The following is a 57,671-nucleotide window of genomic DNA, read 5'->3' as shown; positions in this document are numbered from 1 at the left end:
ACACAATTAGTTTCTATGTTGTTACCAATGTTTTTAAATCGTTCACGACAAAAAATTAAAACTAAAGAATCAAAGGCTGCATTAAAAAAACAAATTATTATTCAAAGTGTTATGATTTTTATGTTTCTATTTTATGTGTGTGTTGCTCCTTCAGGATTGGGTATTTACTGAATTATTTCAGGAATATTGCAAATATTTCAAACTCTTGGTTTTCATTATTATAATAAACATAAGCGAAATCGTTATAAAAAAAATGGTAACATTAAAATACCATTTTCAAATAAAATTAAAAAAATATTTGTGAAATCTGAAATAGTATATCCTAAAAAAAATAAATAGGTTATATATTTAAAAGCATATTTTTTTAAAATATTAAATTATAAAAAAATAAAAATGTTTCAATTTGAATTAATGTCTAATGTCAAAGAAAGATTATCCATGAAATATTTGTGAAATAAGAGAATATTAATTTTTCTAAAGTAAGTATCATGTTAATAATCAAGTTAGAAAATTAGAACAGTCTAGAATCTTGAATTTTAGACTGTTTGTGATCTAAATTAGCGTAGAAAAGAGGAAAAAAATGTTAAATAATACTATTACTGCTATTGCTACTGCTCCTTTAAATCAAGCAATAAGTATTATTAGAATTTCAGGAAAATTTACATATGAGTTGTTAAATAAAGTTTTTGACAAAGATATTTTAAAACAAAAAGGTCATACTTTAGTTACAGGATATATTGTCGATCATAATAAAAATAAAATTGATCAAGTTGTTTTAGTATGTTATCGTGCCCCAAAATCATTTACTGGTGAGGATACAATTGAAATTAATTGTCATGGTGGAGTATTAATAACACAAAAAATATTACAATTATTATTATCAATAGGTATGAGATTGGCAACAAGAGGAGAATTTACAAGGAGAGCTTATTTAAATAATAAAGTTGATTTAATTGAAGCAGAAGCTATTAATGATTTGATTATGGCTGAAAATAATATTGTGTTAAAAACGGCTATTAATAGTTTAAGTGGTAAAACAAGAAAATTAATTGATGAATTATCTTCTGAATTGTTAAGTTTAATTGCTAATATAACAGTTAATATTGACTATCCTGAATATGATGGTATTGAAGAAAAAACAATTAATAATGTTATTCCATTAGTTGAAAAATTTTTAAATAAAATAGAAATTATTAAAGAACATAGTAAAATTACTAAAACGATAAAAGAAGGAATTAATACAGTTATTATTGGAAAGCCTAATGTTGGTAAATCCTCTTTATTAAATGCACTTTTACATGAAGATAAAGCTATTGTTTCAAACGAAGAGGGAACAACGAGAGATTTAGTTGAAGGTAAAATTAACTTGGGTGATATTAGTTTAAATTTGATTGATACAGCTGGTATCCGTCATACTTCAAATGATATTGAAAAAGCAGGTATTGATAAATCACATCGTGCTTTAAATGAAGCTGATTTAATAATATTAGTACTTGATGGCTCAAAGGATTTAACTAATGAAGATATTAAATTATTGGAAAAAATAAAATCTAAAAATTATCTTATTGCTATTAATAAATCAGATTTAGGGTTAAAATTAAAATTAGACATTAAATATAATCTTAATGTGGTAAAAGTTAGCACAATAATGAGTAAAATTGATAATTTAATTTTAGCTATAAAAAATAAAATTATCACTACTAAAATTAATTTTGATAAGGAATTACTTTTTGCAAATATAAGACAATTAGCATATTTAGATGAAATTGAATTTAGTATTAGAGATGCATTAGTAGACTTAAAAAAGAATATTTCAATAGATTTAATTATTGTCCACTTGCAAACTGCATGAAATAAGATTTTAGAAATGCAAGGTAAAAAATTTGAAACCAATTTATTAGATGAAATTTTTAAAAGATTTTGTTTAGGAAAATAAAAAGAAAGGTAAATAATATGGCTAATAATGGAATTTTTGATACTCACTGTCATTTAATGTCAAAACATTATGATGAATTAGAAATATTAAAATTATTAACCGATGCTTATTCAGCCGGAGATAGCATTGGTAGTATTTGTAATGTTGGTTTTAATTTAAAAACCAGCAAACAAGCTGTCAGTCAAATTTATGAATTTGAAAGTGAAGATAAAATACCTAATCTTTATGCAGCTGTAGGTATTCATCCAACAGAAGTTAATAGTTGTGATGATAATACTATCTCAGAATTAAAAAAATTAATAGCAACTGGTAAGGTTGTTGCTATTGGCGAAATTGGATTAGATTATTATCATAAGATTACAGAACCATCATTACAAAAAAAATGATTTATTGAACAATTAAAATTAGCTAAAGAACATAAATTACCTGTGTTATTACATATTCGTAATGCTTTTGATGATGTTTTTGAAATTATTAAAGCAGAAAATATTACTAATGGTGTACTTCACTGTTTTACTGGAACAAAAGTAATAGCTGAAAAATTTATAAAACAAGGATTTTATATTTCTTTTGCTGGTAATGTAACATATAAAAATGCTTTGAAGCTGCAAGAAGTAGCAAAAAGTATATCAATTAGTAGAATATTAGTTGAAACAGATGCACCATATTTAACTCCTGAACCAAAACGAGGTAAAAATCCTAAAAATGGATTAACAATTAATTATCCAGAAAATATTATATTTACTGTTAATAAGATAGCTGAATTAAAAAAAATACCTAAACAGAGTATCATTAATGCAACTAGAGAAAATGCTATTAATGTTTTTAAATTAAATAATGAATTGAAAAAAGATAATGAATAGTAGTACATTTAAGGTTGCTATTTTTTTAGCAACAGGATATGAAATGGGTGAAGTAATTATTGTTATTGATTTATTAAGAAGAGCTAATATTGTTATTGATTTAATAAGTATTGAAGATAATTTAAAAGTTAGATCAAGTCATAACGTTTTTATTTTATGTGAAAAAACAATTAATGATATTGATTTTTTAAATTATAAAATGTTAATTTTACCTGGTGGTAAAGTTGGTGTCGAAAATTTAAATAAAAATGATTTATTAAAATCAATATTAGTTACTTTTGCTGACGATAATAGTAGATTTATTGCTGCTATTTGTGCAGCTCCTCAAATTTTAGGTCAATTAAAATTAATCAATAATAAAAAAATTACCAATTATCCAGGAGCTAATGTTGGTTTAAATGAAAGCATTAGTTTAAATCAAAAAGTTGTTGTTGATGGTAATATTATAACTGGTAGATCAATTGGTGCTGCTTTTGAATTTGCTTTAACGTTAATTGAGATTTTAAAAAATAAAGAAATTAGTGAGCAAATTAAAAAACAGTTAGTTTTTTAATTTTTTTATATTTAACAATCATAAGCTTAAAATTATAATTTTAAGCTTAAAAAATATACATTTTTGATTAATGATAAGGATTAAAAGTGTATATTTTTTATATTTTTTTTTTAAAATAATATAATAAGTGTAGATAGGAGGCATTATAATATGAAAAGATGATTAAATGTTTTAGGAGTTGTTGGTATTGCAGCAGCAAGTACAACAACAATAGTTGCTTGTGGAGCATCAGAAAGTGTTCTAAGTAAATCATTTAGTCCTAGTTATGAAGTTGATAACTATGACAATTTAGGAAGTTTTGGTGTTACATATAATGAAGAAAAACAAACATATGATTTTGTTTGATCAAAATTAACAATAGATTTAGGAACAATTATAAAACCAATTAATGATACAGTTCCAGTACAAAAAGTTACTAAAGATAAAAATATTGAAGTTAAAGAGGAGGAGTTAGTAGCAATATATTTAGCAGAAGATCAAACTGGTTTAACTATTAATAAAGAAAGTTTCATTTCAGTTAAGATTAAATTAAATTTATATAAAGGAATAAAACATGCAACAAATGAAATTAAATTGATAGATCAAAATGTAGAATATGACATTTTATTAAATTTATCTGCTAAGCCAAACTTAAAGTCTTTAACTACTTCAACTGTAAAATCTCAAAGAGATATTGATGAATTTAAAACTATTTTAATACAAGAATTAAAGAAACAACAAGGTTTTGCAAAATTAGATAGTCAAATGGTTAATATTGTCAAACTAGATGGTACAGCTTTAGGTGTAGCAGATCTAGTAGAAGGTAATACACATGTTAAATTAACATTAACAGATGAAGGAAAAAAGGATTTTACTGGTGAAAAAGCCGATTTAACAGTTAATTGAATTCCAGAAGTTTAATAAAATAAATTATCAAATATAAATAAAATAAAAGTATAATATTTTAAATTTGAAAGGAAGAAGCAATATGAAAAGTTTAATAACAATATTGGGAGCAATTGGTTTAAGTTTTGCAGGTGCAAATAATTTTTTAAGTGTCACCAGTAATAATTTAACTGAAACCAAAGAAATATCATATGAATTTAGTGAAAATAAGGAAGATGTTACACATAGTTATAGTACAAAAAATTTAAATAATCCAGCTTATGAAAGTTGAGATTTTACAATTGATACCGGTTTAAAATCATATCAAAAACCAAAATCTCTTAGAATATTAGATTGATTTTTAAATAATGGTTCAGATAAAATAGATTGAGGTTCAGACCATTATGATGTATTTTCTATTCCATTGAAATTCTTGGGAGAAGAAATAGCAAATATTAGAGAAGGAAAAATTACTAATAAAGAAGTTGCATATAAAAATATGAATTTATTGTATAAAGAAAGCTATCGTGATGTCTTTGCTACTGCTGAAGTTGTTAGAGGAATAACTATTGCAATGTTTTTTGATCAACTTGATTGACACATTCAATTTTTATTTCCAGTAAAATTAGCATATGATAATTCATTTTCAAATGTATATTTAACTCGAAGTTTAGGATATGGATTGAAATTTTCAATAGATTATTAAATTATAATATTAGAGTTTAATAGTTGAAATAAGATCTTAATATGAAAAAAATAAAAATTATATTATTTAGCAATAATTGTGATTTAAAATTTAATATTTTAAATCACAATTTATTTTTTTTAAAAAGATATTATTATTTGTTCTATTTTTCAAACCATTAAGATAAAATAATATTATTCCCTGTTTTTTTTTTTTTTTAAATAATAAGTAATTAAAAAAGAAGAGTACTTTAGATGAGATAGCAAAGTAATAGTTAGTTACTATTTATAATAGTAATAATAAGCTAACATATAAGTTTTAAAAATAATTACATTATAAAAATATAAAATTTGATTTTTATGTTTTAATAAAATATGTATTTTTATTTTTTTTTGAATTTGATTTTTAAAAAAAATATTTATTTTTTCCATTATGATATCTTGCTCCTATAAATTAATATAGTAATATTATAACATTTTATATTAACTTTTTATATAAAGTAAAAAAGGAGTATTAAAAATGATAAAAGATAATAATTTTATTAAAATAGGTTTAATTTTGGGAATGATTATGTCATTAATAGTTCTTATTTGTTGTGTTGTTTATGGGATTATAACATTTTTTAATTATTTTTCATTAGTTGTTATTTTAATAATTGCTTTTGGTTTATTGCAATTAATTCCATTTTTATTTTGTTTAAATAATTATTTTAATGAAGAGAAATGATTATTTATAACAGGTTTATTTTGTTTACTAACATTTATTATTCCTAGAGTTTTAATTTTATTGGTTATTTTATGAGAGAAAAGAAATTAATAAATTTAATGAAATAATTAAGTAATTAGATTATTAAAATAGTAAAGGATAAGTGAAAAGAAATCATTACTTTTATTATTTTGTATCGTTTTTCTTTGTTTGTACTAGTTTACTTGTTAATATTTAATGAAATTGTGATTGTTCATTTAACTGACTGTATTTATCCGTCTTCTAATTTAATAAGATTTGTATTTATTGTTGTAGTTACAATTATTGAACCTAAAATAATTAAAAATACTATGCTAAAATAAATAATTTGTTAAATTTTATAAATGATAAAAATATTTTTTATATAAAAAATTGCACTTCTTAAGAAGTGCAATAATGTAAATTTATTTTATCCTAAATCTTCATCTTTGGTTAAAATTTCACGATTAGGATTTTGTTCGGCTAGTAATTGTTTATAAATTGTATCACGGTATTTTACACAGCCATCAATAACATTATCTAAAGGATTTTGAGCAACACGTACTTCAAAAATATCTCCTTCATATTTTTGACGAACTGGTTTTGTACCAGATTTGTCAGATTTAACTTCAATGAAATATTCTTTAGATAATTCTTCTTTAATAAATTCATCAATTTTTTTAATGTAAGCACCACCACCACAAATGGTGATTCCCTTACCTTTTTTCTTTAAATCACTAACACTACCAGCAGCTTTTTCCCCAGAAGTTCTTAGTACTCTACGAATAGATGGAATAATGTGTTCTCGAAATTGAATTTGCATTACATTTTCACGAATTTCTTCTGGTGTGATTTCAATAGTTTTAGAAATTGACATTGTTTCTCCTGGTTGAGAATCTAATCGAGGTAATGAAACTCCAGAAATAGTGTATGGTTTTTCATCTTGATATTTTAAAAGTGACCCAATGTTCTTTTTAACATCTTCAGCTTCTTTTGTACCAATTTTTAAAGCATGTTTTTTAGCAATGTAATCTTGAATTTTTTGTGTTAAATAATCTCCAGCACAATGTGTTGTATATGAATATAAGATTGAATCATTACTAATAACAGCAATATCGGTACTTCCTCCACCAATATCAACACACATAATTGCAGTTCCAAAGATGTCTTGTCCTGAACCTAAGGCTGCCATTTTAACTTCTTCTTGAACAAAACCACGAAGTGCTCCCAAATGATGAACAATATTTTCTAAAGCCTCTCTTTGCACTGAATTAATTTCACTTGGTGTTGCCATTAAAACAATTAAATTACGATTTTTGTCAGTTTTGTCTTTATCCTTAATTTCAAGTCGGAAGTCTTGAAAAATTTTAGCAAGAATACGTTGTAAAGCATCTGGATCAGCAATATTACCATCGCGAACGGGACGTTTAATAACAACATTCTCATTTGTTTTATCAATTAATGCTTTAGCTTCTTCACCATATAGAATCACATTTTTTTCATAATCTTCAGCAAGATAAGTTGGAGCATCATAAGTAAGTCCAATATTAACATATCGTGCTTTGAAGTTTTCTGTTCCAACATCTAGTGCTAATCATTGGTAGTCATTTATAGACTTAATATTACTTTTTTTGTTTAAATTTTCTTTTGGTTTTTTAACAAATATTGACATTTTTTCCTCCTTCTATACACTTGGAAATTTAATTACTTGGTCTAATATATCCTTTGTCATATAAGTCTTGTTTATGAGTTTCATAAACTTGAGTGCCTCTAATTACACACTCTCTAGGAGTATTAGCAGATACTACATGTTCTAGATTTAGACGTTTTTTTAAGTAATCTGTAATATTTTCAAGTAAAGCTCCACCACCAGTGATAGTTAAACCATCATGCATAATCATTTGTGCAAAGGCAGGTCCAGCTTTATCAATAATATCACCACATAGTGCTACAATTGGTTCAAAAGCTTCAGTTACTACTCTTGCTACTTCTTGTTTGGGAACTATAATTTGTTCAGGTTTCTTAGTTTTAGTACTTTTTCCATGGATAGTAATTTTATTTTCACTATCTTTTTGGCCATCTATTCAAATGCCAGCACTAATTTTTGCTTTTTCAGCTTCCATTGAACTAAGAGATATATAGTGCATTTTTTCAAAGTGTTCTTTAATGCTACGTTCAATAGCATTTCCAGCAATTGGAATTGAATCTTGAACAATAACTTCTCCACTTGATAAAATAGCACAGTCAGAAGTTCCACCACCAATATCAATGATGAATACTCCCGATGCATCTCAAAGTGCTTCACCGGCACCAATAGCTGCTAATTTTACTTCAGGAACAATAACAACTTTTTCAGCTTTCATTACACTTTCGTTACTTGCATTATATCTGTTGGGAAATTTGTCACTATAAATTGGAATTTTAGCTATTTTTTTTCCTTGCAGAATTTCACGTAAAACAGTTCTATCTAATTTATAAACTTTAGATGGAATAGCTACAAGTGCTACTGAATTTTCTCAAATTTTTTCTGCTTTCACATCAACAATTTGAGTAAAAATTTCAGTTAATAAAGCAATCAAAGCATTATTGTCACTAATAACTCCATTAGCCATTGGTTCTCTGAAAATTTTATTTGCTGGAGTTTTTTCTTTCATTACTAAAGCAGCTTCACCAATGAATACTTCTCCGTTTTCTGTATCAAATACAATTGCTGATGGTTGACTGTAAACAACCCTTCCATTAACTCTGACAATTAAATTTCTTGTTCCTAAATCTAAAGAAACAATATTAATGTCTCGGTTATTGTTTTCGTCATTAGCAACCTCTTTTTTTGTTGCCATATAAAAATCATCTCCCTTTCCCACTCAAATTAATATTAATTTATTAAGTTGATATATGTTAATATTACCACATGTAGATTTGCTAGTAGTGAATTTAGCATATATGATTAGTTTGTTAACTTTTTATATTAATTATTGCTAGTATATAATTAACTAAAAATATGAATTGGAGAATAATGATGGAAAATCCAAAAAAAATATTAAAAAAATATGATTTACATGCTGTTAAAAAGTTTGGACAAAACTTTTTAGTTAATAATAATATCATTGATAAAATCGTTAAAACTGCTAATTTAAAAGATAAAGATGGAGTTATTGAAATTGGGGCAGGTATTGGCCACTTAACTAATAAATTAGTTAATGTTACACAAAAAGTTGTAACTATTGAGATTGATAAAAAATTAATTCCTGTTTTACAATCAGAATTAAAAGCATATCAAAATTTAAAAATAATAAATGAAGATTTTTTAACTTTGAATTTAAAAAAAATAATTAGTGAAGAATTTAAAATAAACCAAAAAATTCATGTAGTTGCCAATTTACCTTATTATATTACTTCACAAATTGTTCTAAAATTATTAGAAAATATTGAAATGTTTGATTCATTGACATTAATGATACAAAAAGAAGTTGCACAACGGTTTTGCGCTAAACCAAAAACAAAAATATATAATAATCTTTCTGTTATGTGTCAATTTTATTGTGATGTTAAAATTGCCTTTGATGTTAGTCCTCATAATTTTACTCCAACTCCTAATGTGACAAGTAGTGTTATTTATTTTAAAGTAAATCCTAAATTTCAACTTGATGAACCACAATTATTTTGAAATTTTGTCAGAAATTGCTTTTTCAACAAAAGAAAAACTTTAATTAATAATTTGAGTATTTATTTAAATAATAAAGAAAAAGCCGTTAATGTTATTAACGACTTATCTTGATCATTAACAATAAGATCTGAAGAATTAACATTTGCAATGTTTTATCAATTATTTAATCTCATAAAGATTAAATAATTTTCAGAATGATTATTGATTATAAAATTAGTTATGGATAATAAAATATATAAGATACCTCAGTAATAATCCTTGTTTATTTATTAATAGATTTTTTTAAAATTATTATCCATTATTTATTATAATGACTTTATTTTTTCTTGCAAAAAATATGAATATTTTTAATTGATCAACTTAATAAAAAATGTTTTTATTAATTATATTTAGTAATACTGTTTAAATTTATTATACTTAAATTGTAATAAACATTGTATAATGAAATTATAATTTTTATTTTGTAGAAAAAATAAAAGGAGGTATTAATGAGCAATATAAAAAACATTGTAGTTTTTGGCTTAAGTGCTAGTCAAAAATTTACACAAGAAGTTTGTAAAAAGCTTAATATTAAATCTGGAGAAGCAGAGATTAATCGTTTTGCTGATGGTGAATTTAATATTCAAATAATAACATCAGTACGAGGAAAAGAGGTTTATGTTGTTCAATCAACTTCACCACCAACTAATGATAATTTAATGGAATTATTAATTTTTATTGATGCGTTAGTTCGTGCTTCTGCTGCTAAAATTCATGCTGTAATTCCTTATTTTGGTTATGCTCGTCAAGATCGAAAACAAAGTGGTAGACAGCCAATTACTTGTAAGCTTGTTGCGAATTTATTAACTGTCGCTGGTGTTGATCGTGTTATTACTGTTGATTTACATTCACCACAAGAACAAGGTTTTTTTGATGTTCCTGTTGATGATTTACGGGCAACTCAAGATTTAGCATCATATTTGATTGAAGAAAATTTAACTAATTTAGTTGTCGTTTCTCCAGATCATGGTGGTGTTACTCGTGCCCGCAGATTAGGTAATTATTTAAATGTCTCATTGGCAATTATTGATAAAAGAAGAACAACTCCTAATCAAAGTAAAGTAAAATTTGTATTAGGAGATGTTAAAGATAAAAATGCAATTATTATTGATGATATGATTGACACTGGAGGTACGATTATTAATGCGGCGAAAGCTATTAAGGAACATGGAGCCAAATCAGTTTATATTTTAGCTACTCACGGTATTTTCAGTGGACAAGCTGCAAACAACTTAAAACAGGCCATTATTGATGGCATAGTTAAAGAAGTTGTCATTACTAATACTATTGAAATTATTGAAGCAAAGAAATTTGATGGTCTAAAAATTATTTCAATTGCTGACTTTATTGCAAAAATGATTGATGCTTCAATTAATAATAAATCTTTAACAAAAGTTTATGATGATAAAACAAATGAATTAATAAAGAAAATTAATAAAAATAAATAAGGAATTTAAAGAAATGAAGTTAGTTGTTGGATTAGGAAATCCAGGAAAACAATATGAGTTAACACATCATAATGTTGGTTTTATTATTATTGATATGATTTGTGAAAATTTACAAATTAATATTAATCAAAATAAATTTAATGGCCAGTATGTAAAAACAACAGTTAATAATACTGATGTTATTTTTTTAAAACCATTAACTTTTATGAACCTATCAGGTTTTTGTGTTTCAAATTTTATTAACTATTTTAAAATAAAAACTGAAAATGTGTTAATTATTCATGATGAGATTGATTTAAGTTTTGGTCAATTTCAATATAAACAAAAATTTAATGCTGCTGGTCATAATGGCATTAAAAGTATTTTTAATCAGACTGGTAGTAAAGATTTTCAAAGATTAAGAGTTGGTGTTGGCAAGAATCCTAATTTTAGTACAACTGATTGAGTTTTGAATAAGTTTAGTAATGAAGAATTAAGGAATATAGAAGAACATAAACAATTTTTAATAACAAGTATTATTGATTGAATTACTAGCAATAAATTTGAAAATATTATGAATAAATATAATAAAAAGTAACACGGATTAACAACAATATCTTAATTAAAAACTAAAGAATGTTTTCATTTTTATGTTTTCTACAAAAATAAACATAAAGTTGTGTTTCTTGTTCTCTTTTAATTTTTTCTAATTCTTTTTTTATTTCTTCAATTAATAAAATATCATATTGAGTTTGTTGGTATTGATTCATTTCTTTTATTTTTTCAAGTTTTGCTTCTAATAATCTTTGTTTACAAACAGGACATAGTTTATCAAATTCATCATTATTTTCGCTTTGAAAATTATCATTATCAAAATTTCATTTCATTTTTTACATCTCCTTTACTATTTTATTTTAATAACAATATTTTGATAATCATTACTAAATAATTATATAATTAATTTATAAATTTATAAATACTTTTTTAAGTATAAAGGAGACAAAATGGAAACAAAGAAGAAGATAATTAAACCAACAATAGACAAAGCAAGTTCAAAAGCGAAACCAGATAAAGTAAAACTGAAAGTGGTAAAAAATAAAGTAGTAGTTACAAAAGTTGGTAAATCAGTAAATAACTTAAAAGTAAACATTGAAAAATCAAAAGATATAATAGAAGAAAAAAATCAAAAAGTTATTACTAAAGTTACTGATACTAAAAATATAGTAGCAACAACTAATCACTTAAAGCCATTTAGAACTACTGCTATTATTGGTTGTCAGTGAGGTGATGAGGGGAAAGGTAAAATAACTGATTATTATAGTCAAAATTCTGATATTATTGTTCGTTGAAGTGGTGGTGATAATGCTGGTCACACAATTGTCTTTGACCATCAAAAATATAAATTAAGTATTATTCCTTCTGGTATCTTTAATAAAGATTCATATTGTGTTATTGCTAGTGGTTGTGTTATTAATCCAGAAAAATTAGTTTCTGAAATTCAATATTTAAAAACGGCAGGTTTTAGTTGTCAAAATTTACGTATTTCTGATCGTGCTCACATTATTTTACCTTATCATTTAGCATTTGATGAATGTGAAGAGAAGTTTAAAGATGATAAAGCTATTGGTACTACTAAAAAAGGAATTGGTCCTTGTTATAGCGATAAAGTTAGTCGAATTGGAATTAGAATCGGTGATTTATTAAATAAAGAACGTTTATTGGAACTTATTACTGATAATTTAGTAATTAAAAATAAAATATTAAAACATGTTTATGACTATGAAAAAGAATTTAATGCACAAATAATATATAATCGTTTATTAGAGTTATTACCAAATTTTAAAAATTTAATTATTGATACTAGTCAATTTTTAAATGAACAATTAGTTAGAAATAAAAAGATATTATTTGAAGGAGCACAAGGTACTTTATTAGATTTAGATCATGGTACATACCCTTTTGTAACATCTTCTAATCCGAGTGCTAGTTCGATTGCCATTGGTTGTGGATTTTCTTTAAAAGCAGTTAATGAAATTATTGGGGTAACTAAATCATATAGTACAAGAGTTGGTGCTGGTCCATTTCCTAGTGAAATTTTTGGTAAATTAGCAGAGTATATTCGTACGATTGGTAATGAATATGGTACCGTTTCAAAAAGAGCAAGAAGAATTGGATGATTTGATGCAGTTATTGCTAAATATAGTGCTCAAATTAATGGTTTTACTGGCTTAGCTATTATGTTACTAGATGTCCTAACTGGTATTGAAACATTAAGTATTTGTACTCATTACCTTTTAAATGGTGAAATAATTAGGTACATACCTTCACAAATTATTAATTTTAATAAATGTCAACCACAATTTATTACGATGCCTGGTTGAAATGAAGATATTGCTAATATTACTAATTATGATCAATTACCAGCAAATGCTAAAAATTATTTAAAGAAAATTAGTGAATTAGTTGGTGTACCAATTAAAATATTTTCTGTTGGTCCAGATCGTAAACAAACTATATTTATTAAGGAGTAAAAATGATTGCACGTTATGAAACAAAAGCCATGACTAATATTTGAAATATGAAAAATCGTTTAAGTTTATGAATGGATTTTCAAATTGATGTTTGTCAGTCATTACAACAATTAAAAATAATTCCGATTAAAGATTTTCAATTAATTAAAAAAAATGTTAAGTTAAATATTGATTTGATGAATAAATTAGAATTAGAAACTAAACATGATGTTGTTGCTTTTACTAGAATGCTGAGTGCTAATTTAAAAAATGAAAGTCGTTGAATCCATTATGGCTTAACTTCTACTGATATGGTTGATAGTGTTCAAAATTTACAAATAAAATTAGCAAATGAAGTTATTGAAAATGATTTGCTTAATTTACAAATAAAATTAAAACAATTAGCTGTTAAATATAAAAGAAAATTGGTAATTGGTCGTACTCATGGTATTTTTGGTGAGCCAACTTCACTAGGTTTAAAGTTTGCATTATGATATGATGAATTAAGTAGGCAGTTAGTAAGGTTTAATTTAGCAAGGAAACAAAATGAAGTTATTAAAATTACAGGTGCCATGGGTAATTTTGTTCACATTTCACCAAAAATTAGTGAATGTATTGCTAAAAAATGAAAAATGGAAGTTGATAGTTGTGCAACACAAGTAGTACAACGTGATCGTTTGATCTTTTTAGTTACTCAACTAAGTTCAATTGCAACAACAATTGAAAAAATAGCTTTAGAAATTCGTTTGAGTCAACGTAGTGAAGTTAACGAGCTTTTAGAAGGGTTTGCTGCTTCACAAAAAGGTTCAAGTTCAATGCCACATAAAAAAAATCCAATTAGTTGTGAGAATATTTGTGGTCTAGCAAGATTAGTTCGTAGTTATAATAGTGCTGCATATGAGAATAATTTACTATGATATGAACGTGATATTTCTCATAGTTCTAATGAGCGTATTATTTTGCCAGATATTTATCATATTTTAGATTTTATTATTACTAGAATGATAAGTATTTTAGATAATTTAGTTGTTAATACTGATGCTATGGCAAATAATATTAGTAAAACTAATGAACTTTATTTTTCACAAGTAGTTTTATTAGCAATTATTAAAAATAATCCAAATATAACACGCGAAATCGCTTATGATTTTATTCAAAAATGTACTTTAGAAGCACAAAATGAAATGACTAATTTTAAAGATGTATTAATAAAAAATAATATTAATCAATATTTAACTACTGAACAATTAAATCAATGTTGTAATAATAATATTTTTTTAATAAATGTTGATTATATTTTTGATAAAGTTTTTAAAGAAAAAAAGTAAATACTAAATGATAATTATTTAGTTAGGTATGATTAGACTTTATTTTTAACTTGCAAGTAATAGTGTTGGTGAGTTTAACAATTACATGATAAGCAATCTTTTGCTATCAATGTGTTTGCTAATTTAACTAAAAATTGGTGTAGTAATCTACTCTAATTTTATTTGGTTGTTATGAAAATTAAAGAAGTATAAATAGGTGGTTTATTATTATATTTTTTTAATTACGTATAAACCACCTGTATTAATCTCAACTTCTGTTTCTATATAAATATCACCATTTTAACAGATGTTATACTATGAATTTCGTCTTTACCTTCCTCTCAATTATTTATTTTTGAAAGTTCACCACGATTTGTAACTTTATATAAATTGCCATAATTTATTTTAGTTCTTGTGCTGACATATCGATTTCCATTTTTATTAATTATTTAATGTTGAATATTTTTACTATCCAAAGTAATAGTTTTTTATAAAAAATTAAAATGTTATTTTTTTTAAATAAGTATTATAATAAATAGTATTATTTTAATGTAAACTTATTTTTAAATTTAGGAGCAAATAATGACTAAAAGATTTTATATTACTACCCCTATTTATTACCCGAGTGCTCAATTGCATTTGGGTCATGCTTATACAACAGTTATTGCTGATGTTCTAGCCCGTTATAAGAAAACGCAGAGTTATGAAGTTTTTTTCTTAACAGGAAGTGATGAACACGGTCAAAAAATTGCTAAAAAGGCAAATGAAAATAAACAAACACCACAAAAGTTTGTTGATAATATTGTTGTTAGTTTTAAAAATTTGTGAGCAAAATTAAATATTGATTATGATAAATTTATTAGAACAACTGATAAAAATCATATTACAACCGTTCAAAAAATATTTAGTAAATTATTAAAACAAGATGATATTTATTTAGGAAAATATGAAGGTTTATATTGTGTTTCTTGTGAAGAATTTTTAACAGATAATCAAATTAACAAAACTAATAATACATGTAAAACATGTCAAGGTAGTGTTAACTCCTTATCAGAGCCATCATATTTTTTAAAACTAGGAAAGTATACTAAGCAACTATTAGATTATTATAATAAACATCCATTATTTTTATGACCACTTAATCGGAAAACAGAAATGATTAATAATTTTATTACTCCTGGTTTAGAAGAACTAAGTATTACTAGAACTAGTTTTGATTGAGGAATACCAGTATTAGAAGATCCTAAATATGTTGTTTATGTTTGAATTGATGCATTAAGTAATTATTTAACAGCTTTAGGTTATTTACAAGAAAATGATATTAATTTTAAAAAGTTTTGACTAGATGGCAATTGTGAAATTGTAAACTTAGTTGGCAAAGAAATTAGTCGTTTTCATATGATTTATTGACCGATTTTATTAATGGCATTAAAATTAAGACAACCAAATCGAATTTTAGCTCATGGTTGAATTATTAATGAAGAAGGTAAAATGTCAAAATCAAAAGGTAATGTTATTGATCCTTTAATATTAGTCAATCGTTATGGTGCCGATAGCTTACGCTTTTTTTTAATGAAAGAAATTACTATTGGTCATGATGCTAAATATAGTCATCAATTATTTTTAAATTGTTATAATTCTTATCTTGTTAATGATTTAGGTAATTTGCTTTCACGAACAGTGACAATGATTAGTAAATATTGTGATGGTAAAATTCCCAAGATTAATTTAAATAAACTGCAACCAGAAGCAACAGCAATAATTAAAAATATTAAAAGTACTATTATTGATTTTAATATTGAAATGGGTGAGTATCAAATTAATGAAGCAATTAATATTGTTTTTAGATTAATAACTGCTGGTAATAAATTAATTGATTTATCAAAACCATGAGATTTATATAACAATAATAAAATTATGGAACTACATAATGTTTTAAATTTATTAGCAAATATTTTAATTACTAGTAGTGCCCTATTAAGTCCAATTTTAGTTAGTAGTTCTCTAAAAATTCATCAACAATTGGGTGTTTTCAAAATTACTACGCCAGTAGTAACAATTAATTTAAATGAAATTTTTAATAGGACTATTAATAAAAAAGAGTTATTATTTCCAAGATTAAATATTGAAGATGAATTAATTTTTTTAAATAATGCCTTTAAATAAAAATTGATAATTGATGTATTTTTTTGTCAAATAAAATTTTAAAAATAAAAAATGTATAATTTTTCTTATACATTTTTAATAATAAATTAAATTGCATATATTTATTCAGCTTCATAAAATGGAACAATGACTTTTAAAGTGTCTGGTTCTTCAGTTTTTAGTAAACGTTTATCAATTTTATAAAGGTTATGATTAGACATGGCAATTCAATCTAATAAATCTTTTTCATAAGCAATTTCTTCATAGAAATCAATTAAAAATCAATCATAAAATTTTGCAGTTAAATTATCATTATTTTCGCGAGCACTTTTAACAAGTTTATTAGTAAAATCAAGTAATTCTTCTTTAGTAGCTTTTAATTTTTTTAATGTATCTTCGATATTTTTGGTAGTAAAAATTGGAACTTTAATATCTTTAATTTCAACTTCAGCATCTTGATCCATTAAATAGTTGCAGATTTTACGAATATGAACAACAGCATCAGCTGCTTCTATTTGAAAAAATCGTGCAAATCCAGGAAATCCTTTTTGGTTTGCATCATTACTTAATTTAAAACTAAGCATTTGATATTTTATATGTTCACTAATATAATTGTTTAAATCATCATTGATTTTTTTTATCATTTAATATGCCTTCTTTCTTGGTTTTGTACACATTATACTACTTTACTATATATTTTAAAATAAATTAATTTAAGATGAGCGCTATTTATAATTGCAATGTAAAAAAAAGTTATGATAGAAAGTTAAAAAGATGCTTAGTTTATTAGTTTTTTCCAAAATTTTATTGTAAAAAATTTAAAATATGTTTTTTTAATTAAAAACATAAGTGGTGTTGGTTGTATTGCAAATGTGTATAGATTAAATAAGAACTTAAATGAGAGATAAAAACTTTTAATTATTAAATAAAAAGCTTAATAAACTGTCGTAGAAGTCTAATTGTGAGTACTTTATGTAAATACTTTTATATCACGATAAAAGAGTAATTTATTAATTTTTATTGAATTGTTATTGTATGAAATTGAAATTAAGTTTATATAGAAATGCAATAACCATAAATCCTGTTCTTTATTTATTTTTAAATTATTACATATTACTATTATTAATAATCAAAATCAAAAAATAATAAAAATAATTGAAGATTTTAATTATAAGTTAGGTAAAAAATTAATTACAAAAGATATTGAAAATATTAAAGGTCGTGATATTTTAAAATATATTAAAAATATTCCAAATATAATACTAATGAAAATGAATTAATATCTTGTGAATTTTATGAACAATATAATGGTTATTATTTTAAAAATAATAAAAAGTGAAAATTAATTATGTCATTTTTGAAGAATGCAACAAAAAAAAATTTTTTTACAAAAAGATAAATTAGAACCCATAATATATTTTGAAACTGTAAAAATGCTTATAACAATAATAATACAGATATTGTTCCTTTAATTAAACTTTGTGGTGCATTAGAAAGTTATTGTATTATAAAAATATTAATTATAAAACAACTAGTAGTGGTCAAACTAAATGTTATGTAAAATGATTTAAAGATATTAAATTTATTGAATTAAATAAAAATGAAAAATTAATGAGCGCGTAAAATATTTGGTTGGTAGATAATTTTCCAAAAACTAAGAAAAAGATAGATATAAAATTCTATCCTTTTTAATTAAATTAAAATTATCGTTAACCTTGCTTAGTTTAAGAAAATAACAGCAAAAACAACCAATTAAATTAATACTACATGGTATTTTTCTATTTTTCGCTAACAATTTTAATATAATAAAATTAAAATATTATTACAACATAAAAATTTGCTTTTTTATTATATAATTATATAGTATAAATAATTAAATATTTATAATCAAAATTACTGGGAAGATTTAAAAATGGAAAATAAATATGTAAGTGAATCGGAATTAGAAAAAAAGTTTATTAATAAATTAAAAATTGAAGGTTATGAATATATAAAATTAAATAATGAAGAAGATATTAAAAATAATTTTAGAAATCAAATTTTTAATCATAATAAAAATGAATTAAATAATAAACCATTAACTGACAAAGAATTTGAAAAATTATTATTTAAAATTAATGGTAAAAGTATTTTTAATTCTGCAAAAATATTAAGACAGAAAATTACAATTGAGCGTGATGATTTTAAAAAAGTAGATTTAGAATTATTTAATAAAGATAAATGATGTGATAATGTTTTTCAATTTACTAATCAATTAACAATAAAAAGTATTTTTCAAAATAGATATGATATAACAATTTTAATTAATGGTTTACCTTTAATACAAATTGAATTAAAAAAACCAGGAATAAATTTTAAAGAAGCTTTTAATCAAATTAATAGATATAAAAAAGAATCTCATAAAGAATTATTAAAATTTATTCAGTTTTTTATAATTTCTAATCTTGTAGATACTAAATATTTTTCAAATAATGATGGCAATATTTTATTTGAAAATTCTTTTTATTGAACTGATGAATTAAATAATAGAATAACTAATTTATTTGATTTTACTAAAAATTTTTTAAATAAATGTCATGTTAGTAAAATGATTGTGAGATATATGATTATTAATGAAAGTAAAAAAATATTAATGATAATGAGACCTTATCAAATTTATGCAGTTGAGAAACTTATTAAAATAGCAAATGAAACTAATAATAATGCTTATATTTGACATACAACTGGATCTGGAAAAACTTTAACTTCTTTTAAATTAAGTCAAATTTTAAAATATATGCCAGAAAAGGAAAAAATATTTTTTTAGTTGATAGAAAAGATTTGGATTTTCAAACCATTGAAGAGTTCAATAAATTTGAAAAAGATAGTGTTGATTATACTGACAGTACTTATAACTTAATTAAAAATATGCAAGATGCTACTAAAAAAATAATATTAAGGACAATTCAAAAAATGGCTAATGCTTGTAAAAATGAAAAATATAAATCAATAATCGCTAAATTTAAGAATAAAAAAGTAATTTTTATTATTGATGAATGTCATAGAAGTCAATTTGGAAAAATGTATATTAGCATTAAAAAAATTTTTGAACATGCACAATATTTTGGATTTACTGGTACACCACGATTTGAAAAAAATAAATCAGAAGATGGAAGAACAACAGCTGATATATTTCATAAATGTATCCATAAATATTTAATCAATAATGCAATAGCAGATGGTAATGTTTTGGGTTTTAATGTTGACTATATGGAATCAATTAGAAATAAAAAAGAACCTAATAATGAATTAATTGAAGATATTAATAATGATGAATTATTGATAAATGATTCTAGAATTAACTCTATTTCAAAAAATATAATTTTAACATTTTCAAGAAAAACATATGGAAAGAAATATAATGCCATATTTGCTGTTAAAAATATTAATATGGCAATTAAATATTATAAAACATTTAAAAATTTAAAACATAATTTAAAAATTGCTTCAATTTTTACATTTGAAGCAAATGAAGATTTAAATAATAAAGATTTTTCTTTTAAAACAGAATTAGAAAAAATAATTAAAGATTATAATATAAACTTTGATACTAATTTTAATATCAATAGATTTAATGAATATTTTATTGATTTACAAAAGAAAGTTAAAAACAAAGAAATTGATTTATTAATTGTTGTTGATATGTTTTTAACAGGTTTTGATTCACCCACAACTAGCGCATTATATTTAGATAAATTATTAAAATATCATAAATTAATCCAAGCATTTTCACGAACAAACAGAATTATAAATATTACTAAACCATTTGGTAATATTATTTGTTATCAAACTACTAAAAATACTGTTGATGAAGCAATTTTATTGTTTTCTAATAGTGCCACTACTGATCAAATATTAATGAAACCATTTGATTATTATGAACTAGAATTTATTAAGTTAGTGAATAAATTAAAAAAAAATTATAATTGTGCTTATGATGTAGGAAATGATGGTGATGAAGTTAAAATTAAAGAATTTATTTTTTTATTTAAAGAAATAGTAAAAATATTATTAAAATTAGAAACATTTATTGAATTTGATATTAATCAAAGTAAATATAATTTTAGTGAAAATGAATATAATGAGTTTAAATCTCGTTATTTATCACTAAGTGATGAAAAAATTAGAAAAGAAAAATTATCTGTTTTAGCAGATGTTGGTTTTGAATTAGAATTAATTTATAGTAATAAAATTAATGTTCATTATATTTTAGAATTATTAAAAAAAATAGATTTAAATAATATTAAAAGAAAAGAAAAACAAATTAAAGAAATAAAAAAAGAAATATTAGACTCAACTGATCAAGTATTAAAATATAAAACAGAATTAATAAATTCATTTATTGAAAGAGTTATTCCTACTCTTAAAAATATTGCAGATTTAGAAGCAAGATATGAGCAATTTTGTGATAAAGAATATGAACAACAAATAATTAAAATTAGTAAAAAATATAATATAGATAAATTAGACATTAATGAAATTATTAGTGAATATCGCTTTACTAATCACTTGCCTTCTAATTTAATTAGAGAAAAGATTAATCAACAACATACTGAAAAAATAGCTATTAATAAAAATATTTCTAAAATAAAAGCAAAAAATGAAATAAAAAAAGCATTAGAATTAAATATAATTGATTTAATTAATAAGTTTGAAAGTTAGGAAAAGATATTATGACAACACATGAAAAACAAAATGTCCAACAACAACAATTATTTTCTAAATTATGAGATATTTCTAATACGCTACGGGGGACAATGGAACCATCCGAATATAAAGAGTATATCTTAGGATTAATATTTTATCGTTATTTATCAGATAATGTCCAATCGATAATAGCAAAAGATTTAACAATGGAGGGGATTGATTATTATACTGCTTTAACTAATGAAAAATATCGCAGTGATTTTTTAGAAGTTTTATATGATAATGATAGTGCTGGATATTATATTGAACCAGAATATTTATGACAAGCAATAATTAAAAAAATTAATAGTGGAAAATTTGATATCTTCATCTTAAGAAAAGCGTTTAACAAATTAATTGAATCAACAGTTGGTCATGCATCAGCAAAAGAATTTGAAAATTTATTTGATTCTGTTGATTTAGATTCTAGTAAATTGGGAAAAACAGAAACCGAGAAAAGTAACATCATTGCTAAAGTAATGTTAAAAATTAATGAAATTAATTTTGAAATTGACGACGCAGAAATTGATATTTTAGGTGATGCCTATGAATATTTAATTAGTAAATTTGCTTCTGAATCAGTAAAAGCAGCAGGTGAATTTTATACACCACAACCTGTTTCTAAATTATTAGCTAAATTAGTTAGTCAAGGAAAAACGGAAATTAAAACGGTTTATGATCCAACATGTGGTTCTGGTTCATTACTATTAAGAGTATATAAAGAATTAAAAATTGGTCATTTATATGGTCAAGAATTAAAAACCAATTCATATAATATCGCAAGAATGAATATGATGTTACATGGTTTAAAGTATAATAAATTTGATATTTATCATGGTGACACATTAGAAGATGATGGTTTTAAAGGACAAGAATTTGAAATAATTGTTGCCAATCCGCCATATAGTTCTCATTGATCGGCAAATCAAAAATTTTTAAGTGATGAAAGATTTAGTGCTTATGGCAAATTAGCACCAAAAACAAAAGCTGATTTTGCTTTTATTCAAAATATGATTTATAAATTAGCTGCTAATGGCGTCATGGCCGTTGTTATTCCACATGGAATTTTGTTTAGAGGTAATGCTGAATTAATTATTAGAAAATATATGATTGCTAAAAATTGAATTGATACTATTATTAGTTTACCAGCTAATATGTTTTATGGGACATCAATTCCAACTTGTATTATTGTAATGAAAAAATGGAAAAGTGATAATGCCATTTTGTTTATTGATGCTTCGAAAGAATTTGCCAAGCAAGGAAATAAAAATACTTTAACTGATGAAAATATTATTAAAATTATTAATGTTTTTAATAACAGAAAAACTATTGCTAAATTTTCTAATTTAGTTGCGATTGAAATAATTAAAGCAAATGATTATAACTTAAATATTGCTCGTTATATTGATAATACAGCTGAAAAAGAAATTATTAATATTAAAGAATTAGAAGAGAAATTAATTACTAATGAACAAGCAATGCAAAAATTAAATGAAGAATTTAAGTTACTGGTAAAAGCGTTGGTGATTAATAATGAATAAATCTCTGGTGCCAAAAATTAGATTTAAAGGGTTTGATGATGAATGAAAAAAATATAAGCTTAATGATATTGGAATTTTTTTTCGTGGGCTTTATAAAAAAACAAAAGCAGATTTTGAAATAAATAATTCTAATTTTTACTATGTTACATATACAAATATTTATAATAATAGGTTTATAAAAATTGATTCTTTAAAATATGTAAATATTAATAAAAATGAGAATCAAAATCGTTTAATTAAAGGTGATATTTTATTTACGATGACTTCAGAAACTTATAATGAAGTAGGACTTTGTTCTATTTTTAATTCAGACACTGACAATGTTTACTTAAATAGTTTTTGTTCTGGTTTTAGAATAATTGATATAAGAATCATAAATTCAATTTTTTTACTTTTTTTACTTTTATCAATTCAATATAGGGAAAAAATTATTAAAATGGCTAATGGTTTTACTAGATATAATTTATCAAAAACATTATTATTAAATTTACAAGTTAAAATTCCTAATATTATCCAACAAAATTTAATTGGTAATTTTTTTACTATTATTGATAAAAAAATAGAATTAGTTAAGGAACAGTTAAGTTTATTAACAAAACAAAAACAATATTACTTAAATAATATGTTTGCAAATGAAAAAGGTTATCCCCAAATTAGATTTAAAGGATTTAATGATGAATGAGTTTTAAAACAAGTTCAAGAAGTATTAACAACAATAAAATCTTTAAAAATTAAAAAAAATTTTGAATCAAATACAAAATTACCTTTAATATCGCAAAAAAAAGATTTTATTGATTCATATATTAAAAAAGGAAATTTAGTGGAACAATTACCAATTATTCTTTTTGGTGATCATACAACTATTTTAAAATATCTTGATAAGTATTTTTTTGTTGCAGATGATGGTATAAAACTTTTAGAATTAAGTAATAGTTTTAGAAATTTTAATTTAAAATTTATTTATTATTCAGTATTATTAAATAATGTTTCACAAAGTGGATATAAAAGGCATTTTTTAATGTTAAAAAATGTTTTTATTTCTTTGACAAATAATATTAATGAACAAACTAAGATTGCACATTTTTTTACTATTATTGATAGGAAAATTGAATTAGTTAAAGAACAGTTAAGTTTATTAGCAAAACAAAAACAATATTACTTAAATAATATGTTTATTTAATTTATGGTTTCTAATTGATTTTTACATGCAAATAAAAATTTTACATAATTTTGTGATTTTTGCAAATGTTTATATTTGATAATGGTAAAAGTATTTAAATTTATAGAAAATATGATTTTCTTAATAAGAAAAGTTAATTCGTTTCTAATTATAACTTTTCTTTTTTTATATTTTAATTTATAATAAATGTAAAACTTAATATAAATTTTTAATTCATTATTTAATTAAAAATAAATGAGTTTTTATTTTGAAAGGAAGATTAAAAGATGATTACAGACAAAGAAGAATTTGAAAAATTAGATGAAAAAATTAAAGATTTAAAAAAAGGAATTATGGAATTAAAACAAAAAAAAGATAAATTATTTAAATATCATAATGAAGAATTGGAAAAGTTAAATAAATCAATTGAAAATATAAAACAAGAATATTTTAATATTAAAAAAGAATATTTTAATTCTAATTTTGAAAAACTTAAATTAGAGCCAAACACAAACAAGTTAAATATGTCATAAAAAAAGTTACCAATAAGGTAACTTTTTAATTAGATTGTGGAATATTATTTTGTCTAAGTTTTCTTTTAAATTTAAAAATAGATTTTAATTTTGGAAATTTTTAAATTATTGGAATAAAATAAAAATATAATAACTCAATACATCCAAAAATAATAAATATGTAATAAATGCTTTTTATATGTAAATTATTATCAAAAAAGTAAAGGATTTATAAAGAAAAAAGTTAATGTAGTATATATATAATTTTGGGAGCTTAGCGAAGATGTCTATAACTAATATTTTTGTGTAAATATCTCCTTTCCTTTTTAAATCCTTAAATTAAAATAAATGACAAAAGACGAGAATAAAAATCTTGTCTTTTTTTGTAATTGTAAAATTTTAAAATTTTTATTATTAACACGCTTTAAATATCTACTACACGCAGTGACCAAGTAGGAGAAAGTTAATAATTAATAACCTTCTTTAACACTATTATCAACACGTGTTAGGGAACTAAAACAGTGAACTACACCACAGTTGTTAAAAATAGTAGCTAAAACATGTGGACTTGCATGGATAAATAAAAAGTGGAGTGATACCTAATAAATTATACTAACCATTAAATGGTAATTCTTGGGGTGAGAGCGAATTAGTAATTAGTATATATAGACCTGTTGTAGGGACCTATTATATTAATTCTATTTTTTATTTAACCAACCTTGCCACTCCCCTAGTGAGCGAGTGTTGGTTTTATTTTTTATTTTTTTTTAAATTTATTTTTGAGCCCATTTTTCTAAGAAAAATAATATTAATAGTATTAATAAATAAAAAAACAAAAATATATGCCATTTATGCTAAAAGCAAACAGGGCATATTTAAAGGATAAAATTAATTATGAAAACAAAAAATATTAAAACTCATGAAATAAAGAAAGAAAAATTTATTGATAAAATTTATAATAATAAATTTGCTTTAACTACTATTGTTGTAATATCTACAATAGTTTTAATGATAACTGTTGCTCTTTTAATTGCTGCATTTACTGTATGAAAATAATATTACTAAGAATATTTTAATTCATAATGAAAAAATATTTTTGTTGAACATGTAAACAATATAAATTAGATTATCTATTTTTTAATACTAATGATATTAAAACAAGAAAATATTTTTTAAGAGATAAAAACGGTAAAGCAATTTGTTATGACTGTATTTTAAATATTAGATTAAGTAGGGGATATAAAAAATAATGCAATATGAATTAATTATTGGTATTGACCCAGCAGGAATAGGTAGTAATGGAATTATTATATATTCAAATGAAACTAATAATATTATTTTTAATGAAACATTTAAAGCAGAAACTGTTTTAGAAAGTAAAAATTTGTTTAAAGAATACTTTTTAACGATTAAACAAGAGTTTAATAATAAAAAAATATTAGTTATTGTAGAAAATTTCTTTTTAAGTGCAAAACAATTATTAACTAATCCATTAGCAACTCCTAAAATTATTGGTGCATTAATGGTGTTAGTACAAGATGTTATGAATTGAGATTATTTAGAAAACCATCCAAAAAATAAAAACAAAATAGAAAATTATAAAGGAAATATAAAATTAACAAAACATGAAGAAGATGCATATAAACATATTCAATATTGTTTAAGGAATTTTAAAAATGAAAGATAAATCAAATTATGTGAAATTAACAGTAAAACTGAGTAACACTATTGAAGCAAAACATTATGAAAAAGGTAATAAAGAATTATATTATAGTGTTCGTGGACAATGAAATGGATTAAACTATGTTACTTTAATTTTTAATAACCCAAAATTTTATAAACGATGTATTTTATTAAACAAAAATGATGAAATTATAGTAAGTGGTCAAATCTTTAATACTTTAAATATTCCTAAAAATCGTGCATTTTGTTCAATTAATGTTAAATGATTTAAAAAATGAAAAGAGTAAAAATGAAGAAATGTAAATATTGTAATAAAAGAATTTGATTAAGTAAAAATTGATGTTTGAAATGTTTAGAAAAAATAGTTAATAATTTAACTAAAAATAAGGAGAATAATAATGAATAAAGAAAAATTAATTAACTATATTAAAAAATCACAAAAAGAATATGAGAATACATAAATAGACTTATTATTAGATATTTTAGTTCAAAAAATAAGAAGTGGTGAGTTTGATAATGAATAAAGACCAAAAAATTATTAATGAATATAATAAAAAACGTAATAAAGAGATAACAGAAGAACATTTGAATAATATAAAAAAAATAAGAGAAGAGTTTAAACAAAAAGTAATCAATAAATATAATGAAAAATTAATTATTTGGTTAAATAAACAAATTAGTATTTGTTTATGTGATTCATTAAAAGAAGCAGGTAAACTTACTGCTTATTATAAAGTAATTGAGTTTATAGAAAATGGAGAATTTCATTAATGATTATATTACCTACTTTATTTGGTGATAAAGATGAAATTGAAATATTATCACCATTTCCCAAAGCAATTCATACAAGTAATGATATTAGAGCAATTATTTTAAGACAATATCCAAATGTTAAATCAAAACACATCATTGTTTCTGACCCCCGAAAGTGATGTTGCATTAATAGTTGGTGATAATGATGTTTATCAAGGTTGAATTAAAGTAACAATTAAAAAATTAGAAAATTAAAGGAGATTAAAATGCCAAATATAGAAAATCAATCAAATTATACTTTAACTAAATTAATAAGAACGGGAATTAGTCCTATTTGTGCAATGATTGGTACAAGTGCATATTATGGGCAAGTAATAGCAAATCCAATATTAGGAAGTATTAATTCTTTATTATTTGGTAAAAAATTAGGTTTAGATATCTGAAACTTGAACCAAAAACCAACTACTAAAACTAAATTAATTAATAGTAGTAAAAAAATATTATTAGGATTAGGAACAATGGGTTTAGCAAATTATAGTAAATGAACTGAAAATAATATTAATCCTATTATTCCAACAACACCAATTCCAACTACTACGGAAGGACCGCCATGATTATTATTAGATAAACAAGAAAATCAGTCATTAATTGATTGAGATACTTATATTTCATTAAATGCTTATGGTATCGCCAATGTTATTAATGGTTTAACTGAGTTAATACCTAATAAATTTGCAATGATACAAAAAATAGCAAATATGGCAACTGGTGGTTGTTTAATTAGTAGTGGTGTTGCGATGGGGATTAATAATGATTTTAATAATGCTTATGCAATACCTACTATTATTGCAGGAATAAGTGAAATTATTCATAATTTATTACCTATGGAAACAAATCATAGTATAGAAATGCAAGAAACTTCCTTTACAAATGAAACAACAAGATTAATTAATGATGATAGATTTACTATTAATAGTGAAACAAGTAGTCAATATGGCAGTCATAATTCTAATGTTTCATTAGATTGAGATGATACAGCTAATAATGCTTTACAACGTAGTAATAGTAATCTTACTTTATAAAAAAATGAAAGGAAAATATGGAAATGCAAGAATTTTTAAAAGCACTTGAAACAATTGGAATAAGTACAGGTATATTAATTTGTCGAGAAATTATTGTTTTATTAAAAAGATTTATTACAACTCCAAAACATGTTAGAGCAAATAATAAAATTATAAAACATCAAAAAAAATTAGCAAAACTTAATGAAAAAATTAATAAAGAAATTAAATAATGGGGTACTGTAAATGTTAGAAAATGAAAATAATGTTCAACAAGCAACTGAACCTTTAATTAAAAATAATGATTCTTCACAAGAAATAGAAAATAAAGTTAATGAAGCAGAAAATAAGTTAAATAAATTAAATAACGAAATTAAGGAAAAAGAAATAATTAATATATTTAAAAAATATCAAGTTAAAAGTGAATTTTATGATTATTTAAAATTTAAAACTAATAATATAGAAAATTCAAAAATAGAAGAAGCTATTAAAAAAATGATTAAAGAACAACCAGTATTTAAAGAAATAATAAATACAGGTGGTAAACAACAAACAATAATAACAAATCAACCAAGTTCAATAAAAAGTACTTTATTGGATTATAAAAAGAAAAATAATTTATAACAGAAAGGAAATGAAAAAATGTCAGTACCATTCAATCAAAATTTAGATAATACCGAAAAATTAGTAGAAGCACCAGAGTTTATAGAATTTTATAAACAATCAAATTCACCATGAGCAAGTTTTTTTCCTATTGAAATGGTTAATTCTACAAAAATTGAATTTATAGTTAAAAAACCAAAAAATTCAGAAATTAAAGTATTAAAATGAAATGATAAAAGTAAAGGATTAGATGTTAGTTATGCTGAAACTATTAAAATTTTAAAAGAAATTAAACAAGAAGCAGTTGCAGGTGAAATAATTGCTAATGTTGATTTAAACGCTGAAAATGGACAAAATTTATTAAATACAATGCAATATGAAGTAGCAAATGATTTAGCAGATTATTTAGCAAATAATGATACAACTGTAATTGCAAAATATGCAACTAGATTAGATATTACTGATACAACACCAGTAGGCTATTTAAAATCAATGTTATCTGCTTGAAATACTTTATTTCAATTAAGAAATAGTAATAATTGTCAATTTTTTATTACTAATAATTTATATGATAGTTTAGTTTATTTAGCTGATAATAAAGGTTTAATTACTGATAATCAAATAGCACAACAATTAAGATTAAATGGAACAAATTTATATATCAAAGGTGTATTATGTCAAATTGTAATGGATGACTATATGACTTTTACTGATAATAATGAAACTAAAATTATGTCTTTTGTCTTAGCAACACCAAGAGCAATGAAAAGATATATGTTACAAAATACAGTTGTATATGTACAAGACATAAATGATGGTAAAGTTGGAAGAAGATATTTAGTTGGTGGAGAATTAACTGGTGAAGCAATACCTTATATAACAGATGAAGAAAAAACTTCACGTTGAATGTTATGTGGAATTATTAATACTGATAAAATTGATTTAAAAACTAAAATTACAAGTTTAACAACAAATATTACTGCAAATGTTAATAAAAATAATAATGAATTAGATACAGAAATAAAAAGTACTAATGAACTTAAATCATTAAATCCAAATTTAATAAATCCAAATATTAAATATTTTAGTGATGTCCAAGGAAAAACTAATGTAAGTAATCAAAAACAAAAAGTAGGTGACTTGTATATAACTATTACTGCCAATGTTAATGATATAAATTATAAAGGGTCAACAAATCCAATTAAAATAACTCTTAAATAAAGGAAATTAATATCATGCCAATTGGTACAACTAGTACAGCAATACTTTTAAATATCAATAAACCAAAACATACTAGAATAAGTAAACAACAAGAAAATAAAAGTTTTTGATGAGAAATTTTAGAAATGATTGGTGTACAAGTAATAGCAGTAGCACTTGCTCCTTTTACTGGTGGATTAAGTGAAAGTATAGCACTTGGATTAGGTGCAAGTGATTTACTTGCTAGTATTAGTGCTGTTGGTGTAGAGTTTTTAACTGATTTTACTATTAATCAAGTTTATGATTATTTAAAAGGAAATGTAACACCATTAAATACTTTTTTTAATATCTTACCTGCATTTGCTGGACTTAATAAAATTAGTCGTGGTTATCGTACAACTAAATTTATTAAATTAGCACAAAAAACTAAAACATTAGAACAAATTGGTATTAAAGAAGCAAAAAACTTACAAGAAATTATTAGTCAAGTAAGTGGTAAAGAAATTTTAACAGATAAAATTATTGGTAATAAACGTTATTTATTTAATTATAGTTTTGCTCCTAATCGTGAGACAATAATCCAAAATTTAGGTTATGTTGCTGAAAGACAATATAAAAATAATTTTCAAAAATTAGAAGTACAAGAGTTAAAAGATTATTTATTATTACAAAATACATTAATAAAATTAAGTCCACAATTAACTCCAAAGTTTAAAATTAAAGATATTGAAAAAGCAAATAATTTTTTTAAAAAATATAATACTGATTTAAAAGAAGTATTAAAAATGAATCAACATGATTGATTAAATTTAGTTCATACAATACATACAGATAATAGATATGGTAAATCTTTAATTTTAGATTTACAAAAAATTCGTGCTAATGCTATTAAATTTAATTTTAAAAAGAGTTCAATTCATAAGGTTGTTTTAAAAGCAAATAAAATTTTTAAGTATTTTGATATTAGATTTTATTTAAAAAAAGGTTTAAATAAATTTTGAAAAGATACTCCATATTTTGAAAAATTACGAGAAAGTATATATAAATTACAAGAAAAATTTGAAAAGTTAGAAAAACAAGTATTTGAAAAAATTAATAAATTAAAAGAAAAAGCAACAGATTTATTTACTAGTGCAGAAAAGAAAGCAATTAAACATGCACAATTAATCCCATTAAATTCACCTGTATTTATGGGTTGCAAAATTCAACCTTTATCATTAAGTAAATGTGCAATTACTATTTATCATCGTAATCCTAAATATAAACCAATTATAGTTATTGATAGTATTCTTAAAGCAGAAACTTTTATCACTCAAATACATCCATTCCATTGATATCGCTGATATAGTGGTTGATACATTGGTTATGGAGTTAGTCGTAATAAATGATTAAAAGCAATTGCATTTGCTCCACCAGTTGTTCAACAAGTAATTAGAGATAGTTTTAAAGTTTATAGAGAAATATTTAGAATAGTAAGAACTTACCATAAAGTAGTTAATGTTATTAATAATCCTATTGAAAATATTAATAAATCATTTAAAAGTGTTGGTTTAAAATTTTCAGTTAATACATTATTTGGTACAGGATTATTACATCATTTAGAAAAATTTGTATATAGTCAAGTTGTAGCAAAAGGTAAAAAGAAATTACAAAAAGAAGTTATTCATATAGTGCATAGGAAAACTAAAACAAAAACTAAGCATTATAAAAAAGCATTTTTTAAGGAATGATAAATTATGATTAATAAACTTTGAACTGATGTCAGTTTAGAAAACTATAATAACTGATATCCATTAACTGGAAAAATTATAGAAACACCACAACAATATATAAATACATGACCTAATGTTAAGGATTGATTTACAACTTTTGCTATTCGTGCTCAAAATGATATTAATGCTTATCTTAATTTTATTTTATCTAAATTTCCTTTTGATAGTTTTAAAGATGAATTAATTAAAGAAACATTAAGAGATATGGTTTATGTTTGTGTTGAACATTGAGTATTTAATCGTACACCAATTGAGTTTAATGTTGATGCTACTATTCAATTTAATAATGGTACATCATTTAGTGCAAATAGTATTCCTAGTATTAATGTTTGAGATTTAGCACCTAGTAGAATGAAAATATGAGCAAGATTAACAGAATTAAAACAAATATTTTCAAGTTATAATAATGATGAAATAGATATTGAAAAAATTGATTTAAAAGCATTCTATACTAGAAATCAAGTTGATGAATTAATTAAAGAACAAAAAGCATTTACATTATCAAAGCAAATGAAATTATATGATGATTTAGTTGATGATAATGAAAATGAAATATATAGGGGTCCTGTTAGTAAGTTTGTTAATAAAGGTTATGTAGCAACTGAATATGATAAAGAAACTGAAACAATGATTTTAGATTGACCTGATGAAATTGGTACATTACCACCAGAAGCATTACAAAATAATCCACAAGTTGGTGATTTTACTCATGCTGCAACTGCTGACTTTTCTGCTAAACAACAAAAAAGAATTACTACCAATGAAAATAATATTAAATTATTAGAAAATAAAGTTGATATTAATAAACAAAATATTGATGATATTAAAAATAATTGATTTAATATTGCAACTAGTCCTTTATGAAAAAAAATGTCTTCTATTATTCCTAGTAATGAATTTGGAAAAATATATTTAGCAATATGGGGTTATAGTTACCAATCCACTACTAATCCAACTGATAATTATATATATAGTAATAAAAAAACTATATTTAGTTTAGGTGGAGAAGTTCAAAGAACAACACAAAAAAGTATTAAATTAGATGAATTAATTGTAAATGATAATGTTAAAATACAATTATTATTTACTCAGGAATGAAATGATATTACTGTAACTTCTAATGATGCTAATTATCAACCTATTTCTGTTGAATTATACCAATATATAGGAAAAGGGACACCAACTGAATTTATAGCAGAAGATAGTACAGAACATGATTATTATACAAAACAAGAAACTAATGAATTATTAGATAAAAAACAAAATATAAATGACGATAATTTACAAACAGTTGCTAAACAAATTGTTCCTGCAATTAATGAAAATAAAGTAAATATAGATAAAAAAATGGATGTAGAACAATTTCCATATGCTTTTGCTGTAAATGCTCTTGGTACTGAAAATCCTAATTTAGAAACTACTGATAAAACTATTGTTGGTGCTATTAATGAAATTAAAGCAAATGGTGGGAATATTGATGAAAATAGAATCTTCAATAATAAAGATGATAAAGATAGTACTACAAGATTAGTTAATGAAATTATTAAAACAAATGTTGGTGGTAAAACTTTAATTTATAGAAATAATCCTAATGTAACAGATGATAAAGATATTCCAGATAAAAAATATGTTGATGATGAAATTATAAAAATAAAAGATTTAATTAAAAAACTTGTTGTATGAAAAACAATAGGTGAGCGAATTGATGATAGAACTTGAAGTAATTTTTCACCTAGTTTAAATGCTCTTTATCGTGTATTTTTAATTACTGAAACAAGTATACCTTTACAAAATGGTTATAAAGAAGTTATCTTTTTTACACCTGCACAAGCAATTGGAACTGGTGCTTATCGTATTACTTCTAGAAAAATAGGTAATAGTGATGCTGTTTTAAATATGATTTATGATAATACAAAATGAACTTTAAAATTAGATGGTGGCGATACTGGTGGAGCAATATATAGGCTTGAAGAATTAAAAGCAGAGGATTTATATGAAATTAAAAGTAATACATTAGAAATAAAATCACCAGAAGTAATAGATATTGAAAAGCCTATAAAAATTGATTCAAAAACTTTATTAACAAAAGAAATTAGAGAAAATGAATGAGAAATAAATTTAAAAGAAAGTCCAACACCAACACCTTATCCAAAATGAAAAGATGTAGCAATATCATTAAGTGGTAATTCTATTCATTCTTATCAATTAAAATCAAATACATTTTATAAAATATTTTATGATTTGAATCCTTTTAGTACGAGTACATTTGGCAAAACTCCAACACAAACAATAGAAATATTTTGACAACCACAAACATCATCAAATTGAGTATGTTTTCTTCCAAGTTTAAAAAGAATTTCATATATTAATATTGTAAATAATAAATTAATAACTGATCAAGGTTATTTATGAAAATTACAAGAATTACAGGAATAAGATTATGTTTTTTAAAATTTTAAAAATTATTTTAGGTTTAATTGGTTTATTATTATCAGCAGCAACAGCAATTTTAGTTATATTTATTATTGTCAAAATTATGTTAAAAATTAATCAAATATTTTAGAAAGGTGGTGAATATTATGTTAAGTTTCTTTAAAAGAAAAGAAAAAACAAATATTACTGATAATCAAGGTGAAAAATTAAAGTTTTTAACTAATAAAAATAAAAGTACTCATGCTTCTATTTTAAGTTATTTTGGTTTTAATAATTTTAACCATGAAACTTATTTTACTGATTTTGTAGCAGAAAATAACGCTAATTTATATAATGCTCCATTAGATATTAATAATGAAACTATTAAACAATATTTAATTCAACAAGAATTTTATAGAAAAAATTGAAATTCTATTTTTAAATTAAGTAAATTAGGAATTAGTGGTTATTTAATTTATATTGCAAATGATAATTTATATTTTCAAGTAGTTGATATACAACAAAGAGTTTATGATATTACTGGTAAATTAATTCAATGTACTATTTTTTATGATAGTTATGAACAAAATTCACAAACTGTAAGATTATTTGAAGTTTATACATTAAATAATGAACAAGTAACAATTAATCGTGCAATTTATAGTATTAGTGATAATAAAAAACAATTTCCATTAGATTTTAAAACATATATTAATAATCCTAATTTAACACAAGAACAAACATTAAATATTAACTATATACCAATTACAATTATGCGAAATAAAGCAAATGAATTAGCAGATTGTAATAAAGTAATGGATAAAATTAAAGCATTAGATGTTATATTTGAACAAATTGTATTAGATACTATTTTAAACTCACCGAAGTTTATTTTTAGTCAAACTTATGGTAATGTTCAATCTTTAATGGAAGAAGCAGTAAGAACATTAGTTACTAAGAATTATATATTTAAAAGTGCTGGTGATAATAACGAACAAAACGAAAGTGTCAATATGACTAGTAGTAATTTTAAAGGTAAAAATTTAACTGATATATATGACTGATTGGTAAATGAAATATCTAAGCGCTGTGGTATTCATATACCAAGTCAAAAGAAATCTGCACAACAATCAGTACCTGAAAGTACAGCTGTAAATATTTCAACTATTAATTATATTGAACAAAAATTATGACAATTTAATATTGATATTCTTAAATTTATTAAATTGTTAGTAAATTTAGATAAAGATTTATTAAATAGTCAAACATTTAATATTGATGATGAACAAGAAATTAATAATTTAACTGTTAAATTAAAATTATTTAACCCTGAAAATAACCAATTAATAGGAGATAACAATGGAAAACAACAACAAACCACAAACCAAGTTTCCACAGAAACAAAAGCAAACTAAACTTAATCAAGCAGATGTAGAAAATGATTATTTAATTGATAATATTCCTTATGATTTTACTAATATGATGCGTGCTACTAGTGACCCTGATATTAATAGAGCATATGATGAATTTAAAAAAAGAACAATTTATATTTATGAAATTGAGCGTTTATTTAAAAATAATGAAAATAATAGTTTAAAATTTTCAGCAAATACTATTAAAATTGGTTTTATTGATATTGAAAAAGTTTTAAAAACTACTGCTGTTGAAACATCTGACTTTACTATGCAATTAAATCAAAGAGCAAGTACTAATATTAATGATAATACAATTGAATATAGTATGACTGATATTAAAAATTTAATTTTTCAAGAAATAAATTTATTAAATCAATTTAAGTTATATGCAGTTAGTATAAATGAACCATTAACTGAAAATAATATTGATAATTTATATATCATTAATAATTATTCTCAGCCTTATCAAAATCCAAAAACAAGAAGTACTAAAAGTATTACTATTATTAAAATTAAAGATTTTAAAACAAGAGATGGTTATCCAATCATTATTAAATTACAAAAACCATTAGATAAAGATACCAAAGTTATTGGTTTAAAAATTAAAGCACCTAGAAGCATGATTTTCGGCAATATAAAGGTACTTGGTGAAGTTGACAATATGGAAGTATACCCAAAGTTATTTGTTAAAGATAAGATAGCATTTCCGCTGTTATCAATGCCTATTGAAACTCAACCAAAAGTTAGAATATTACAACAATGATTTAGCGAACAAATATTACCTTGAAATTTAGCAAAGCAATTTATAGGACAAGAAAAATCAGTTTTAGATTTAATTGCTATTGGTGGTGGAACTGAAACAAGAAAAGAAATTATTAATAATGCAAGAGTTACATATACTAAATTAGGTTATAAAGTTACTAAGAGTGCACAATTATGACCATTAAATGAAGAAAAAGAATTAAAAGATAATGAAGTATGGCATTTGCCTTGAACAACAGCTGATTGAGTTTTAAATATTGCTACAACAAATAAATTTCATGATGTTGAAATAGAAATAAAAGATAGACCACCAATTGATAGTTTACAAAAAGTATTATTAGATATGTTAACTTATACATATACATATAATAGAAACTTTGATGGGGCAAGTTTAGACCCAACGAAAAAACCAAATGAATTAGATAAATTAAGAGCAAAATTTGAAGGACAAAAACCTGATGAAGTAATTACTAATTTATTCAAACAATGAAAATTAGATTATCCAAATTATATAAATTTACCACAAGTTCAGATTTTTAAACAACTAGTCATCATGTTATCAAGTAATATTTATTCAACAATGTCAATTAATAAAGGTTTAAATGATGATAATAAAATTTTATTACCCTATTATTTTGAATTAAAATCAAATCCTATACATAGTAATTCTGATGAAGTTTGAGAATTTAAAGATGCAAAAGTAATGTTAAAATCAGCATATTTTGACTTTACAGATATGAATAACATTAAACTAAAAAATAATGATATTAGTCAAAATGAATTATTTAAACTTGATGATAATCAATTCAACTGATTATCTATTACAAATGAATTAGAAAGTAACAATATACCGTCATTAATTCCTGCTGATTGAACATTAGGTAATGGTGAATATGGAAAATACTTTACAAAAGCAATTATTAGTAATAATAAAATTGAAAATGCATTAAATTTATATGGTTCAAATAAATCTCAATTACTTTCTAAATTAGAATTTTATAAAGAAATTTCACAAATTGATAATAATAGTGAATTTGAATTACAAATTAAAAATCCGATTAATAACTTAAATCGGATTGAAATTAGTGGTATATTTGGTTCTGGAAATTATGATTTAATTTTAATAACTGATAAACAAGAAATAAATCTAACTAATATTAATTTATTTGATAAATATAATGAAAATATTTCTTATATTAATTTAGAAATTTAATTATCAAAATATCCATAGGGATAATTACCATCTCATTTTTTATCATTCTTATTAGCTGGTTTAATTGCAAAATATAAATCTATTTTATAATGGTCACTTCTCGGACTTTGTCATATAGAAGCCCCCCCAATGCGCATTATAATCGTGGTCTAAAAAATAACTCAAATCATTAGTTTTATGATGTGATATTGAACCAATTATTAAACCTGTTACTCCACTTACTGCACCAATTAGTGCTAATGCTAATGTTATTTTACTTAAATTTGTTTTTATTCATGTTTTCATGATAAATTTCTCCTTTTTTATTTTGTTATTTTTTCTTAATTTTTCACAAGTTTTTAATCATTTTGGTAATAATTCATGTTCTAAATTAATTGTATGATTTTCACAAAGAAAAAGACTAAATGTTGTTGATTTTAATTCTAATAATATAATATTTGTTCATTTTTTATTACAATTTTTATTTTGGCAAATAACGTTCATTTTGTAAAATCTCTTTTAAAGATTTTAATTTATTCATAACTTTTAATTCTTTTTCTTTATTCATCATAATTTACTCCTTATTTCTTAACATCTTATTGTTTAATTGTACTTATTTTTTATTATTTTTACAAGTATACTTTTAAACGCAAAATAACGCCTAAATAAAAGGTGTTTATTTTGTGAGACCTATACTATTAATTTTATGTCACTTGTTTATTATATGGCAAATGTGAAGATGCTTTTTTTCACAGTAGCATTATTTTTACCACGAATTACGTTTTTATATGGATATAGTGCATAAAACAGAGCATCATAAGGATCTTGGTACATATTTTTATCTGGAATGTTAGTTTTTGTTTGGTCATATCTTAACTCTTCTAAACATTGAGTAGTTTTTGGTAAATCATCTTTATTTGCATAAAAGTTTCCATAACTCATAATATTTCTCATTCAAACTACGCGATTAGTTAATCCTGCTTCTTGATTTAGATTTGAAGCATGTTTAATAGCAGTTTGTGTTATTAAAATAGTATTATGTTCATCTATTAATTTTTGATTTAATCAATCCATTGCTGTTCGTGCTTTATCATCATAAAAGTAAACCGTTTGTTCAAAATTTTCAAAATTATCAATTAACCCTAAAATTTCATTAGCATAAGCATTAATCTTTTCATTTTCATTAATAAAGTCATTTGGTGTAACTACTAATTCACAAATAATATAAGCGTCATAATAACCAGTATTATTATATTCTTTAAATCCAACTACCATAAATACAGTATGGTCTTTATGACCAGTTGCTCAATCAATACCAATACTATAAAAATCAAATTTATATATATCTTTTTCTTGATTATAAAATTGTTTTAAATCATATGTTTGTCAATATTTTAATGTTTTTTGAAATGGGAAAATTGTAGCATCACTATCTAAAAATTCAAAACCATAAAAAACAGTATTAAATTCATCGGGATTACTTTTTTTCATTTCTATTAATGTTCTTTTTTGAATTTCTGGTAATTTATTTCAAAACGGTTGAATAGTAAATCTTAAAATAAATAAACCTAAACCACTAAACACTTCTTTATTTTCATAATAAACTTTACCAACTTTTTTAAGATTATCCATAGTTTTATCATTTAATGGTAAAAATGGTGTACAGTACTTTAAATAAAATGGGTGATATTTATCGTATGGATTACATGTAAAAGTAATAAAAAAACTTTTATAAAAATAACGAGTAATCTTTTGTCCAAAAGTAGAACTATATATATTTTTATCAATAAATGTTCAACTTCATTCTTTAATTGGTTCATTTGATACTTTAATACGATTACTTCTAAACATAGAATTTTGTAAGCGTTCATAGCGATATGTTAATTGCTTTTCTGTCAACGTTTCTTTTTCTTCTTCCATAATTATTTCATCTGTACGTGAACCTAAAAAACTTGACCCACCTGCTTCTTTTCCAAAAATTTTATTACCATTAGCATAACCAATAAAATCAATTTGTTGATTATTAGGAAAAATAATACACCCACCATCCTTAGTAATTTTTCATTTAATATCATGGGAATTATTAGGTAATAAATTAATATCATATATATCTAATAAAACTTGACAAACATTCATTAAAGCACCAATAGTGGTTTCACTATGAGTATTTTCATATCGTCTTACTTCTTGTACACTACTATCATTAAAATTACAGCATATAAATAAATCAAATGCTAAACAGTTTCAAGTTTTTCTTGTTCCCCGTGCTGTTGGTATAAAACGATAAAAACAATTAGTAGTAAAATATTCTGCTCATTCATCACCAACAAATGCTTTAAAAATATCTCAACTAAAACCATAATTATTATCACTAAAATTAAGGTCATATTTTTTATTTAATTGTGCATAACTACTAATGAATGGCATATTTACTCCTTAGTTAACATATATAAGTTAAAATTTAATTATTAATAAATTTAGAAAGGAAATAAAGAATGTTATTTTTTCAAAATCATTTTAATTGAGAACAACATTATTTTAATCAAGATGAATTAAATTTAAAACAAACACAAGAATTGTTTAAACAAATAGATGATAAATTATGAAATGAATGTGATAAATCTATATATAAACCATGTAAATTTAGAAAAAGAAAATTAAAAACAAAAAAAGGCCTATTAACTTATAAGCGACGTATTTGTACATATTATAACAAAAAAATACAAAAAATTGAATATGTGTCATTACTAGATATATATCTTGGTGTTAAAAAGTATAGTAAATTAGCACCCGATGTTATTAAACAAATTTTAAAATATTTTACTGACGGAAAAAGGTATCGTGATGTTTGTGATACTTTTATAGAAGACTTAATAAGTAATAGTGCTGTTTTTAGAACATATCAAAAATTTCAATTACAAAAAATAAAAATTCCTAAAATCAAATTAAAACCAAACCAAACTTTATATATAAATATTGATGATGGACATAGAAAATTTAAGTTTAATGATAACCATAATAGTAAAAAATGTAAAAAATGTTCTATGAGATTAATAATATTTTGCATTGGTAAAAAGAAAAATGGCAAATTAATTAATAAAAGAGCTGCATGTAAAATAAGATTATCAAAAACAAAAATTGGTGCATATAAAACTGCACAATTAATTCAAAAATATGGTAGATTATATTATGAAAATTTTGACCAAGCAAATTTAATAATTTGTGGTGATAGTGCAAAATGAATTAGAAAAACTGCTGAAATTTTAAATGCTAAATTTATTTTAGATAAATTTCATGCTTTTCATGTTTTATTTCTTGGAATTATGGCAGGAAGAAGAAAAAATAAAATTGCTAAACTACATTATGAATATGCACAAAATTTATTTTCAAAAGGTCAATATTATGAATTAATTGATTTTTTAAATTCATTAATATTAAAATATCCAAAATTAAAAGTTGGTTATTTCATTAATGCAAAAGATGGCGTATTAAATCAAGCATTAGTTGAAAATATTGGTTGTTTTACTGAAACTAATATTAAACAAATTTTAAAACATATGATTGGAAGTAGAACCTATAATATTGATATGTATTCAAAAATGGTTAATTTTAAATGCTATCAAATAAATACAGAAATACAGTTATTATAAAAAAATCCCTAATTAAAGGGATTTGCCTAAGAGACCACGTACTTAACATACGCTTAGTAATCAAAGGGTATACGGTTTATCTTAAAGGACTTTAATTTATTATAACATACTTAAAAACTTATTAAAAATTATTTTAATAAGAATTTTTGAATTATAAAACTAAGCATTATTGTTGACTTATGTTTTACAAGTGTTAAGATTAATATACAATTGCATATAAAGTCTAAATTATTCTCGTCTAACTTTATAATTTAAAGACAAATAATGAATATTATAGACAACATCGTTATGCTCCCATAATTTTTTAAAATTTTTATTATCACAAAAACGAACAAATAATTTATAAGATACAAACATCAAAATTAGAAAAGTCATAGACATGGCAATTGAAATTGTATAAAGTGAATTTACAAATTCTGTTCATCATGGTCAATTATCATCATTATGATTTAAAAAATACATATTTTAATTGGATAAGTTACTGGATAGGTACAATTTTTAGAACCATAATTATTTTAAACGTAAGATAATTTGTTATAATAATTTTTATAATAATAAAGAAAGGTATTTTAAAATGATTACTAATGAAATTGCTGAAAAAATAGTTAGCATTGCGTTTGCATTATCAGTTATAATTAGTGCTATTGGTTGATTAGGAATAAAAAAAAGTAAAAAATCATATATATTTTTATGAATAGCAATTATTCCTTTAATTATTAGTGCCATATTTTCATTTTTTACTAAAGATTATTATAGTAATATTTTATTAATATTAATATTAATAATATCTTATTTAATTTATATATGTTTTTTATCTGTTAATACTTATCGATTTTTTAAGATAAAAGATAATAATCAAGAAATAGATAATATTATAGAAAATAAAGTTACTTAGGTAACTTTTTAATAAAAAAAGGTGGGAAACGGATGTACGTTCTTACCAATGTGGGCAATTAAGCCTATGGCCACCTTTATAATTACATATTATCATTTTCTATATTTTTGTTAATTATATTATTTTCTTCATAATTTTCAAAAGATAATTTTGTAAAAAATATTTGTTTTTTATCATTAATATAATTAAAATATTTAATATAATTTCCATTATAAATTTTATATATTGCGTGTGCTAAAAATCTGCTCCTTGTATACAATAATCATTTCTTGAATTACTCATTTTAAAATCATAACTATAATTAAATCATTTTAAATATTTATGATAATTATTCATATAATCAATTATATTTTTAGAATTTCCAGGATTATATACTTCTTCTTTATCTGATTTTATTTTAAAATTTCATATTCTTTTGGAAAGGCAACAGTTTTTCAGACTATTTTTTAATAGACACTATATTCTTATATTCAATAGGAGTTAAATAACCTAAACTTCCATGAATACGATGTTTGTTATACTAGTTAATGTAATCAAAAACTTTAATTTTTAATTCAAATAATGAGTTAAATTTTTGATGGTTAATTAATTCAGTTTTAAATATTTTATAAGTTGCTTCAGCAACAGCATTATCATAGGGACATCCTTTTTTACTTAGGGATCTAGTAATATTAAAAAACTGTAATGTTTCAGCAATTTTATAGTTTTTAAATTCACTACCTCGATCGGTATGAAAAAGTTTAGTATTTTTTAAAGGTCTAGTCACTGATAATAATGCTTCACTTACTAGTTTAGCATCTTTGTTACTTTCAACACTATGACCAATTATTTCACGGTTAAATAAGTCAATAATTAAGCAAATATAGTTTCAAGCATTTCCTACGCTAACATAAGTTAAATCCGACACAATAACTTCTCCTAATCCTTTATTATTGAAATTTCTATTTAAAAGATTATTTGTTTTTTCTTCGTTAACTTTACTTATATTTGTCTTATATTTAGCGCTTGTATATTTTGATATTAATCCATATTGCATAATTAATCTAATTTTACGTCGTGAAATAATAATATTTTGTTTACATAAAACAGCTTTTATTTTTTTAGAACCATAAACTGAATAACTTTTGTTAAAGACGTTGATAACTGCTCTAGTTTTTACTAAATTTTGTTTATCTAGTTTATTCTTTTGACTTTTATAATAAAAAGTTGCTTTACAAATTTTTAAAAACTTACACATTTTAGTAATAGAATATTTATTAATATTCTTTTTAATGATAATTATTTTCTGTCAATTATCAGCGTCACTTGCTTTAAAAGATCATTCTCCATTAGTAATTGTTTGCTTTGTTTTCTTAATTCACATAACTCTCTTTGTTCGGGAGAAAGATTGTCTTTAACTTTAAAACTTCCTGAAATATTATCCATTTTTATTCAAGAATAAATTGTTGAACGTTTTATTTGATATTCTTCAACAATTGTAGTAATATTTTTACCATTTTTGTAAAGAGCAACAATTTGTTGCTTGAACTTGTCTGAATAAGTAGTATATTTTGCCATAATAATAGTTGACCTTTCTTTTTAATTAATTATATCGTGTCTATATAATTATGGTTCTAAAAATTGTAACCTTTCCATTATATTAAACAAATTAACATATCCAAATTCTATATTTAAAGTAAAACTTTCTGGAATTATTGAAATAGTTTTAGCAATATTTAATGGGTCTGGTAGTAATATACTTGCTGGATAACTAAATGTTGTTTTTTTGTTTCACTATATTCATCATTAATTGGTTTTATATTGATGAGAAGATATAGATTTGAATGAAAATTCAATAATATCAGAATTAAAAGAGAAATTTTCTTCACATAAATCTAGAATATTTTGATAGTTAAAATACACTCTTGACACAACTAAATAACTATAAAAAATAAAAATATCTACTTATTTAAGTAAATATTTTGCTATTATTTATAGTCCACATTTAGATTGAATAGCACAATTATTGCAAGTATAACAGCCACCACTAAAGACAAGGACTCCTTCCTTACATGTTGTACACAAATCACCCAAATTAGTACCAATTTTACGATCTTGACGATCATTGCGCCATCCTGGTTTAATTGGTTTTGTTTCACCAATATTATCAATAAAATTTTCTGCTAATCCTAAATCGTTTAAATTAACTTGTTCTTGTATTTGATTGTCATCATCAGATAAAGATAAAACTTGACTATCTCGGCTTCCATCAACATAAACAGTTCCCCCTTTAGCTCCATCTTTGTATAATTTATAATATATTTGTTCTACTTTTTTAACAGTATATCCTTTAGGAGCATTAACAGTTTTTGAAATTGAAGAATCAACTCAACGTTGAATAATGCATTGAACATTAGCATGATCTTCGGGTGTTAACTGCATTGCTGAAACAAAAATGTCAGGTAATGGTTGTTCTTTAATTTGAGGATGAAATTGTAGTCAGTCATTAACAATTTTTGTTTTTACTTCCATAAACTTTCCCAATCTTCCTGAACGGAAATATGAAAAGGCAAAGTATGGTTCAAGCCCTGTTGCAACACCAACCATTGTTCCAGTTGAACCTGTTGGAGCAACAGTTAATAAATGAGAATTACGAATACCATATTTAAGAATATCATTTCTAATTTCCTCTGGCATTCTTTTCATAAAACCACTATTAATAAATGCTTTTCGTGATTTTAAAAATGGAAAACTTCCTTTTTCTTTAGCAATGTTAATTGAGGCACGATAAGCACTAGTAGCAATAGTTTCAAAAACTTTATTAACTACTTCATTAGCTGCTTGAGAACCATATTTTAAATTACCTCAAATTAATAAATCATGTAGACCCATAACTCCTAAACCAATTCTTCGCTCACCAAGTGCTTGTGTTTTATTTGCTGCTAAAAAATAGGGAGTACTATCAATAACATTATCTTGCATACGAACACATGTTGTTACACACTCACTTAATTCGTTATAAAGAATTTCGCTTGTTTTTTTATCAACAAAATTGGCGAGATTAATAGCGGCGAGATTACAAACTGAATAAGGAGCTAAGGGTTGTTCACCACAAGGATTAGTTGCAACAACACGCATGCCATATGTTTGGGCATTGGTCATTTCATTAGCTCTATCAATGAAAAAAATACCAGGTTCTGCTGAATATGTAGCACAGAAATTGATTAAATCTCATAAGTCAGATGCATTAATTGTGTAATAGGTTTTAATTGGATAACCCATTTTTTCTCAATCATGAACATCACCAATTTTATTTCAATGTTCATCATAATCTTGTTTTTGTTTTATCGTATAGTTATCTAAGTCAGGAAAACGTAAATTTCATTTATCATTTGTTGCAACAGCATTCATAAATTCATCACTAATAGTTACTGAAATATTTGTTCCAGTTAAAAAATCACTTTTAACTACTTGTCAAGTTCCACCAATTGCTAGTTTATTTTTAGCATTTTCTATTGTTTCTTTATTAAAAAGTTGTTCATTATTTAATATTGATTCAAAAATATCACGCTCTTGATTACTAAGTACTTCAAATTTTAATTTTTTACTTGCTTCATCGCGAATTAAACTTGATTTAGAATTTTCTTTTAATCATAATAGAATTTTTGCATTTTGCATTTTTGAAATAATAAATTCAATAATATCAGGGTGTCAGTCGGCTAGCATAATCATTTGCGCTCCACGTCGTGAACCACCTTGTTCTACTAAATGGGTTAATGTTGATAAATCATTTAATCAAGAAACAGCTCCTGATGATTTACCACCAACTGTTTTGGCAACAGTACCTTTTGGTCGTAGTGTTGAACCATTAGAACCAACACCACCACCATGTGACATAATTTCCATAACTTCTTGACGATGAGCAGCAATACCAGCTCGTGAATCACGAATAAAAGGCATTACAAAACAGTTAAAGAAAGTAACATCAGAATCACTACCAGCTCCATAGAGAACTCTTCCTGCTGGTACAATATTTAGTGATTTTAACTGTTGATAAAATTGTGATAAATAAGTAGATCTTAACTTTGGTGATTCTTTTTTGGCTAATGATTTACTAACACGATAAGCAATTTGTTCATAAAATAATTCTAATGGTTTTTCAAGTTCATATTTTTGCTTATGAATAATACCAGCTTTACCAGAAATTTTTATTAGTTCAGGATCGATGGCAACAAGATATTCATCTTCAATTTTAATAGCATAAACTTCATTTTTTAGTTGTTCAACAATAAAACCAATTCCTCTTGTTGGGAAAATAGCATCTTCACGAATAATAGTAATTACTAGATCACCTGGCTTTAGTGTGATTAAACTTTTGTCTTTTTGTGCATAGCGATCAAGCATTACCATTCTCGATACACTTTCATGAGTAATTTTATAATCTTTTTCTATTACTTTTAAATGTGGGAAATGATTGATAATATATTTATTTAGATTATTTTTCAAACTTTCACTATACATAAAAATTCACCTAACCTTTTACAAATCTATTGTTATTATAACAATTGATAAATTTAAAATCTAAATTTACTTTTTGTCAAGAAACTTATTATTTATTTAAAAAAATAATATGCTTTACAATAATATCATATTTTATTTTATTAAAATAAATAAATTTTAAATTAATATTTGTTAATTATTTTCTTTAAAAAACAATATTTTAATATTTTATTTTTTAATTATTCGTTTTATTTTTTGTTAATTTGCAAAAATAGTAGTAGTACCTGATCGCTAAATTGTATGTTATGATAAGTATAGTTATTATCGGAGGTAAAAATGAAAATCGTAGTATCTGGTGTAGTTGGTGTTGGTAAGAGCACTGTTAGTAAACAACTAGCAAAATTATTAAAATATAAAATTATGGATGAACCAGTTGCTAGTAATCCTTATTTAGATGATTTTTACAAAGATCCTTTGCAATATGCTTTTAAGATGCAAATTTTTATGTTAATGGCCCGCAGTGGGCAATTAAAAGAAGCACAAAATTTCAAAAATGTTATTTTTGATCGTAGTATTTTAGAAGATCCTATTTTTGTTGAAGTATTAAAAGCACAAAATAATATGAGTGATAGAGATTATGAAGTATATTTGAAATTTTATAAAAATGTTATTATTTCATCACTTTATTTTGATCCACAAATTAAACCTGATTTAATAGTTTATTTGAAAGCAAATCTTGAGAATACATTGCAACGAATTAATCTTCGTGGTCGAGAATCAGAAAAACATGTATCTTCTGAATATTGAAGTTTATTAAATAAAAAATATGAACAGTGATATGAAAAAGAAAAAAAAAATTTTAATTTTTTAGTAATTGATACTAATAATTTAACTCCTGATGAAATCGTAGAAAAAATAATTAACTATATAAAATAAAAAAATATTGCTAAATAAAAATAGAATTAGTTATTTAATAAGGCATTAATCAATAATTATTGTTATTTTTCCTTGTCAATATTAACTAAAAATTTTAGTTTTAAGTTTTATTTAGAAAATTTTATTTTTTTTTTAATTTTGTATAATCAAATTATACAAACTTAATATAGGTTTTTAACTCATTGCTTTTTATTAGAAAGCAGTTTAGTTTTTATTTTGAAATGGGAGATTCCTTAACACCAATCATTAATCATTATCTAACAATAAAACAAAAAATAACCTAAACTCTATTAAACTAATATTTTACATATACAATATAGAAAAATTAAAAATAAGCAACAAAATTAAAACATTCTATTTCACTATAAAAAATAAAAGAGTAAAATTTAAACAGATAAAAAGAGGTTATTAAAAAAACTTAAAAAAGGGTTTAACTCATTACTTTATTTTTAAAGTAAATGAGTTTTATGTTTAAACGAAAGGTATTCAATATGAAATATTTTAGTCCAAGGTATTGATTTAAATTATGAGTATTATCTGCACCATTATTTAATGATAAAACTCAAGGTATTAATGCTAAGTCAATTGATAATAATCAAAAGATTAAAAATTGAGCTAACAACAATACTGATTTAGAATTAATAAACCAAGAAATGAGTTATACAAATTCAAATACTAATTATCAACCATATAATTTAAATGAAACAAATCAAAATGTTACCCCATTTTATCAAACAAAACTAGAAACAAGTATTCATAAACATCGTCATCAAGAAAACAAAAACAGAAAAAAAGAACATTAGATGGAGGAAATGAAATTGAATATTCTCAGGCTGGTGGTTGTGGTTGATTAAGTTCAATATGTGGTAGTGCCATATATGCTTCATTTAAACCACACTTTTGAGAAGAAGTAGCAAACATTAAAGCTAAAAACACAAGTTATGATGATTTTGTTGAAAGATTTAAGAATAAAGTTTTTAATGGTGTTTGAATAGATTGAAGAATTGAAACAGATGGTTTTATTAAAAATGTTGGTGGAACAATATATCATAATTTTTGAACTATTGCTAATAAATTTATAGATAGTTCTAGAAGAGAACGCATAAGAATTGTGATTCGTAGTATTCATAATGGACTAGGTTATGTAAATTACAGAGTTAATTATGTAAATATAAGAACAGATGATTGTAGTTATTATCAAAATATATACCTTGATAACTTACAACGAGATTTTCCCATTTGAAATTCATATACAACAATTAATTTAGGATTAATTAATGATAATATTAATAATGATATTAGACAAGCAATAAAGCAAAAATATCTTAATTTTGATGTTAACCAAATTTCAATAGTAGATAAAACTAATTATTCATATTTTAGTAAAATTTTTTCAGCAAAAATATATGTAAGTACAGATAGTCAATATTCTTTTGGAAATTTAAGACCAACTTTTACTTACATAACAAAAACTAAACTTAAAGAAATATCAAATTATATAGCAAATCATAATTTAACTAAACAATGAATAGAACACATCAATGATTGAATTACAACAACTTTTCCAATTAAAATGAAAACACTGAATGTTGATATACAACTTTTAAAAGATACTTATCCGTTAGGAAAAGAATTAGATAACAAAATAAATATTAAAAAACAAGAAATGAAAGTTGACCAAAAAGAAATTTTAAGAAATTATATACGAGAATGAAGTTATGTTTCAACTTTAGTAAGTCATGAATTAGAACTAGATGAGTTAAATAAAAATGTACAAGGTTTAAAAACAAGTTTTGAAACTATAAAAAATCAAGTAAATGATTTAAACAATAGAATTCAAATTCTAGAAAATGTTTGAAATTGAAATTGTGCTAATATAGTAGGTATTGCTGGTGGTGTTATTTTTGTTATTCCGGTAATTGGAACTATCGGAGGTGCTGTTGCAACTATTAATGCTGGAGCTTGTGCTATTGCTGGTGTCTAACTTTAAACTATCAAATTTGCTCATAGACAAACGTTTTAAAATTTTATATGGTTTTGTTTTGTATTCAAAAAATAAAAAAGCCTTACAAGGCTTTTTTAAGTAAAATTATTATATAGTATAAATAAGTTTAATTATTTTAAGATGTAATTAAGCATTGCTGAAAATGTTACACCTTAATAAATTTTCTTGTTTATTTAATCATTCTTTTACTTTATGAAAAGAATTTACTTCTACTTGTTCTTTTTCAATAAAATCAATTAATTTATTACCATTTTTATTAATAATTTGTTTTCAAATTATTTTTTTCTTTTTACATTTTATAAAAAATCTTCTTTTCAAAATAAAAATTCATTTACTTTTAAAATAAAGTCATGGTTTAAAAACTGTATTAATTTAATATACAGTATAAAAAATAAAATTTAATTTGTAAATAAATTAAATATTTTTTATATGGTTTTTTATAATAATTATCCTAAAATAATAATTGTAGATATTAAGATTATTGAATCTAAACTTACAACTTCTCAATTTTTTATGAATATTCCATAAGTTATTCATAAAAAACAAGATAAAAATTGAATTAATTTTAATAGAAAAGAAATAGCAAGCGAAATAATAGTAGCAAAAATAAACAGTGAAAATCTTAGTTTGCAAGCAGAAAGTGATGATAAACAGTAATTTTTTGATTATAAGAGTAATTTTGACAATGATGATGAAATTAATGAAGATATATTTTATGAGACTTTAGATAGTTTTGATTTTTTAGCAAACTATAATGAAATTGAAATTAATGAAAGGCAAAAGTTGGAAGATCCTATTTTACCTGAGAAAATATGAACCAATAATGAATTTTCAAACAATAATTTTAATAATTATCCTCAATTTGCCAAAAGTAATAATAATATTTTAGAACTTTTAGATGAATTAACTTTTAGTAAACCAGAAAAAGTTTTTGATGCTTTAGATTTTTTTAAAGATGAAGGTTATGATACAAACAGTGATTCTGAACTAGAAAGTGATAATGAATTTGTTAAAATTGGTGTTAATAATTTTAAAGCATCTAAATTTAAATCATTAGCAATATAAAAAGATTACGATTGTAATCTTTTTAATTTTTAAAGTCGATTTTAAGTAATTAAATTTGTTGATAAACAAACAATTTAAAATTTATGTGTTAGTATTGAAAAAAATAAATAATTAGCGTTGTTTTCATAAGTTTATTTTTGAATTTTACTTTCATATTTTTTTAATATTTTTATATTAATATTTTATTTTTTACCATTCAAATAACTTGAAAAATAATTAAAAATTTATTAAAATATAAGCGTTCCTATTAAGGAATTTTAAATTTAAATTTATTTCAAGGAGTTGGTTTTTATGAAAGCATTTGTAAAAAAATTAAGTTCTAGGTGAAGTTTATTTTGGAAATTTTTTAAAAAAGAGCGATTTGTTAAAAAGAAAAGTCTTTAATGTCAGTAGACCACCATAACTATGGTGGTCTACTTTTACCATTGGTTATAATTAACATTTAATTAAAATTAAAGTAATTTTATTATTTTTTTTTTTTTGGTTTTAGCAAGCAAATATCGTTCTTGTTCAGCACTAGCTAGTGCTTGATATTTTTCTTTTTCAGTTATATCCAATTCAAGTCATTTTTCATAAACTTTTTTAACTAATTCTTCAGGTTTTAAATTTGGATATTTTGTTTTAAATTCTGACTTTTGCTCTATCAGAAAAAAGAAATAAGCATTTATTGGTGGCTTATGTGCATTAGGATTTTTTACTTTTGTTGATTTTTAATCACTTTCTTTTTTGAATCAGTTTGCATAAAATAACCTCCTAAATTTTGTTTAATATAATTATTTTACAATATTTCTTTAATTAGTTTTTAATATGCATACTTTTAAAATTGATTTCATCAAATACAAATATTAAATTATAAAATTTATCAATAATTATCATTTTTTTAACTTTAATGTTTACCAACAAATTTGTTTTTTAAGTTATTGATTTTTTTGAAAATATTTGCTTATTTTATTTTTAAATTGTTAATTTTTCTTTACTTTAAAGGTAATTACGCTATAATATTATATGAGTTAAATATTTAAAAATCTAAACTTAATATATTTACTCCTTGCTCTTACTATGAGCCATATGTCCAAAAGGAGGTCTTCACACATTGGAAGATTTAAAACAAAAGCATAATTATGAGATTATGTACATCGTTGATGACCAAAATCAAGAAAAAGCACAGTTAATAAAAAAAGAATTCTGTGAAATTTTAACTAAAAATAATGGAAAAATTAAAAAAGAACAAGATTCTATTCGTCAATTTGCTTATCCTATTAATAAAAAAGTTAAAGGTCATTATTTTATTATTGAAGTATCAACTTCAGCAAAAAATATTGCTAGTTTTAATCGTATTGCTTTAAATAAGAAAAGACAGTTAGATGTAATGCGTTATTTAGTTATTAATTTAGATAATGAAAAAATTAATAAGTTTAAACCAAAGCGCCAGGTAGAATCTAATTCTTTTTCTCGTTCAGCAAGAACAGGAAATCGTCCTCCTTATAATCGTGAGGAAAATATAGAAAGAAAACCAAGACCAATTGCTGGTACTGAGTCATCTTATCGTAAAACTAATTATCAAAATATAAAACCAAAAACAACAGATAATATGTCAAGTACTGAACAAAAAAATAATAAAATTTAAATTCAAAAGTGAGGATAAAAAATGAATATCGTTACATTAATTGGTAGAATTACTCGTGATTTAAAATTATATCAAACTTCAACAGGAAAAACTTTTACTTTTTTCACACTTGCAGTTAATAATATTCAAAATCAAGCTGATTATATTTCATGTGTAGCTTGAAATAAAGTTGCCGAAAATATGACTAATTATTTAGTTAAAGGTTCTTTGATTTCAGTTTCAGGAAGATTATCAGTAAGAAAATCAACCAATCAAGAAGGAAAAGAACAATATATTACCGAAGTAGTGGCACAGACTGTTACTTTTTTAGATAATCGTAAGAAAGATAGTGCTGGTAATAATGTTAATGTTAATTATTCAAAACCAAAGGATGAAAATAAAATTCATTTAGATGATGCTTTTAAAAACGCTAATTATAATACTGATATTAATTTCACAGATCAATTTCAAGAAAGAGAAGAGGATCCTCAGAAATTAGATTTTGATGAAGAAGATTTAATCTGAGATAATTAATGTTTTAAAATAACTGAAGGAGGATAGCCATGAACACTGGTAAGCCAAGAAATTTTTCAAGAAGAAAGTCTTGTTATATTACTAAAAATAATATTACTTATATTGATTATAAAGACACTGAATTATTAACTAAATTCATGGGTAATAATAATAAGATTTTACCAGCAAGAACAACAGGTACTAATCCAAAGTACCAACGTTTGATTGCAAAAAATATAAAACGTGCCCAAATTATGGGATTATTACGATATTCAAGATAATAAAAATTGAGTAAGTTTTCAGACTTACTCAATTTTTGTTCGTTTTATCTTAAAATTATTTTATTTTAAATAATAGTTTAAAATAAAATAAAGAACTTAATAGTAATTATATTGCATAAAAGATAATGGCTGTTTTTAATATTAGTGTTATAGTATAATTAATAATATTAAAAGGAAGTGACAAAGTGTTCAAATCATTAAGAAATTATCATTTAATAATGATTGTTTGATTAGTAGTTGAAATCTTGATTGGTTTGACTTATTTCATTGTTAATATTGAAACAGCAGAACAAGTAGTCACTATTACTGTAATTTTAAGTTTAGTTGTCGGTAATTTTATTATTGTTTGTCTTTACATCTTTTTATTTAGTTTATGAATTCGTCATCGTTATATTAATACTGCTGAAATTATAAAATTAAATAATGCTCAAGCTTTAACTTTTGGTAGTGTGGGGATGATTGTTTTAGATAGTGATCTATCAATTATGTGAGTAAGTGAATTTTTAGAGGATAAGGGATTAGGTAGATTAATTGGTAAATCAATTGTTAAATTATCAAGAGATTTAGAACAATTAATTAGTAATAATATTACCCAAATTACACTTAAAATTGAGGATATGCTTTATGATGCTATTTATTTAGTACAAACAAGAACAATTTTATTACAAGAAACAACTAAATATCATTTCTTATATAATAAATTACAACAAGAAAAACTAGTTTTTGGAGTAATTAGTATTGATAACTTTTATAATTCTTTACAAAAATTAAGAGTAGAAAATCAAATTCGTGTTGAAGCATTTATTAAAACTGAATTAAATGATTTCGCTAATAATTATTCAGGATTATTATTAGGAAATATTGAAGATGGTTATAATATTTTACTTTATCAAAATGAGTTTAATAAAGCAAGAAATGATAACTTCCCACTTATTAAAAATATTAGAGAAGGTGTTAAAAAATTTAAAGCAGATATTACCTTATCTGCTGGTTTCTCTTATGGCAATGCTATTAGTAAAGATTTATATGATTTAGCTATTGAAAGTAAAGAATTAGCAGTTTATCGTGGTGGTGATCAAGTAGTTATTCGTGAATTTGGTGGAAACACAGTTTTTATTGGTGGTACTATTGAAGCAAAACAATCAGAATCTAAAATTAATATTAGAATGTTTGCCCAATCATTATATAATGAAATAAAATTAGCAGAAAATATTTTAGTTATGGGTCATGCTGCTGCTGATTTTGATAGTATTTCATCTGGAACAGCAATCATTGAGATTGCTAAAAGCCTAAATAAAAGTGCCCATTATGTTATTAATCAAAGTGAAGTTGATGAAAAAACATTAAAAATTCTTCATGAACTTGTTCCAGAAAGTTACATTAATCGTAATTTTATTACTGGTAAACAAGCAATAAAATTTCTTCATGCTAATACTTTATTAATTGTTGTCGATACCCATAATCCACAACGGGTTGATAGTCCCGATTTATTAAGTAAAGCTGTTAAAATTATTGTTATTGACCACCATCGTGTTTCTGATGAATCAATTAGCAGCACTATTACTTCTTATATTGATGCTGGAACTTCTTCTACAGCCGAAGCAATGACAGAAATTATTTATTATAATGATTTCAATAATATTGAATCAGAATTTTTATGAAATATTATGTTTGCTGGTATTTTAATTGATACTAATAATTTTCAAGTAAGAACAACAAGAAGAACGTTTGAGGCATGTGGTTTATTAACTGATTGAGGAGCTTCGCCTTCAAAAGTTAAAGGATTATTAAAAAATAGTTTAAATGAGTTAATTGATAAATTTGCTTTAATTAGTCATGCTCAAGAAATTAAAAAAGGTTTTTTAGTTGCTGTTGGTGATGAAAATTTAGAAGTCCATACTTCATATTTAGCACAAATTTCAGAGATGCTATTAGATTTACGTGATTGTAAAGCATCATTTACTATTGCTTATGATCGACAAGGTCGGGCTTGTTTATCAGCACGAAGTAATGGTGAAATAAATGTACAAATTATTTGTGAAAACTTAGGTGGTGGTGGTCACTTTAGTGCTGCTGCTGTTCAAAGTAGTAAATTAGGAGTTAGAGAACTATATGATGAATTAGTAAAATTAATTGAAAGTGGTGTTTATCAAAGTGAAAGTACTACCACTACTGAAAGATATTAAAAATTATTAAAATAGAAAGTGAGATGTTTTCAATGAAAGTTATTCTTTTAGAAAATGTTAAAAATTATGGTAAGCAAGGTGAAGTTGTTAATGTTAATGATGGTTATGGTAAAAATTATTTATTACCTAGAAAATTAGCAGTAATAGCAACACCAGAAGCATTAAAAATTAATCAGAGAGTAATTGCCAATAAACAATTGCAACGAAAAACAGAATTAGAAAATTTGCAAAAAATCAAAGAACAATTAGCATTAATAACTTTACAATTTAAATTAAAAAGTAATAATGGTAAAGTGGCAGGTGCTATTTCTTCAAAACAAATTTGTGAGCAACTAGCACAAAAGTATAATATTAAAATTGACAAACATACATTTGTTAAATTTAATCCAATTAATGAATTAGGGATAACTAACATTAATATCAAATTAGATGTTACAATTATGGCACAATTAAAGGTTGAAGTTTTAGGAGAATAATTATGTCTAACAATGGTCAATATATCAATAATGCAGAAATTAATGTTTTAGGGGCAATGATGCAATCATCACCAGCATGTGAGAATGCATTAAATTTATTGGCACCACATGATTTTACAATTAATGCTAATCAAATTATTTTTAAAACTATTACTAATCTTTATAAAAATAATTCTGGTATTGATGTCACAACTATTGCCGAAGAGTTAGTAAAACAAAATAATTTAGATAAAATTGGTGGTATTGAATATTTATCTTTTTTGATTAGCCAATATATTACTGATGCTAATTTAAAAGAACATATTGATATTTTAATTGAAAGAACTACCAAGCGACAATTAGCAAATGCTTTAAAAAATATTGATAAAGAATTACAAAGTGAAAAATCAATTAATGAAGTTTTAATTGCTGCTGAAGCACAAATTGTCCAAGTAAGTAGTGAACGTAATCATGAAGAAATGCTACCAATTAGTGAACACATTAATGATGTCGTAACTAAAATTGAACAATTACAAAAATCAACAGTTAATATTACTGGTACTAGTTCAGGTATTAATAATTTAGATATTATTACTAGTGGTTTTCAGCGTGGTGATTTAATTATTTTAGCAGCTAGACCATCAATGGGTAAAACTGCCTTAGCACTTAATTTTGCATTAAATGCAGCTGCTGAACAAGATAATAAAAATGATGTGGTTGTTATTTTTTCATTAGAAATGCCAAAAGATCAATTGATTACCAGAATGATTTCTTGTCAGGGTCATTTTGATGCTAATCGTTTACGTAATAAGTCTAAATTTACACAAGCTGATTGAAATCGAATTAGTGCTACTGCTGAACAGTTAAAACAAAAGAAAATTATTATTGACGATACACCTGGCTTAAGAGTTTTGGAATTACAAACTAAATTAAGAAAACTAAGTCGCGAAAATAGTATTAAATTAGTAATTATTGATTATTTACAATTACTAACAGGTCGCGATAGTGAATCACGACAACAAGAAGTATCAAATATTTCTCGTAGTTTGAAAATTTTAGCACGTGAATTAAAAATACCAATTGTTTGTTTATCACAATTGTCAAGATTGGTGGAAAGACGTGAAGAAAAACGTCCTTTAATGTCTGATTTACGGGAATCAGGTGCCATTGAACAAGATGCTGATGTTATTATGTTTTTGTATCGTGATGACTATTATAAGGAAAAAAATAGTGAAGAACCGACAAGTTTACAAGAAAGTAATTTAGCTGAAATTCTTATTTCCAAACATCGAAATGGCCCAACTGGCAAAGTAATAACTGTTTTTATTCCAAAATGAGGTAAGTTTGAAAATTATACAGGGTAAAAATAATAAATAAAAAAACCTAAAATTAAATTTTAGGTTTTTTTATTTTTAACATCAATTAAGTTTTAATAATCTAACAATAATATGTTATCAAAAATAGTTATTGCTTTTCTGGATCCAAACTTTTAAATAATTTACCTTGGCCGTTAGCAGTTTTAGTTCCCGCATAAACTGTACCATTAACATTCAATAAACTGTGGATTTCACCATCATGACTACTTCAACTAAAGATACTAATTGCTACTGTATAAACAACTTTGAATAATCTTCCCTTATTATCAGTAGTTTTTGTGCCAGCAAAGATTGTGTTATTATCACTAACTAAAGTGTTAACTTCACCATTGTTTTCTTTTCAATTATAAACAAGTGTATAACTATCATCTTTTTTAGTCTTATATAAATCTCCTTCACCATCATTTGTTTTTGTGCCAATGTAAATATTGCCATTAGTTGTAATGACTAAACTATAAATCTCACCATTATTTACATTTCATTTTGGTAATGGTGTTACTTTGTCATCTTTTGTAATTTTGAATAATTTTCCTGTAGCAATATTATCAACAGGTAATGTTTTGGTACCAACATAAATTGTGTCATTAGCATTTAATAAACTGTGAACTTCACCATCATTTTCTTTTCAGTTAGTTATTAGTGTTATTGTGTCATCTGCTGTCATTTTATATAATTTTCCTTGACCATCACCAGTTTTGCTACCAATATAAACTGT

Annotated in this window: 54 protein-coding genes and 3 pseudogenes (2 of these 57 running past the window's edge); 45 read left to right on the top strand and 12 right to left on the bottom strand. The window is 23.4% G+C overall.

Features of this window, described 5'->3' with window-relative positions; translation table 4 throughout:
- The 7 genes from yidC to ACQH25_RS06900 all read left to right on the top strand — a co-directional run.
- Positions 1-339, top strand: the final stretch of a protein-coding gene (gene yidC, locus ACQH25_RS06930; protein WP_425381261.1) for a membrane protein insertase YidC. Its footprint begins 840 nt before the window's first position; 339 of the gene's 1,179 nt are visible here — the last part of the coding sequence; its start codon lies beyond the left edge, outside the window; its stop codon occupies positions 337-339.
- A 241-nt stretch (positions 340-580) separates the two neighbouring features.
- Positions 581-1,936 (top strand): tRNA uridine-5-carboxymethylaminomethyl(34) synthesis GTPase MnmE, encoded by a 1,356-nt coding sequence (mnmE, locus tag ACQH25_RS06925; RefSeq protein ID WP_425381260.1) that lies wholly within the window; start codon positions 581-583, stop codon positions 1,934-1,936.
- A 17-nt stretch (positions 1,937-1,953) separates the two neighbouring features.
- Positions 1,954-2,799 (top strand): TatD family hydrolase, encoded by an 846-nt coding sequence (locus tag ACQH25_RS06920; RefSeq protein WP_425381259.1) that lies wholly within the window; start codon positions 1,954-1,956, stop codon positions 2,797-2,799.
- Complete coding sequence (locus tag ACQH25_RS06915; RefSeq protein WP_425381258.1) at positions 2,792-3,352, top strand: DJ-1 family glyoxalase III; 561 nt, start codon at positions 2,792-2,794, stop codon at positions 3,350-3,352. The genes ACQH25_RS06920 and ACQH25_RS06915 overlap by 8 nt, the downstream gene beginning before the upstream one ends.
- A 150-nt stretch (positions 3,353-3,502) precedes the next feature.
- Complete coding sequence (locus ACQH25_RS06910; protein ID WP_425381257.1) at positions 3,503-4,252, top strand: hypothetical protein; 750 nt, start codon at positions 3,503-3,505, stop codon at positions 4,250-4,252.
- Between the two features lie 67 nt (positions 4,253-4,319).
- Positions 4,320-4,922 carry a hypothetical protein gene (locus tag ACQH25_RS06905; protein WP_425381256.1) on the top strand — a complete coding sequence of 201 codons (603 nt, stop codon included), beginning with the start codon at positions 4,320-4,322 and terminating at the stop codon, positions 4,920-4,922.
- 498 nt (positions 4,923-5,420) lie between these two features.
- A complete protein-coding gene (locus ACQH25_RS06900; RefSeq protein WP_425381255.1) occupies positions 5,421-5,717 on the top strand; it encodes a hypothetical protein in 297 nt (98 codons plus the stop codon).
- Positions 5,718-6,054: 337 nt separating this feature from the next.
- On the opposite strand, the gene ACQH25_RS06895 is transcribed toward ACQH25_RS06900, so the two are convergent.
- Both ACQH25_RS06895 and ACQH25_RS06890 read right to left on the bottom strand, forming a co-directional pair.
- Complete coding sequence (locus ACQH25_RS06895) at positions 6,055-7,296, bottom strand: rod shape-determining protein (RefSeq protein ID WP_425381254.1); 1,242 nt, start codon at positions 7,294-7,296, stop codon at positions 6,055-6,057.
- Positions 7,297-7,324: 28 nt separating this feature from the next.
- On the bottom strand, positions 7,325-8,464 hold the full coding sequence (locus ACQH25_RS06890; protein WP_425381253.1) for a rod shape-determining protein: 1,140 nt from the start codon (positions 8,462-8,464) through the stop codon (positions 7,325-7,327).
- Between the two features lie 179 nt (positions 8,465-8,643).
- On the opposite strand from ACQH25_RS06890, the gene rsmA reads away from it, so the two are divergent.
- From rsmA to pth, 3 genes are all read left to right on the top strand, one after another.
- A complete protein-coding gene (rsmA, locus tag ACQH25_RS06885) occupies positions 8,644-9,477 on the top strand; it encodes a 16S rRNA (adenine(1518)-N(6)/adenine(1519)-N(6))-dimethyltransferase RsmA (RefSeq protein WP_425381252.1) in 834 nt (277 codons plus the stop codon).
- Positions 9,478-9,779: 302 nt separating this feature from the next.
- Entirely contained in the window at positions 9,780-10,778 is a 999-nt protein-coding gene (locus tag ACQH25_RS06880; RefSeq protein WP_425381251.1) for a ribose-phosphate diphosphokinase, read from the top strand.
- A gap of 13 nt (positions 10,779-10,791) precedes the next feature.
- The gene (gene pth / locus ACQH25_RS06875; RefSeq protein ID WP_425381250.1) at positions 10,792-11,355 is read left to right on the top strand and encodes an aminoacyl-tRNA hydrolase; all 564 of its coding nucleotides are present in this window, start codon (positions 10,792-10,794) and stop codon (positions 11,353-11,355) included.
- A 31-nt stretch (positions 11,356-11,386) separates the two neighbouring features.
- On the opposite strand, the gene ACQH25_RS06870 is transcribed toward pth, so the two are convergent.
- Positions 11,387-11,644, bottom strand: a complete 258-nt coding sequence (locus tag ACQH25_RS06870; protein ID WP_425381249.1) for a hypothetical protein — start codon at positions 11,642-11,644, stop codon at positions 11,387-11,389.
- Between the two features lie 117 nt (positions 11,645-11,761).
- Here ACQH25_RS06870 and ACQH25_RS06865 point away from each other — a divergent pair, with 117 nt between their 5' ends.
- The 3 genes from ACQH25_RS06865 to metG all read left to right on the top strand — a co-directional run bounded on the left by ACQH25_RS06865 (position 11,762) and on the right by metG (position 16,740).
- Positions 11,762-13,288, top strand: a complete 1,527-nt coding sequence (locus tag ACQH25_RS06865) for an adenylosuccinate synthase (RefSeq protein ID WP_425381248.1) — start codon at positions 11,762-11,764, stop codon at positions 13,286-13,288.
- Positions 13,289-13,290: 2 nt separating this feature from the next.
- On the top strand, positions 13,291-14,595 hold the full coding sequence (gene purB / locus ACQH25_RS06860) for an adenylosuccinate lyase (protein WP_425381247.1): 1,305 nt from the start codon (positions 13,291-13,293) through the stop codon (positions 14,593-14,595).
- A 561-nt stretch (positions 14,596-15,156) separates the two neighbouring features.
- On the top strand, positions 15,157-16,740 hold the full coding sequence (metG, locus tag ACQH25_RS06855) for a methionine--tRNA ligase (RefSeq protein WP_425381246.1): 1,584 nt from the start codon (positions 15,157-15,159) through the stop codon (positions 16,738-16,740).
- A 101-nt stretch (positions 16,741-16,841) separates the two neighbouring features.
- Here metG and ACQH25_RS06850 read toward each other — a convergent pair whose 3' ends face one another.
- Entirely contained in the window at positions 16,842-17,363 is a 522-nt protein-coding gene (locus ACQH25_RS06850; RefSeq protein WP_425381245.1) for a ferritin-like domain-containing protein, read from the bottom strand.
- An 856-nt stretch (positions 17,364-18,219) separates the two neighbouring features.
- On the opposite strand from ACQH25_RS06850, the gene ACQH25_RS06845 reads away from it, so the two are divergent.
- The 20 genes and pseudogenes from ACQH25_RS06845 (at position 18,220) to ACQH25_RS06750 (ending at position 37,530) form a co-directional block, all read left to right on the top strand.
- Entirely contained in the window at positions 18,220-18,342 is a 123-nt protein-coding gene (locus tag ACQH25_RS06845; protein ID WP_425381244.1) for a hypothetical protein, read from the top strand.
- 289 nt (positions 18,343-18,631) lie between these two features.
- Positions 18,632-20,008 (top strand): annotated as a pseudogene (locus tag ACQH25_RS06840) (DEAD/DEAH box helicase family protein); the annotation flags it as partial.
- Between the two features lie 140 nt (positions 20,009-20,148).
- A complete protein-coding gene (locus tag ACQH25_RS06835; protein ID WP_425381858.1) occupies positions 20,149-21,420 on the top strand; it encodes a type I restriction endonuclease subunit R, EcoR124 family in 1,272 nt (423 codons plus the stop codon).
- 11 nt (positions 21,421-21,431) lie between these two features.
- On the top strand, positions 21,432-22,985 hold the full coding sequence (locus tag ACQH25_RS06830) for a type I restriction-modification system subunit M (protein WP_425381243.1): 1,554 nt from the start codon (positions 21,432-21,434) through the stop codon (positions 22,983-22,985).
- A complete protein-coding gene (locus tag ACQH25_RS06825; protein ID WP_425381242.1) occupies positions 22,978-24,165 on the top strand; it encodes a restriction endonuclease subunit S in 1,188 nt (395 codons plus the stop codon). The genes ACQH25_RS06830 and ACQH25_RS06825 overlap by 8 nt, the downstream gene beginning before the upstream one ends.
- Before the next feature lie 266 nt (positions 24,166-24,431).
- On the top strand, positions 24,432-24,677 hold the full coding sequence (locus ACQH25_RS06820; RefSeq protein WP_425381241.1) for a hypothetical protein: 246 nt from the start codon (positions 24,432-24,434) through the stop codon (positions 24,675-24,677).
- 873 nt (positions 24,678-25,550) lie between these two features.
- Entirely contained in the window at positions 25,551-25,712 is a 162-nt protein-coding gene (locus ACQH25_RS06815) for a hypothetical protein (protein WP_425380732.1), read from the top strand.
- Between the two features lie 193 nt (positions 25,713-25,905).
- Positions 25,906-26,343: a hypothetical protein gene (locus ACQH25_RS06810; protein ID WP_425380731.1), complete on the top strand. Its 438-nt coding sequence runs from the start codon at positions 25,906-25,908 to the stop codon at positions 26,341-26,343.
- Positions 26,333-26,626, top strand: coding sequence for a hypothetical protein (locus ACQH25_RS06805; RefSeq protein WP_425380730.1), 294 nt, complete (start codon positions 26,333-26,335; stop codon positions 26,624-26,626). The genes ACQH25_RS06810 and ACQH25_RS06805 overlap by 11 nt, the downstream gene beginning before the upstream one ends.
- A gap of 229 nt (positions 26,627-26,855) precedes the next feature.
- Complete coding sequence (locus tag ACQH25_RS06800; protein WP_425380729.1) at positions 26,856-27,110, top strand: hypothetical protein; 255 nt, start codon at positions 26,856-26,858, stop codon at positions 27,108-27,110.
- A complete protein-coding gene (locus ACQH25_RS06795) occupies positions 27,110-27,295 on the top strand; it encodes a hypothetical protein (RefSeq protein WP_425381240.1) in 186 nt (61 codons plus the stop codon). Before ACQH25_RS06800 ends, ACQH25_RS06795 begins: the two co-directional genes overlap by 1 nt.
- A 63-nt stretch (positions 27,296-27,358) precedes the next feature.
- Entirely contained in the window at positions 27,359-28,174 is an 816-nt protein-coding gene (locus tag ACQH25_RS06790) for a hypothetical protein (protein WP_425381239.1), read from the top strand.
- A 17-nt stretch (positions 28,175-28,191) separates the two neighbouring features.
- Positions 28,192-28,386, top strand: a complete 195-nt coding sequence (locus ACQH25_RS06785; protein ID WP_425380726.1) for a hypothetical protein — start codon at positions 28,192-28,194, stop codon at positions 28,384-28,386.
- Between the two features lie 13 nt (positions 28,387-28,399).
- Positions 28,400-28,777: a hypothetical protein gene (locus tag ACQH25_RS06780; RefSeq protein ID WP_425380725.1), complete on the top strand. Its 378-nt coding sequence runs from the start codon at positions 28,400-28,402 to the stop codon at positions 28,775-28,777.
- A gap of 18 nt (positions 28,778-28,795) precedes the next feature.
- Positions 28,796-29,977 (top strand): hypothetical protein, encoded by a 1,182-nt coding sequence (locus tag ACQH25_RS06775; protein WP_425381002.1) that lies wholly within the window; start codon positions 28,796-28,798, stop codon positions 29,975-29,977.
- A 14-nt stretch (positions 29,978-29,991) separates the two neighbouring features.
- Positions 29,992-31,689: a hypothetical protein gene (locus ACQH25_RS06770; protein WP_425380802.1), complete on the top strand. Its 1,698-nt coding sequence runs from the start codon at positions 29,992-29,994 to the stop codon at positions 31,687-31,689.
- A 3-nt stretch (positions 31,690-31,692) separates the two neighbouring features.
- Complete coding sequence (locus ACQH25_RS06765; protein ID WP_425381238.1) at positions 31,693-34,164, top strand: hypothetical protein; 2,472 nt, start codon at positions 31,693-31,695, stop codon at positions 34,162-34,164.
- Between the two features lie 4 nt (positions 34,165-34,168).
- Positions 34,169-34,291, top strand: a complete 123-nt coding sequence (locus ACQH25_RS06760) for a hypothetical protein (protein ID WP_425380902.1) — start codon at positions 34,169-34,171, stop codon at positions 34,289-34,291.
- 16 nt (positions 34,292-34,307) lie between these two features.
- Positions 34,308-35,555 (top strand): hypothetical protein, encoded by a 1,248-nt coding sequence (locus ACQH25_RS06755; RefSeq protein WP_425381005.1) that lies wholly within the window; start codon positions 34,308-34,310, stop codon positions 35,553-35,555.
- Complete coding sequence (locus tag ACQH25_RS06750) at positions 35,500-37,530, top strand: hypothetical protein (RefSeq protein WP_425381006.1); 2,031 nt, start codon at positions 35,500-35,502, stop codon at positions 37,528-37,530. Before ACQH25_RS06755 ends, ACQH25_RS06750 begins: the two co-directional genes overlap by 56 nt.
- 84 nt (positions 37,531-37,614) lie before the next feature.
- Here ACQH25_RS06750 and ACQH25_RS06745 read toward each other — a convergent pair whose 3' ends face one another.
- Together ACQH25_RS06745 and ACQH25_RS06740 are read right to left on the bottom strand one after the other, a co-directional pair.
- The gene (locus ACQH25_RS06745; protein ID WP_425381237.1) at positions 37,615-38,013 is read right to left on the bottom strand and encodes a hypothetical protein; all 399 of its coding nucleotides are present in this window, start codon (positions 38,011-38,013) and stop codon (positions 37,615-37,617) included.
- A gap of 216 nt (positions 38,014-38,229) precedes the next feature.
- Positions 38,230-39,936, bottom strand: a complete 1,707-nt coding sequence (locus tag ACQH25_RS06740; RefSeq protein ID WP_425381236.1) for a hypothetical protein — start codon at positions 39,934-39,936, stop codon at positions 38,230-38,232.
- 68 nt (positions 39,937-40,004) lie between these two features.
- On the opposite strand from ACQH25_RS06740, the gene ACQH25_RS06735 reads away from it, so the two are divergent.
- The gene (locus ACQH25_RS06735; protein WP_425381009.1) at positions 40,005-41,159 is read left to right on the top strand and encodes an Mbov_0401 family ICE element transposase-like protein; all 1,155 of its coding nucleotides are present in this window, start codon (positions 40,005-40,007) and stop codon (positions 41,157-41,159) included.
- A gap of 228 nt (positions 41,160-41,387) precedes the next feature.
- Here the strand turns inward: ACQH25_RS06735 and ACQH25_RS06730 are convergent, their stop codons facing one another.
- Complete coding sequence (locus tag ACQH25_RS06730) at positions 41,388-41,621, bottom strand: hypothetical protein (protein WP_425381235.1); 234 nt, start codon at positions 41,619-41,621, stop codon at positions 41,388-41,390.
- Positions 41,622-41,733: 112 nt separating this feature from the next.
- On the opposite strand from ACQH25_RS06730, the gene ACQH25_RS06725 reads away from it, so the two are divergent.
- Positions 41,734-42,054 (top strand): hypothetical protein, encoded by a 321-nt coding sequence (locus ACQH25_RS06725; protein ID WP_425381234.1) that lies wholly within the window; start codon positions 41,734-41,736, stop codon positions 42,052-42,054.
- A gap of 523 nt (positions 42,055-42,577) precedes the next feature.
- Here the strand turns inward: ACQH25_RS06725 and ACQH25_RS06720 are convergent.
- Positions 42,578-43,611: pseudogene (locus ACQH25_RS06720) on the bottom strand (IS3 family transposase); the annotation flags it as partial.
- A 414-nt stretch (positions 43,612-44,025) separates the two neighbouring features.
- Entirely contained in the window at positions 44,026-46,554 is a 2,529-nt protein-coding gene (locus tag ACQH25_RS06715; protein WP_425381233.1) for a vitamin B12-dependent ribonucleotide reductase, read from the bottom strand.
- A gap of 315 nt (positions 46,555-46,869) precedes the next feature.
- Between ACQH25_RS06715 and ACQH25_RS06710 the strand changes: the two genes are divergently transcribed.
- Together ACQH25_RS06710 and ACQH25_RS06705 are read left to right on the top strand one after the other, a co-directional pair.
- A complete protein-coding gene (locus tag ACQH25_RS06710) occupies positions 46,870-47,469 on the top strand; it encodes a deoxynucleoside kinase (protein WP_425381232.1) in 600 nt (199 codons plus the stop codon).
- Between the two features lie 491 nt (positions 47,470-47,960).
- Positions 47,961-48,272 carry a hypothetical protein gene (locus tag ACQH25_RS06705; protein WP_425381231.1) on the top strand — a complete coding sequence of 104 codons (312 nt, stop codon included), beginning with the start codon at positions 47,961-47,963 and terminating at the stop codon, positions 48,270-48,272.
- Positions 48,273-48,408: 136 nt separating this feature from the next.
- Here ACQH25_RS06705 and ACQH25_RS06700 read toward each other — a convergent pair whose 3' ends face one another.
- Positions 48,409-48,573: a hypothetical protein gene (locus ACQH25_RS06700; RefSeq protein ID WP_425381230.1), complete on the bottom strand. Its 165-nt coding sequence runs from the start codon at positions 48,571-48,573 to the stop codon at positions 48,409-48,411.
- A 7-nt stretch (positions 48,574-48,580) separates the two neighbouring features.
- Between ACQH25_RS06700 and ACQH25_RS06695 the strand changes: the two genes are divergently transcribed.
- Complete coding sequence (locus ACQH25_RS06695; RefSeq protein ID WP_425381229.1) at positions 48,581-49,453, top strand: hypothetical protein; 873 nt, start codon at positions 48,581-48,583, stop codon at positions 49,451-49,453.
- 804 nt (positions 49,454-50,257) lie between these two features.
- Entirely contained in the window at positions 50,258-50,539 is a 282-nt protein-coding gene (locus tag ACQH25_RS06690; protein WP_425381228.1) for a hypothetical protein, read from the top strand.
- Between the two features lie 584 nt (positions 50,540-51,123).
- Here the strand turns inward: ACQH25_RS06690 and ACQH25_RS06685 are convergent.
- Positions 51,124-51,207: pseudogene (locus ACQH25_RS06685) on the bottom strand (hypothetical protein); the annotation flags it as partial.
- 425 nt (positions 51,208-51,632) lie between these two features.
- Between ACQH25_RS06685 and rpsF the strand changes: the two are divergent.
- The 6 genes from rpsF (at position 51,633) to dnaB (ending at position 56,944) form a co-directional block, all read left to right on the top strand.
- A complete protein-coding gene (gene rpsF / locus ACQH25_RS06680; protein ID WP_425381227.1) occupies positions 51,633-52,166 on the top strand; it encodes a 30S ribosomal protein S6 in 534 nt (177 codons plus the stop codon).
- 21 nt (positions 52,167-52,187) lie between these two features.
- Complete coding sequence (locus ACQH25_RS06675) at positions 52,188-52,679, top strand: single-stranded DNA-binding protein (protein WP_425381226.1); 492 nt, start codon at positions 52,188-52,190, stop codon at positions 52,677-52,679.
- A gap of 29 nt (positions 52,680-52,708) precedes the next feature.
- Positions 52,709-52,939, top strand: coding sequence for a 30S ribosomal protein S18 (rpsR, locus tag ACQH25_RS06670; protein WP_425381225.1), 231 nt, complete (start codon positions 52,709-52,711; stop codon positions 52,937-52,939).
- 185 nt (positions 52,940-53,124) lie between these two features.
- On the top strand, positions 53,125-55,125 hold the full coding sequence (locus ACQH25_RS06665; RefSeq protein WP_425381224.1) for a DHH family phosphoesterase: 2,001 nt from the start codon (positions 53,125-53,127) through the stop codon (positions 55,123-55,125).
- A 32-nt stretch (positions 55,126-55,157) separates the two neighbouring features.
- Positions 55,158-55,601, top strand: coding sequence for a 50S ribosomal protein L9 (gene rplI / locus ACQH25_RS06660; protein ID WP_425381223.1), 444 nt, complete (start codon positions 55,158-55,160; stop codon positions 55,599-55,601).
- A 2-nt stretch (positions 55,602-55,603) separates the two neighbouring features.
- Positions 55,604-56,944 carry a replicative DNA helicase gene (gene dnaB, locus ACQH25_RS06655; protein ID WP_425381222.1) on the top strand — a complete coding sequence of 447 codons (1,341 nt, stop codon included), beginning with the start codon at positions 55,604-55,606 and terminating at the stop codon, positions 56,942-56,944.
- Between the two features lie 100 nt (positions 56,945-57,044).
- Here the strand turns inward: dnaB and ACQH25_RS06650 are convergent, their stop codons facing one another.
- On the bottom strand, positions 57,045-57,671 hold the 3' portion of the coding sequence (locus ACQH25_RS06650) for a hypothetical protein (RefSeq protein WP_425381221.1). 441 nt of this gene lie beyond the right edge of the window; the window shows 627 of its 1,068 coding nt (coding positions 442-1,068); its start codon lies off the right edge, out of view; the stop codon is at positions 57,045-57,047.

It is taken from the genome of Spiroplasma endosymbiont of Polydrusus pterygomalis (assembly GCF_964030825.1).
Classification (GTDB): domain Bacteria; phylum Bacillota_I; class Bacilli_A; order Mycoplasmatales; family VBWQ01; genus Spiroplasma_E.
The sequence above is the reverse complement of the archived record's forward strand: the minus strand, read 5'-3'. Positions and strand labels throughout refer to the sequence as shown.